Origin of the sequence: Psychroflexus sediminis, from assembly GCF_900099815.1 — a bacterium.
Taxonomy (GTDB): Bacteria; Bacteroidota; Bacteroidia; order Flavobacteriales; family Flavobacteriaceae; genus Psychroflexus; species Psychroflexus sediminis.
In genome coordinates, this window is sequence record NZ_FNCW01000001.1 from 178,947 (window position 1) to 236,617 (window position 57,671).

The window sequence follows — 57,671 nt, forward strand, 5'->3', positions numbered from 1 at the left end:
ATTCCGACACTGCCACCCTGTTTAATTCTGGTTATGATGCCAACCTCGGTCTTCTGTCATCCATCGGTCAACGTCAAAATTTGATTTTGTATGATGAGCTGAGTCATGCATCCATACGAGATGGCATAGGCTTGAGCAAAGCCAAAGCCTATAAGTTTCAACATAACGATCTAAAGGATTTGGAACTGAAACTGATAAAGTTCAGGGATCAGTTTGATACGATCTACGTCATTACAGAACATGTTTTTTCTATGGATGGGGACAGTGCAGACGTGGATGATTTAGTTCAACTCTGCTCTGAATTTGGTGTTTATTTGATTTTAGATGAAGCCCACTCTGTAGGAACGATTTCCAAAAAGGGATGTGCAAATTTTAACGGAGAAATATTTGCCAGAATCATCACTTTTGGAAAATCCTTTGGGTCTCATGGAGCCGCAGTTTTGGGAACAGACCAATTGAAACAGTATTTAATCAATTTTGCCAAAAGCTTTATCTATACCACAGCGCCAAGTGTAGAAACAACAGCCAGAAACTGGGCTGCACATCTGTATTTAGAATCCAGCTCAGTCGAGTATGAAACGCTAAGATCAAATATTGAGTATTTTCAGAACCAAATCGAAGCAAATCACCTTTTTGATTTTTTTATTAAAAGTCAGTCGGCAATTCAGTCCTGTGTGATTCGTGGAAATGAAAAAGTAAGATCAATTTCAAGTCAACTTCAGCAAGAAGGATTTGATGTCAGACCCATTTTGTCTCCCACGGTTCCAAAAGGGAAAGAGAGGCTTCGGTTTTGCCTTCATGCTTATAATAGTGAAGAGGAAATCAAAACTGTTTTAAAATCTTTAGCAAACCATCTAATTCAAAAAGAAAATGAATAAGACTTACTTTATTACAGGAATCGGAACCGAAGTTGGAAAAACAATGGTTTCGGCTATCGTCACAGAAGCACTGCAGGCAGATTATTTTAAGCCCATTCAGGCAGGAGATTTAGATTACTCCGATACGCACAAAGTCAAAGCCATGTTAAGCAATTCAAAATCAAAGTTCTTTGACAATGCCTATGCTTTGAAAACACCTATGAGTCCTCATGCTGCTGCCGATATTGACAATTTAGAGATTCAGCTCAAAGACATCCAAAGGCCGGAAACTGAAAACACACTGGTGATTGAGGGAGCCGGAGGTTTGTTGGTTCCTCTAAACTCAAAAGACTGCATCATCGATTTGATCGAGAAAACCGATAAAATCATTCTGGTCTCCAGGCATTATTTGGGGAGCATTAATCACACGCTTCTGTCGATTGAAGCTTTAAAGAGCAGGGGCTTTTCCAACATCGGGATGATTTTTAGCGGCGACGAACACCCCACGACAGAAAGCATCATTTTAGAAAAAACCAATTTAACCTGTGTAGGAAGAATTGAGGAGGAAGCGGAATTTTCTAAAGCCGTAGTTTCTAAGTATGCACAGAAGCTTAAACTAAATATAGAAAAGCTTTAAATCAGCGAGATTAAACCCGCCTGCGCGTCTTGTACGGGCAGGTTTAGCAGAAAAAATGATTAGCTTTGATAAGTCTACCTTTGTTATAAATACGAGCCCATGAAACTTTTTGGCAAACATATTTCTTTACCCTTCACTACACCTTCTATTTCCAGACGAGACCAGAAGCATATCTGGCATCCGCTGACTCAGCATAAATTAAACCCTGAGATTTTAGCTATCAAATCTGCTAAAGGTGCTTTATTAAAAGATGAATCTGGTAAAGCGTATATCGATGGCATAGCGTCCTGGTACACCAGTATGTATGGACATTGCCATCCACATATTGTCAAAAAAGTGAAAGCTCAGTTGGAAACACTGGATCAGGTGGTGTTTAGCGGGTTTACTCACGAGCCTGCGGTGGAGTTGTCTGAAAAGCTGATGGAAATCTTACCTAAAAATCAGGACAAGCTCTTCTTCAATGACAACGGCTCTACGGCGACCGAAATCGGTATCAAAATGGCCTTGCAGTATCATCATAACCTTGGTAATAACAAGAATGTTATGTTGGCCCTGGAAGATGGATTTCACGGCGACACCTTTGGGGCGATGTCTGTGTCCGGATTGTCGGTTTACAATGGAGCCTTCGAAGATCATTTTATAGAAGTAAGAAGGCTTCCCAAACCCAACGGACTCAACAATGCCGAAGTCCTTTCTCAATTGAAAACCATACTGAAAGAAAATGCAATTGCGGGCTTTATATACGAGCCCCTGGTGCAAGGTGCGGCAGCAATGCAAACCTACGATATAAAAGGCCTCAACGATGTTTTGAAATTGTGCAAAGCCAATGATGTTGTTTGTATTGCCGATGAAGTCATGACCGGTTTTGGGAAAACAGGAAAGCATTTTGCTTCAGATTATTTATCCGAAAAGCCAGATGTGATGTGTTTGAGCAAAGCTTTATCTGCAGGAATGGTGGGGATGGGCATTACAAGCTGTACCAAAAAAATTTACAAAGCTTTTTATGCCGATCAGATTTCTAAAGGGCTTTTCCACGGACATACCTACACAGGAAATCCTCTGGCTTGTGCTGCAGCCATTGCGGGTATAGAATTATTGCGTTCTCCGAAAATACAGGGGTCTATTAAAAACATCATGAGTCTCAATCAGATGTTTGCAGACAAGATGCGAAAACATATACTTATTCGAGAAGTGAGACAAATAGGTGTGATTTTGGCGTTGGATTTAGATATTGAAATGGAACGCTACGGAAATGCAAGAGATGAGATGTTCAATTACTTTATGAGCAAAGGTATTTTCTTAAGACCGCTTGGTAGAACCATTTATATCCTGCCACCTTATGTGATCACTGAAGCTCAACTGGCTAAAATCTATGCTGCCATCGAAGATTACTTGGAGGAATTGAAACAGAAATAAATTTAATTCTTGATAAATTTTAAAGTTTCCTTTATATGTTTATTGTCTGTTATGACAATTAAATAGACGCCTGTTGACAGTGAGGAAATGTTGTAGTTCGTTATTTTATCTTCAAAATCACCTTGAGACACTTTTTGTCCTAAAAGTGAATAAATTTCAAAATTTAATTTCTTGTTTTGAGAATTTAAGGCTGCAATATTGAGTACATCTTTGGCAGGATTGGGATAAATGATGAAGTTCTCAGAAACAAATTCTGCATCAGACAAGGTTTCAGATTCTATGATGAATCCGAATCTCAATTCTGGTTCTCCTTCTGCAACGAGATAATCTACAGTCAAATTTTCGCTTTCTTTTAGAGGATAGGACTTATCCAGGTAAAAATCCTTCAGTACAATATCTGACGAGGAAAGCCCTGTGCTGTTCATCACTAGTTTGTAGTGGTCTTGTCTTTTTTGATGTAAATAAATTTCTACAGTATCTCCAGCCTGAAGAAAATCACGCTCTTCAATGCTTAGGTATTTTCCTTGCGAATAGATGCTGAGGCTTTCATCATAATTCCAAAACTTTTTAGCGTCATTTAAATCTACTTCAGAATTTGCTCCGTGTTTCAGCTTTAAGCTTAAACCATCTATAGTTTCACTATCTTTTTGAAGTTTCAGGTTGATTCTGCTATTCAGGCTAAAGGTTTGTACCTGAGGTTGCGAAACATTTTTGTCATTTTCAGAAAATGATAGGTTCAAAGTGGTTGCACCTGTGTTTGTTGCTTCAACAAATGCGGCTTGCCAGGCTTGAATAAATTGGTTGGCTTCAGACCCTTGTCCGTTGGAGCCGCCAGGTAACTCTACAATGGCATAAGCCCCTCTGGTATTGAGGGTAGGATCATAAACATAAATAAAATTATTATTTAACCCGGTGTTATTTTGTAGTACCAGATTAGCATCTATAATACTGTGATAAGGATTGCCTAATAACACGAAACTATTATCTTCTATTAAATCAATTTGCTTGGTGAAATTAAGAATAGTAGGATTTCCTGTCAGCCTCAGAGTTGTCTCTGGCCCAACAGCTGTGTTGGAGTTAAGGCTAGTCTCTCGACTTCCACGTATCAAAACGGCAAAGCTTTCGCCTTTGTCGAGGGTTCTCGTATCTGTATTGTCTGTAGCCATCCAGGACTGAGAAGATTCTATCCAGTCGAAAAAGGAAGCGTTTCCCGTAGAAGTGGCATCAAAACCCTTGGAGCCGTTTTTAGACCCTGTAATATGGGTTCCATACCCAATAGAATCATTGAGGTTATCTGCAGGATAATTGGTCCCTGTATTGTTTTGCCCTTCCTGTAGATTATATCTAATGCTATTTGACGTTGAGACAGGTGAGGAAATATAGCGAAAAGCTCTATTAGATTTAGGGATATAGCGTTCGCTAATTATATCTCCAGTAATCGTACCGCCAGTATTTTGACCCATTTGAGCAGTAAGGGTATCAACACTTTTTAAAGTTAAATTGGCTTTAGGTAGAAAAGTACCGCCATGAATTTCAAAAAGCCTTAGGACATCTTGATTACCACTGGCGATTTCAGCTTGTCCAGACGTTTTCCTTAAGCTGAACTTTTCTAGTTCGCCATTTCCATAAATGAGTTGTGACTTATCGCCGACAAGTTGTATAAACCCAGTGCCAACAATATGGCCATTGTTATTTAATTCTCCTGCTACGGAAAGATCGACCTCATTTATCAAGTTTATAGTGGCGTTTTCAGCAACAAATACCTGAGACCATAACGCGTTTGAAACAAATATAAAATTTAATAACAATAAGTAAGTTTTCATATAGCAATATTACTAAATTAACAACAATAAAAATATATATTGTTATGAAAAAAGGTCTTTATTTTATTTGTGCTCTTTTATTGTGTTTTCAGTTCACACTGGCACAGGTGGGTATAGGTACAGACACCCCTTCCACATCCTCTATTTTGGATGTTGAATCCACTACAGCTGGTGTTTTGTTCCCTAGAATGACGACCGGGCAAAGAACGGCAATCACCTCCCCAGCCAACGGGCTTACTGTTTTTGACACCGATATCCAGGCTTACCTTTTTTATAATGCGATTGAAGCTACATGGGAACGTTTGCATTCCTCGCGATTAGAGAGAGAAAACTATATTTTAGTTAAAAATCAAAGTGATTTTCCTGCAGCTACAGCAGGAAGCATAGTGCTTGATGAAAATACCTTTTATGAAATTAATGGTAACATTGCTTTAGATGCGCCTATAGACTTAAACGGAGCCTATATAGCTGGATTGGATGCTAATGAAGACGTGCTGTCAAGAGTTTCCGGTAACGTTTTTGAGGGGAGTGGAGGCAGCATAAGAAATATCACAATAACCGGAGCTGGTAGTGCTTTTTCTATATCCAGCGGAACTTCGTTCTTAGTTCAAAATACCATAATTGCTAATATGACTAAGGTTGGTACAGTTTCTAATTTGAGTTTTGTGTTTTTTAGCAATGTTCAATATATAAATAATTCTGATGGAGTTGTGTATTCAGATATTTTAAATTTATCCCTTAACAATCAAGCCTGGCAAGGCGATAATACGGGAACTTATGAAAAATTTGAGGGTGTATTCGAACTGATTCAAAAAGAGAGTGGATATTCTATCGCCAATGGGACTGCTATTTCTATTGATGTTTCGGCCAATCCGACGGTTCATGGTGGTGTGATTATAGGAACTGCATTTTCTGGAACCTCACTTAATTATGTTGAGCGGTATACTACGGGGGTTTCTGCGGATTTAAATTTCACAAAAGAATGGTTTGTGCAAGCTCCAGGAATACAAAATGAATATGACGATATTGCATCAGGAAATATATTTTATAACGGTGAATTAGACACGGGGTACTCAATTATATCTGCCGAGGTTAATGTTCCGTTCAAACTCACTGGAGGCGCAACTACTGCGAATTTACATCGGTTCACTTCAGATGCTAATAACAGGCTGCGATATGAGGGTGAAGAATCTGCTACCTTTTCAGTAAATGCTTCACTTTCGGTAAGAGGAAGTAATAATCAGGGGGTGTTTTTTTCTTTTTTTATCAGAAGAAACGGAACTGAAACCTTGAATAGGACAAATAGTATTTTCTATGTCACTACTACCACAAATGTATCTACCGTTGCAATAAATGGAACTGTTACACTTGAACCAGATGATTATATTGAAATTTGGGGTCAAAAGTTAACCGGATCAGGAACAAGTAGTTTGATTATTTTTTCTCAGACTTTAAACATACATTAAAACACATAACCCACAGAAAAACTGAAAATACTGTTGTATTGATCGCCTGCCATAGTTTTATTGATGTCGTTTAAACTTTGAGTGTATCTGGCTTGAATCATGAAATTCTGACTCAGTTTATAGCGTAATCCCCCTGCAATGCCTAGATCTATACGTTCATAATTGTCGGTTTTTCCAATGGTTTCAGTAGTACTATTTACCTCACCAGCGGAGTCTAAGGTAACAGTTTCCTCTTCAGCTTCAGCTTTTGCTAGATAACCAACTTGCACACCCCCTTCAACCCACAAGTTTTCAATCACATTGTAGCTCGCTAAAACAGGAAGGTTGATATACTGCATTCTTAAGATTTCTTCTATTTTTTCAACATCTGCTGCATCAGGAATACGGTCATTAGAAAACCCCTGTTCAGAATAAAGCAACTCAGCCTGTATGCCTAGTTTTGGAAGGATTTTATAGACGCCATAAGCACCAATATGCATTGAGGTTTTGGTTTCATAGTTTGAAGTGCCATCTCCTGAGATATTGGATAAATTGATTCCGCCTTTAAATCCATATTCAAAATACTCTTGCTGAGCATTTAAAGTTGTTATGGATAAGGAGAACAGAATGGCAACGGAAATAAAATATAGTTTCATCATTTAAATTTTAATAAAATTAGCCTTTTTGAAGGTTTAGAGAGCCTCCTTAATTCAATTTTAACCTTGAAATTGATTTAGTAACCATTGTTACAATCAGAATGTGAAATAAGGTTTTAATTTGCATAAAAATAGAAATTATGGAATGGATTATGAATCCCTGGCCCTGGTATGTTTCAGGACCACTTATTGCCTTAGTTATGTTCGCTTTGCTTTTTGTAGGTAAGCAATTTGGAATGTCTTCCAATTTGAGAACAGCCTGCTCTATTGGTGGAGCTGGAAAAGCAGCAGACTTTTTTAAGTTCGACTGGAAAAAAGAGCGCTGGAATTTGATCGTGGTTCTTGGGGCAATCATCGGAGGATTTATATCTGCTAATTACCTTTCAGAAAATACGGTAGAAATAAATCCTGAAGTTTCAGAACAACTTGAAAGTTATGGTATTACAAGTACGGGAGATGCTTATTTGCCAACTGAAATTTTTGGATCAGAAAATCTGAATGATCCCAAAATTTTCGCCATACTCCTTATAGGTGGATTTTTGGTAGGATTTGGGGCAAGGTATGCCGGGGGTTGTACTTCGGGACATGCTATATCAGGATTGAGTAATCTTCAATTGCCTTCTCTGATAGCTGTTATTGGATTTTTTATTGGAGGTCTGGTCATGATTAATTTTATATACCCTTTAATTTTTTAAGATATGAAAACATTAGTTTACTTAATTATAGGAACTTTTTTTGGCATCGTCATGTATAAGTCTGAAGCAGCATCCTGGTTCAGGATTTATGAAATGTTTGAGTTTGGCTCTTTCCATATGTATGGGATAATAGGTTCTGCTTTAGCTCTTGGTGTGATAGGTACTCAGCTTATAAAGCGAAATAATATTAAAGCCTTAGGCGGTCAGGATATGATGCTGAAACCCAAAGAAATGAGTATCCCTCGTTATCTGGTTGGAGGAATTTTATTTGGTTTAGGCTGGGCACTTGCCGGCGCATGTCCTGGCCCCATGTATGTCCTGGCAGGTGCTGGCTATGGCTCGATTTTGATCGTGATTTTTGGAGCACTTGCAGGAACTTTTGTCTATGGTCTTCTCAGACATAAATTACCACACTAAAACCAATCTTTTAAAATCTTAAGCTCTGCACTAGCAGAGCTTTTTTTTTAGGCCTTAAATTAAACCATTCACAACTTTCTAAGTCTTAGTTTAAATCGCAATTGATAGCTCTCAATTGTTTTAAAAAACCACATTACATTATGTTTAAAAAATTAGTTTACTACACATGTGTTGCTGGGTTGGCAGTTTCGATGTCATCTTGTTCCATTCTTGAAGGAAAAAAAGACGATAAATCGGCTGCTCAATCTCCCAAAAAGGAATCCAAAAATGGTATAAAACCTTACGCTAAAATTATCACAAGCAAAGCTAAATCAGACGCAGGCTTGTTTAAAGTTCATAAAGTCGATGAGGACTATTTCTTCGAAATTCCAGATTCGCTTTTCAACAGAGAAATGTTGATGGTCACTCGAATAGCCCAGACGGCTCAAGGCTTAGGCTTTGGGGGAGGGAAGCAAAACGAACAAGTTTTGCGCTGGCAGAAAAAAGGAGATAAAGTTTACCTAAGAGTGGTCTCTTATGATATTACCGCAGCCGATTCTTTACCAATAAGTCAGGCAGTTGTCAATTCTAATTTTGAGCCAATTCTTTATTCTTTTGACGTTAAAGCTTACAAAAAAGACTCGATCAACAACAATACAGTTATTGATGTTACAGATTTATTTCAAAAGGATGTTGAGGCTATTGGCCTTCAGGGCAGAAGAAGGAAATCTTACAAAATTTCTCGCTTAGATAATAGTCGGTCTTATATAGACACTATTAGAAGTTATCCTGAGAATATTGAAATAAGACACGTAAAAACTTACAATGCAGGGAATCCTCCATCAAATTCTAGTACGGGTTCTGTGTCGCTGAAATTTAGTAACTCCATGGTGCTTTTGCCAAAAGTACCGATGAAAAGACGTTATTTCGATCAGCGCGTGGGCTGGTTTACAAGTAATCAAACCGATTATGGTCTTGATAATCAAAAGTCAGAAACAGTTACTTATTTAGACCGTTATCGTCTTGAAGTCAAAGAGGAGGATATCGAGAAATTTAAGAATGGTGAATTGGTAGAACCAAAAGAACCGATCATTTATTATATTGACAGAGCTACTCCAGAAAAATGGAGAAAATACATCAAGCAGGGTATCGAAGACTGGCAGGTAGCTTTTGAAGCAGCAGGCTTCAAAAATGCTATTTTAGCTATGGATCCTCCAACTAAAGAAGAAGATCCGGACTGGAGTCCAGAAGATGTTAGATATTCCGTGGTAAGATATCTGGCCTCTCCAATTCCAAACGCCAATGGGCCTCACGTCAGTGATCCACGTTCTGGTGAAATTTTAGAGTCTGATATCAACTGGTATCATAACGTCATGACCTTATTGCGTAATTGGTATTTTGTTCAAACTGCTGCCATCAATCCGGAAGCAAGAGGTGTGGAATTCAAAGATGAGGTGATGGGCCGATTGATCCGTTTTGTTTCTTCTCACGAAGTAGGGCATACACTGGGTTTACCCCACAATATGGGAAGTAGTGTGGCTTACGATGTAGAAGATCTTAGGGATCCGGAATTTACCAAAGAATACGGTACAGCGCCTTCTATTATGGACTATGCGAGATTTAACTATATCGCACAGCCAGGAGATGGTGATGTGTCGTTAATGCCGAATGTTGGCCCTTACGATAAGTATTCTATTGCCTGGGGGTATAGACCTATTTTAGATAAATCTCCAAAAGAAGAAAAACAAATTCTTGATAATTGGATTCTTGAAAAAGCGGGCAATCCTATTTACAGATTTGGACAACAGCAATCTGGAGGGGTAATCGATCCAAGTTCTCAAACTGAAGATTTAGGAGACGATTCTATGGAAGCTAGTACCTATGGGATTGCAAACCTAAAAAGGATTGTTCCCAACTTAATTGAATGGACTGCAGAAGATGGTAAGAATTATGAAGATTTAGAAGATTTGTATGGTCAGGTATACGCTCAGTATAATCGCTATATGGGACATGTAGCTGCCAATATGGGCGGAGTTTACGAAATCTTTAAAACCTACAATCAGGATGGCGCGGTTTATACGCACGTTCCCAGGGATAAACAAGTGAGAGCTATGGAATTTCTTCAGGAAGAGCTTTTCGAAACTCCGGAATGGTTAATAGATAAAGATATTTTCAACAAAATCCAATTTGATGGTTATTTAGAAAAAATCAAATCTTACCAGGAAAGAGCTTTAAATAATGTACTGGATTTTGGTCGTTTTGCCAGAATGATGGAGAACGAAGAGCTTAATGAAGATGCTTACACTATTGTAGAGATGATGCAAAACCTCAGATCTGGACTTTTCTCCGAATTGAGAAGAGGAGAGGAGATCAGCAGAATCAGAAGAAATCTTCAAAGAGTATATCTTACTAGAATGGAACATTTGATGACAGAAGAACAATCTAATATTCCGGCTCAGTACAGAAGATACATAAGCAGAAGTAATATAGATGTAGAAACAAGTGATATAAGACCACTGGTAAGAGCAGAATTGAATAGGCTGCAAAGCGATATGAGAAGAGCGATAAACAGAACAAGAGATACAATGACTAGATATCATCTTGAGGATGCTGTAGAAAGAATTGAAAACATTCTAAATCCCGACGCTTAAGATTTAAACCCATTTATTTTTACTAAAGCCACTTTCTTAGGAAAGTGGCTTTTTTAATTTCTGAGTATTTAGCTTTAACAAAAACTCAATCTAAGAATCTTATATAATTTATATAAATTGATTTTATTTGTATTTTATTGCTGATATAAAATCTATTCAATATATTTAAATTTTATGATCAAATGCTCGATTTTATACCATGTTATGAAATGTCAAAATCTGTTGCTTTTGCTCTTAATCGGTTTTTTTGTCGAACTGTCCGCACAAGAGACTATTTATTTCAATGATTTTGAATCTGGAAATTTAAAGGGTGCAGAATATGAAGGACAGCCTGTGGTTTCAGATCATATATCCTTTTCAGTTTGGACAAATAATTCAGGGAATTTTGAACAGCAAGATGGTGCAGTCGGAGATGGTATAAGTATAAAAGGAAATGGAACAAAATCTATTTTTTTTAAAATTCAAATTGAGGAAGGGTATCAGCTAGATATTACAGGCTATAATTTTTGGGCTAGAAAGACAAAAGCTGCTCAGGGTTGGACTTTTGTAATGAATAGTGTTGAATATGCTAATGGAGAAACAGATCCTGACGGGAGTTATATTACTGGCAATTTTACACCTGAATTACTTAATCAAACAGGTACAATTGAAGTAGAATTTAGAGTGAATGGTATGGGAAATGGATATTACATTCTGGACAATTTCGAACTTTTTGGCCAGGTGAGTCCCATTTGCGATGAAGACTTCATTGAGTCTCAACCACAGGATGAAATGGTTTGCAGGGGTGATGATGCCGAATTTTCTGTAGCCCTTTTTTCAGGAGAAAATAAGACGTATCAATGGCAAGTCCTCTTAGATGGTAACTGGAAGGATTTAACCAATGATGTAATTTACGATAATGTAAACTCATCTACCCTAACTATTGTAGACACTACCGATGTTTTGAACCAAAACGAATACAGATGTATAGTTACAGAAGACGAATGTGATAAAATTTCAGATCAAGTGACTTTAACTGTCATCCCATTACCCGATACAGACCCTATACAATATAATAATTAAACGAAATAAACCGACCTAAACCATAACCCGATGAAACAACTTAACTTAAAATTTTATCTGCTTGCCATTTTATGCTTTGCTGGGCTTACCGCAAGTGCTCAAGACACTCAGGAAATTTGCATTGGTGATACCAAAAATTACTCCGTGACTGAAAACCCGGGATCGACGTATGCATGGGAAGTTGAAGAGCCAACTTTTGAAGGTACAATTAAACCTATTGGAGCTGGTAATGAAATTGATATCGACTGGGGAACTACACCCATAGGAACTTATACCTTAACAGTTATCGAGACCAATAATGAAAATTGTCCAGGCAAACCTGTTTCTGCGATGATTAACATCAATCCTCTTCCAGATATACCTCAAGTTGCATTAACTCAGCCGGGTTGTGGTGAAGAGTTTGGGAGTATGATAGTCACTTCTCCTACAGACGCAGATATACAGTATAGCATAGACGATGGTACAAACTTCCAGTCTGATGTAAATTTTACAGACCTAAATCCAGGAACTTATGAAGTGATTGCGCAAAATGCTTTGGGATGTACCTCTGAACCGAAAGAATTTGTAATCAATGATCCATTAGAATTTCCGCAGACTCCTGTGGTAGATGTAACTCAGCCAGAATGTGGTGATACAAATGGTTCATTAGAAATTACTGAACCTACTGGAACTGGATTAGAATATAGTATAGACGGAGGAACAACCTTTACCACAGACTTGGTTTATGCTAATTTAACTCCAGGCGATTATACAGTGGTAGTTTCTAACGGAGATTGTGAATCTCAAGATGTATTCACTATTGACCCAGCTCCAACTGTACCTGAAACTCCAGCTGTAACGGTCACTAACCCCGAATGTGGAGATACCACGGGTTCATTAAAAATTACTGCACCCACTGAAACAGGATTAACATATAGTATAAATGGTGGTGCTTTTACTACAGACCTGGTTTATGCTAATTTAACTCCAGGCGATTATACAGTGGTAGTTTCTAACGGAGATTGTGAATCTCAAGATGTATTCACTATTGACCCAGCTCCAATTGTACCTGAAACTCCAGTTGTAACGGTCACTAACCCCGAATGTGGAGATACCACGGGTTCATTAAAAATTACTGCACCCACTGAAACAGGATTAACATATAGTATAAATGGTGGTGCTTTTACTACAGACCTGGTTTATGCTAATTTAACTCCAGGCGATTATACAGTGGTAGTTTCTAACGGAGATTGTGAGTCTCAAGATGCATTCACTATTGACCCAGCTCCTTCAGTACCTGCAGATCCGGAATTCTCGATTCTAAATCCTGGCTGTGGTGAAACCGAAGGAACAATAACTATTACTAAGCCTCTAGGCTCAGATTTAGAATATAGTGCAGATGGCGGAACAACCTGGAAAACTGATCCAGAATTTGTTTTATCAGCAAATGCTATTTACCAAATTCAGGTGAAGAATACGTTAAGTGGCTGTACTTCAAGAATTGTTGATGCAACGATTCAAGAAGCTCCAGAAGTGCCAGTAACATCCCCAATTCAGTTTAACTAACTGAAGCTGGATTGTGAACTGTTTTAAAAAACATAGCTGTAATTTTGAAGCAGGTGTGAAAAGGAAGATGCCTTTTTACACCTGCTTAGCTGTGTTTTTTTGTTTTTATTTCAGTTCAGCTCAAGACCAAATCAGTTGTGGTTCAGAATTAGATTTCTTTAGTGTCGATATGGATGAAAATAATGGCTCCGGTTCAACAAATTCAACCTACGAATGGTATGTTCGTGAAGATGAATTTGAAGGGGAAATTCTACCTCAAACTTCATCTGGTAATCAAATTATTATTGACTGGCTAAACACGCCGGAAGGTGAGTACACTGTTTTTGTTAAAGAAATTAATGGTGAGGCTTCTTGTTTGCCGGAGCCTCAACACATACAGGTTCTGTTTGAAAATGTCTTTCCAGAACAAATTTTAGGCCCAAGTTATGTGTGCGAGGGGGAAACAATTCCCTTAAAACATCCTTTTTTAGAGAAGGGTGAATGGACAATAGAAAATGAAAACATCGGGCGAGTAGATCAAAATGGGAATTTTGAAGCTGTTCAAACAGGTGAGACCATTGTGAATTTCAGCTATATGACTAAAGCCTGTGAGTTTACGGTTTCTAAAGTAATTCAAGTTCAGCCCAGACCAAAACCAAAACTCGAGAACCAAGAAATCTGTATAGATATTGAGGGAAAAGAAATGATTATATTAAATTCAGGTTTGCCTCAAGAAAATCTCGAATTTAAATGGTATTATAATGATCAACCTATCCCTAACACACAGAACCATATTTCTGTATCAGATATCGGAGAGTATAAGCTTCAGGTTATAAACTTGGATACTGGATGTTCCTCAGATATAATTACTACAAAAGTGAAAGCACTTCCAAAACCTTCTATTTCTGCAAATGTTGACACAGACTTTCATGATAACCAAAGAATCGTTGTCAATATAGATAATCCTCAGGCGTATCTTTTTAAACTGGAAGACGGCGAGTTTCAGGATAGCCCTGTTTTTAATAATATTACTACAGAAGGGACGCACCATATTTCAATTAAAGCAAAGCAAGGCTGCTTTACAAAAGAAATTAAAGTTATAGTTATAAACTATCCAAAATTCTTCACACCCAATGATGACGGCTATAATGACACCTGGAATATCGATAGTTTAAAAGATGATCCGACAGCAGAAATCTTTATTTTTGACAGGTATGGCAAGTTGTTAAAAATGATTTCTCCCTCATCACAAAAAGGTTGGGATGGAATATATAATGGAAAAGCAATGCCTACGGATGACTATTGGTTTCGAGTGGATTATACTGACAGGAATGCTGCTGTACAGAAAAGTTATAAATCCAACTTTACTTTAAAACGCTAGCGTAAATATGTAAGTAAGCCCGAAACAACTAAGTATAATTTACAATACCAGTTCCGGTTCGCCTGTTTTTAGTTCTACACGCTTTTCTGCAAATCTCAGTTGGGCTTTAGCCTTTTTAATTATTTGCTTTTGGAAATAGTGTTTTCTTTTGTTCTGTGTATGGGTCATCACGATAACAACAAGATCACTTTTAGGATAATAAACCAGTCCATTTCTAAAACCGTCCCAAAGACCATTATGAAAAATAACAGGTTCATTTCCTTTGTTTTCAAGTCTAAATCCCATACCATAGCGTCTGTTTTCTCCCCCTTTATCTCTGCCAAACATCAGATCGACACTCTCTTCTCTCAGGATTTTACCATTTTTGAGATCGCGAAACCAGATGTGCAGGTCTTTAGCAGACGCATAAATACCTTTATCTCCTATGGCGTTGTTATGGTAGCCCGCAGGAAGTTCGATAAAAGAGCGACGGTAAGGCTGGTAGCCGTTTAAAATACTTTTTTTATTGAGTTCTGTTTTTTCTACAAAAGTTTCATCAAGGCAAAGCGGTAAAAGGAATTCTTCTCTAATGTACTCTTTGAGTGACAGTTGAGTCACCTGCTCAACAATTGCTCCTAAAACAACATAACCTGTATTGCTATAACTAAAATACCTTCCTGAAGGAAAATTAAGTCTCGGGGCATGTGTGTTTAGCAAATCGACAACCTCTAAATTGTCCGGAGCAATATCCTGATCCCAGTACTGTTCAGTGAGATACATATAATTCCAAAGTCCAGACCTGTGTTTTAGTAAATCTCTTATGCTTACTTTTTCAAATTTGAAATTGGGCAAATAACGAGAAACAGGATAATCAATATCAAGCAACTTATTTTCATGTAATTTTAGGACTGCTGCTGCTGTAAACTGCTTACTCACAGAGGCCAATTGATAGGATAAGGCAGGCTCCATCGGAGTCTTTTTCGTTGGATCCTTGTATCCAAAGTCATCTTCATATAAAATTTGGTCTTTATAAGCTATCAATACAGATCCGTTTATTCTGTAACGTTTGGCTTTCTCCTGAATTTCCTCTTTCAAAACCTCAATCTCATCAGAAAATAAGGAGGTATAATCTGGAACTGAAGCCTTGGGCTTGAATTCCAAAATTTCAGAAGTATCAGGAGCATAGGTTTCAAAATTGCTGAAAGCAAAATTTTGAAACATAGTGTAGGAGATGATGAGAGCCAGAGTGGCAAACAACATAAGTCTGAAAAAGAATTTCGAATTAAATTTCATCTAATATTTAAAAATTCATTTTAAATGCAATATATTATAAAATATTGCTGCAATTTTTACTAAAAACAATTTTAACTAAAAAATTTGTAAATGCCAGACTAAACGCGGCACAATAACTAGACTTTATCATTTGGTAAAAGTCAAAACCTGAAGCGATAAATTTTAGGCTTCATTCCTTTTATAATCAGATTTTTGGAATGGATTTAAACTTCGGTCAATTCTTTATTCCAGACCAGGGAGAGTTTCTTAAGAGACTCAAAAAGCATTTCAAAAGAAGAAATAACATAGTAGTCTTCTTGCATGATATCTGTTCTAAAGGCTTTTTGAATAATGGCTTCAATAGAATAGTCTAGAAAATTAGCTTTTTGCTCGTGAATTTGAATGGTCTCGCTATAGGAAGATAAAATACCAGCTCCGTAAGATTGGATTTTTCCTTGTTCCTGGATGACACCAAATTCTATGCTAAACCAATACAAGCGCTGAAGTTGAAGAAGCTTTTCTGTATCATCCAGAAATTGACAGCCCAGTTTTCCAAATTCATGAACAAATTCAGAAAATATAGGATTACTCAACAGCGGTACATGGCCAAAAATATCATGAAACATATCTGGTTCTTCCAGATAATCCAGGCTGTCTTTGGAGCGGAGCCAGATAGAAGAACAAAATTTACGCTGGGCTAAAAGTTGGAAAAAGTCCTGCACAGGGATAAGTCCGGGAACAACCTCCAGTTTCCACTTGGTTTCATTTTCAAACCAAGTATTGATTTTTTTGAAATTTGGTATCTCTTCAGCATTCAAAACCGGAGACATATGTTCTAAAGCATCGGTATAGGCCTGAGAGGATTTGCCGGGGATATTCTCTTTTTGCCTGGTAAACAACGTTCTCCAAACCCATAAATCTTCCTGAGTGTACTTTGACATGTCTTGCATGAGAATATTTTTTGTAAATAAAAATCCCGATTCAGCTATGAATCGGGATTGATTTAGGTTTATTAAATTAATTACACCATTAACCGATTCTAGAATTTAGAAGTGGATAATAGTAATAATATGAGTTTATATTTTTCACTAACACAAAATTAGATAATATCTCAAAGTACACAAATCAACAAGTGTTAAACAAAAAAATAAATCGCGAAGCTAATTCCCTAAAATTATTGGTAATATCAATTGAGTTATTTTAATTTTCCGGAAAATCAATAGGTATGAATAAAACTCACAACTGGGGAATTATAGGTCTGGGTGGTATCGCGCAAAAATTTGCTTCAGACTTACAGGATATTAAAACGGCCCGTCTCTATGCCGTTGCCTCAAGAACTCTGGAAAAAGCTCAGGAGTTCTCGTCAAAATTCAAGGTCGAAAATGCCTACGGATCCTATGAAGACTTAGCAAAGGATCCGGAAGTTGATATCATTTATGTCGCTACACCCCATGTTTTTCATTATGAAAATACGCTCATGTGTCTCGAACATGGTAAAGCCGTTTTGTGTGAAAAACCCATGGCAATGAATGCCAGACAGCTGAAAGCCATGATAGAACTTTCAAAGAAAAAGTCTTTGTTTTTGATGGAAGGGTTATGGACCAATTTTATGCCTCATCTTCAAAAAGTTCATCAACTTGCTCAGAATGAAACCTACGGAAAATGTCTTAAAGTGGAAGCAGACTTCTCCTTTAAGGCTGAATTTGACACAGGAAAGCGTTTATTTAATAAAGACTTAGGGGGTGGAGCTTTACTCGATATCGGGATTTACCCGGTGTATTTAGCTCTTAAGCTTTTAGGTGTTCCTCAACTTATGGAGGCTGCCAGTGAATTTTCTTCAACAGGGGTTGATGTTTCCAATCAAATAAAATTTAATTACAGTTCTGGAGCAACCGCTCATTTGTCTTCTAGTTTTGCCAAAACCACAGCCTCCAGAGCCAGGGTTCATTTTGAAAATGCAACTGTAGAATTTGGTTCCCGATTTCATGAAACAGATCAACTTGAGATCAGAACCAATTCAGGCGTCGATAAACTGGACTTCAATTATCCGACACACGGCTATCAATTTGAAATTGAACACGTGCAGGACTGTCTGGAAAAAGGCTTGACACAAAGCCCGGAGTGGTCGCTTCAGGCCTCTTTAGAACTGGCAGAAACCTTAGATAAAATTCGGGAAATAATGGGACTGGTTTATAAAGAGGATAAAAGTCTGGGCTAGTTTGTAGTGCTAAATAAAACTTGACTCAATTCCATAATTGTTTTCAGCCGTATTTTATTTGATTTTAAAATTGCGCATGCCTTGCGATTTGCTAAATTTGTCTCAAATTAGAATTTTAGAAAAATTGACTAACAATCTTTCTTCAATTTGCAATGACAAAGTACTATGTTGGAAGTTAAGCACATTCGAGCTCATCAGGAAGAATATACCCAAGCCCTCAAAAAAAGGAATTTTGAAGCTGAAGCTGTTTTTGACTCTATTTTAAAATTAGATGAAAAACGCAGATCAACTCAAAAACAGCTGGATGAAATTCTTTCAGAATCCAATAAGCTTTCCAAAGAAATCGGAATGCTTTTCAAGTCAGGCGAAAAAGAAAAAGCCAACGCGCTTAAAGAAAAAACAGCAGGACTAAAAGAGGATTCCAGGCGGCTTGGTGAATCCATGAGTCAGGTCGGAACAGAATTACAAGCCTTGTTATATCAGGTGCCTAATATTCCGCATCCATCGGTTCCAGCCGGAAAAAGTGAAGAAGACAATGAAGAAATTTTTAAGGAAGGCGACATTCCTGTATTAGCAGAAAATGCGCTTCCACACTGGGAGCTGGCCAAGAAATACGACATCATAGATTTTGAGCTGGGCAATAAAATTACAGGGGCCGGCTTTCCTGTTTATAAAGGCAAAGGGGCCAGGTTACAAAGAGCTTTAATCTCTTATTTTCTGGATAAAAATGTTGAAGCAGGTTACAACGAAGTGCAGGTTCCGCTATTGGTCAACGAAGCTTCCGGCTACGGTACAGGCCAGTTGCCGGATAAAGAAGGCCAGATGTATCACGTAGGCAATGATGATTTGTACTTGATCCCAACTGCTGAGGTGCCGATCACAAATATTTACAGAGACGACTTACTTACTGAAAGTCAGTTGCCAATTCAGTTGACGGGTTATACGCCATGTTTCAGACGAGAAGCGGGGAGTTATGGGGCTCATGTACGCGGTCTTAACCGCCTGCATCAGTTTGATAAGGTCGAATTGGTAAACCTAGTCAAGCCCGAAGAGTCTTACCGAGTTTTAGATGACATGGTGGAACACGTGAAATCGATTTTAAGAGATTTGAAATTGCCTTATAGGGTATTGAGGTTATGTGGTGGGGACCTCGGGTTTACATCAGCCCTTACCTATGATTTTGAATTATTTTCCACCGCACAGGATCGCTGGCTAGAGATTTCTTCAGTATCCAATTTTGAAACTTTTCAAGCCAATCGCCTAAAAATTCGTTATAAAGATGCTGGCAAAAACAAAGCACTGGTGCATACCCTGAATGGAAGTTCACTGGCTTTGCCAAGAGTTTTGGCTGGTATACTTGAAAATTATCAGACCGAAGACGGGATTGTGATTCCTGAAGTCTTAAAGCCTTATACAGGATTTGATAAGATTTCTTAAGAGCTTATAAATCAGTTATTAGCAGGGTGTGTTCTACAATTCTTTCTCAAAAATGTCAAGACCGAAAAATATTTAGGTAAATTTGAACATGCGTTTAGAATTACCTGGATCTTTTACACTGAAATTTGTTCTGGTTCTTATGTCAATGCTTGCCTTGACTTTGAGTTTTGGACAAAGCGAAGACTTAGCTCAGAATTATTTCGATCAGGGCGAATATGAAAAAGCTGAAGCCATATACGCCAAACTTCACAGAAACAATCCCGGGCATCAAAATTGGTTACTGGGTTATGTAGAAACTTTGGAAGCTTTGGAAAAGGTCGAAAAAGCAGAATCCGTTTTGAAACAATACCTGGCCCAGGTCGGAGAGTATCCTAACATTCAGGTTGAACTCGGCTATCTTTATCAGAAGCAGAAGGATAGCATTGCTGCATATCGGTATTACCAGGAAGCGATTTCTCAAGTGGAAGCCAGGCCTGGTTTTGTGTATGCCGTAGGAAATACATTTCAAAAATATGGCTTACTGGATCTTGCAGTAAAAGCTTATGAGACAGCTCAGCGCATTGAGCCCAGAAATAACAATGCTCTTGAGCTTGCTAAAATTTATGGCGAACAAAGTCGCTACCAGGAAATGTTCGATAATTACATGAATTTGATTATGGATAACCCGAGTTACTTTGGAATACTCAATAGAAATTTTTCACAATACATTACTGAAAATTCCGATGATGAGGCCAACCAGGCCCTGAGGCGAGTACTGCTTCAGCGCAACCAGAAACAGCCCAGTATCATCTATAACCAAATGCTGAGCTGGTTATTTGTCCAGCAGGAAGATTATTCCAAAGCCTTTGCTCAGGAGAAAGCTATTTTTCAACGTTCAGAATCCAGATCTTTAAATAGGTTGATAGATTTAGCCTTGATCGCCAAGGAAAACGACCACTTATCCAGCGCCAAGGAGATCCTTGAATTTGCTGTCTCAAATGCAGCAAGCCAACGTGAATTACGTTCAGCAGAAAGAGAGCTTTTACTTATTAAACGAAGGCTGGCACAAGCTGAAGATTATGATAAGATTGAAGTCGCTTATGCCAATTTTCTTGCTAAAATAGGGAGGGATAGAGATAGCTTTTTAATTCAAAAAGACTTTGCCGAATTTCTGGCTTTTCAGAAAAAAGAAATCGGAAAAGCACAGGAACAGATTGATATCATCAAGGCTCAAGACCTTTATCAGCAGCAGGTGGCTGAGCTAAAGCTATTGGAGGCCGATTTGAATGTGCAGCAGTCCAGGTTTAATCAGGCTTTACTGCTTTATACGCAGGTAGAAAAACTGATTCCAAATAGTGACTTAGCTCGTGAAGCAAAGTTTAAAGTGGCCAAAACAAGCTATTTTACCGGAGATTTTGACTGGGCGCTCACGCAGCTTAAAGTCTTGAAAACCTCGGCTGCGCAATTGACTTCCAACAACGCCTTAGAACTCTCTTTGCTTATTAAAGACAATAGCCAGGAAGATACCACAAGAACCGATTTGAAGCTGGTAGCTCAAGCCGACCTGCTTCAATTTCAGAATAAACCTGAGCAGGCTTTAGACATTCTTGAAAAAGTCCTTGAGGATTACAAATCACCTTCGATTGTGGATGAAGTCTTGCTGAGAATTGCCAATTTGCATTTAGCTAAGGCTGAAATTGACAAGGCACTTCCATTTTTACAGCGCATCGTAGAGGATTATAATGACAAAATTTTGGCAGATGATGCTAAATTCCTCTTAGGTAAGCTGTATATGGACCAGCTTGATGAGCCCGAAAAGGCTAAACTTTATTTTGAAACTTTAATTTTTAATCATCCCGATAGCATTTATTTTGTAGAAGCCAGAAATCGTTTCCGAAAGCTTAGAGGAGATCAAATCCAATAACATGTTAATTTATAATGTAACGACCAACGTAGAAGAAGACGTCCACGATGAGTGGGTAGAATGGATGAAAAATATCCATATTCCCGCTATGTCACAAACCGGAAAATTCAAGAAAGCGACTATGAGTCGAGTGGATGTGGTAGAATCTATGGGAGGCATCACCTATTCTGTGCAATACAGAGTTGAAGATAAAGCCACTTTGGAACGCTATTTTGAAGAAGATTTTGAACAAATGAAGAAGCAAACTAAACTTTTTGAAGGTAAGTTTGTGAGTTTTAGAACCGAGATGGAAATCGTACACGAGCAGTAATGAGCAACAAGGAAAAAACATCTATAGACGACGAAGTTTTCAAAGCCAACTTTGAGCAAGGCGTCCGTGAGGTTAAAGCTAAAAAGCATCTGGGTCAGCATTTTTTGACCGATGAGGACGTGTCAAAGCGTATTGCTAATACCTTGCAAAAAGACAATTACAGCAACCTGCTGGAAATTGGTCCGGGGATGGGTGTGCTTACCAAATATTTGCTCAGGACTTACGACAGATTTGTCGCGATGGACCTCGACAGAGAATCCATTGCTTATCTCAATTCTACCTTCAAAGCAGAACATGAGATCCAGGATAAGCCCAAAGCACTTCAGGTGGTTGAAGCAGATTTCTTAAAAGCGGATTTGAGCGAGTATTTTGGTCAGGAGCAGTTTGCTATCATCGGAAATTTCCCCTACAACATTTCAACCCAGATCGTTTTTAAAACCCTGGAATACAAACAGCAAATTCCAGAGTTTTCCGGCATGTTTCAAAAGGAAGTGGCCGAACGCATTTGCGCCAAGGAAGGCAGTAAAACCTACGGTATCTTATCGGTGTTGACTCAGGCCTTTTATACGGCTGAGTATTTGTTTAGCGTTCCGCCCGAAGCTTTCGACCCGCCTCCCAAAATCAATAGTGGCGTGCTGAGATTGCAGCGCAAAGAAAATTACGATTTGCCCTGCGAAGAAAAAAAACTTAGAGATGTGGTGAAAACCGCTTTTCAGCAGCGGAGAAAAACCCTGCGCAATAGCTTAAAAAAATTCAACTTATCCCCAGAATTACGAGAAGATCCTATATTTGCGCAGCGCCCGGAACAACTGAGTGTGGAGCAGTTTATCGAGTTGACTTTAAAAATAAGTAAAGATGGCATTTGAACTCACCCAGGAATTAATTGACAAGATAGAGTCTCTCATCGAGGAGAACAGGGATCAGCAGTTGCAAACGCACCTGGAGGAATATCACCATGCCGATATCGCTGAGGTTCTTGACGAATTGAGTCTGGATGATGCCACCTACATCATCAGGTTATTAGGCAGTGATCAGACGTCTGAAGTCCTGATGGAAATGGATGATGATGACCGGGAGAAAATCTTAGGAAACCTGAACGCCAAAGAAATTGCAGAGGAAATCGAAGAGATGGACACCGATGATGCGGCAGATATCATTTCAGAATTATCTGAGGATATCAAAACCCAGGTCATTTCCAACATCAGGGATAAGGAACACGCCGAAAATATTGTGGAACTTCTCAAGTATGATGAAAATTCAGCCGGAGGTCTGATGGCGAAGGAATTAATAAAAGTCAATGAGAACTGGAGTGTCACCGGCTGCATGACCGAGATGCGAAACCAGGCCGAAAACGTGACCCGGGTGCATTCCATCTATGTAGTCGATAACAAAGGCAAACTCAAAGGGAGACTCTCCCTTAAAGATCTCATCACCGCTCCCAGTAAAGCGGAAATCGGTGATGTGTACATTCGAAATGTAGATTATGTCGATGTGCATACCCCGGGAGAGGAAGTGGCCAGAGTGATGCAAAAATACGATTTGGAAGCTATCCCTGTAGTGGATGAGTTCGGAAGACTGGTCGGTAGAATTACGGTCGATGATATTTTGGATTTTATAAAAGAAGAAGCCGAAAAGGATTACCAGATGGCCGCAGGTATTTCTGAAGATGTGGAAGCCGATTCTACCATCTGGGAGCTTACCAGAGCGCGATTGCCCTGGCTTATCCTGGGACTATTCGGAGGCCTGGGAGCTGTGTATGTGATGCAGGGTTTCGATTCGGCCCTGGAGAAATATGAAATTCTTTTCTTTTTCACTCCGCTTATCGCTGCGATGGCTGGTAATGTAGGTGTGCAGTCTTCTGCGATTATCGTGCAGGGTCTGGCCAACGATTCGGTAAAAGACAGTTTGGTAAAACGTTTGCTTAAAGAAGTCTCCCTCAGCATCATCAATGGCACTGCTCTTGGTTTGCTGGTTATTGGATTTGGGGTAATCACTTCCATGGCGTTTTTGGTGAGCATTACCATTGCCATTTCCATACTGTCGGTGATTATTATGGCCGCCTTAATTGGTACGTTTGTGCCTATTATTTTAAATAAACGCGGCATAGATCCGGCCATTGCGACCGGTCCATTCATCACGACCAGCAATGATATCCTGGGGATTTTAGCCTACTTCTACATCGCCAAATTAATTTTGAATTTTTAGAGATGACCCCGATTCCATTTCAGCGTGACCTGACCGTAACCAGCAAACATCTGGATGAACAGAATCACGTGAATAATCTGGAATACATGAAGTGGGTGCTAGAGATTTCAGAAGCGCACTGGGTAGCTGAAACCTCCATAGACATCAGGAAAAAATACGCCTGGTTTGTCCTGGATCACTACATTCAATACAGGCAGCAGGCTTTTCTAGGTGAAGAACTGGTGTTGACCACCTGGTTAGAAAATTATTCCAAAATCAGGTCGGAACGCCGAGTGCACATCACTCGAAAAAGCGACGACAAAACGATTATCGAAGCCAGAACCAACTGGTGTTTTATAGATCAGCAAACCAAAAAACCAGCACGTATTACTGCAGAGATTGTAAACCCTTTTTTTGAATTTGAATCTGCTTAGCTCTATGCCTTAGCGAGATACAGCTTAAAACTTTGTCCTATGAAGATATTACATCTGGATAGCAATCATCCCCTGATGATTCAGGAATTGACCAAACTGGGTTTCGATAACACTGAAGATTTTACGAGTCCCAAAGCCGAGGTGGAGACTTATATCCATGCGTTTGATGGCCTCATCATTCGCAGCCGATTCACGATTGATAAAGCATTTTTGGATAAAGCGACCAACTTAAAGTTTATAGGACGCGTAGGGGCTGGGCTGGAAAATATCGATGTGGACTATGCCGAGCAGAAAGGCGTAAAATTATACAATGCTCCGGAAGGCAATCGCAATGCAGTGTCTGAGCATGCCTTAGGAATGCTTTTGAGTTTGTTCAATAAATTAAGAACGGCGCATAACGAAGTAGTGAACGGACAATGGAGACGCGAAGCCAATCGCGGTTATGAGATAGAAGGCAAAACTATAGGCTTGATTGGTTATGGCAACACAGGAAAAGCCATGGCCAGGAAGCTGAGTGGCTTTGACTGTGAAGTGCTTTGCTATGATATTTTAGAGAAGGTTGGGGATGAAAATGCCAGACAAGTAGGACTGAAAGAACTAAAATCCAGGGCCGACGTCATTAGCTTGCATACGCCGCAAACGCCCGAAACACTTGGCATGATCAATCAAGAATTTATCGATTCTGTTGCCAGGCCCTTTTGGTTCATCAATACGGCCCGAGGCAAAAGTGTGGTCACAAACGATCTAGTCAACGGATTAAAATCGGGTAAAATTATGGGTGCAGGTTTGGATGTGTTGGAATATGAAAAAACCTCCTTTGAAGATTTATTCTCTGCCGATCATCAATTGCCAGAAGCTTTCCAGTATTTAATGAAAGCCGACAATGTGCTCTTGAGTCCGCATGTCGCCGGCTGGACGTTTGAAAGCCATATTAAACTTGCGCAGACGCTAGTGGATAAGATAAGCGGTGATTTTAAGGTGAGTTAGTTTGCAAATAAGTCTTCTCAATTTAAGTTATTGCGATCAAGTCTTTCTTTTATTGAAAACATGACGGGTGAAACTCTTTATTCATAATCTTTAGCAATACTTACGTAGAGATTTACGGTTTTCCCGTATAAAAAGTACGGTCAAACCGTAATCATGAAATCAATGATAACTATAGATTTAAGATCATAAAACCACTGCCTATGAAATAGTTAGCTGTGATCTAAAAAAAGAGAAAGCTCCTGCCAGGCAGAAGCTTCTCCTGTAAAGGTATGAAAACATACACTTCACTGTGCGCTGCAAATGTATTGGTTTTCATGAGATGTGCAACTTCTGAACTAAGGAGTATGGAAAATCCGGTAAGATGATAAACTGCCATAGACAATTATTAAAAAATTATCAAAATGAAAACATTCAAGAAAATTAATGACATAACTATGAAAATAGCAAGAGGAATGATTTTAATTTTTGCTATGAAATTAACTTTAATTTTAACGGTATTTACTTTTCAGGCTTGTTCTACAGACGACATATCAACATCTGATATTTACAATATTGAGTTTAATAATGCCTTGGAAATCAGTAAAACTAAACTAAGTGATATAAAAACTTTTAATACTAATGGAATCAATTCAAAATTAGATTACAATAATAAAACCATTTATCTTTTGAAAGACTCAGAGCAAGATTTAACTAATACTAGCTTTTTGAACACAATTAATAATCTAGAAAGTCTGGTTCAAGAAACTAATAATAATAATCTTGAATTGAGCGAAACATATACTCTAAAAGAAGATGAAGTAGTAGGAACTTTTGCAATTCAGGAGGAATCTATTCACGATGCATTAGAGCCTGCAATTAAAGAAGCCAGAAGATATTTGCATGGAAAAGGTTTTACAGACCAAACTATTAATCAGATGATTATTGATGAAGAGGGGAAAGAGGAAGATTTAGTAGCATTTGTAATGTCTTTGAGTGAATTAGAGAATTCGCAAAATAGTAACTCTTTTTCTTTTAATGACTATTCTAGTTTTTTATTTAATTCAGCATATGCACAAGAACTTACTCTTGCCGAAGCTGGTACTTGTGCTGCTATAGCAATAGGAGCTGATGTATTATGGGCTTTAGGAGGATCTAGCGCATCTTCATGGACTTTGCCTGCTATGAAAAAGGCTTTTGGAGCGGTTGCAAAAAGAATGTTAGGTCCTATTGGTGTCGCTATCGCTGTAGTCTCATTTGGTATTTGTGTTTTGAATGAATCTCAAGATTAAGATATGAAACTATGTCTATAACAACAATTGCACTGTTGCCTCTAATGGCATATATTTTAAGTCTAAGATTAAAGAGTGTTTATTTAATTTTAAAGAAGAATGAGGTTGGAAAAAAAAAGTCTGAAATCTTATATTTAGCTTTGTCTGTGATATTAATTGTGTTTCTTCTTGTTCTCTCAGAACTAATAATGCCCTAAATCTTTAGATAGCAAACCCCTGCTCGTTACCAAAACAAGCAGGGGTTTTAAATTGGATCAATTCGAATTAAGCCTTCTGAGACCTTGGTGCTATCTCAGAACAATTGATTTCTGTGATGTAGCGCTTTTCGCCGTCTTTGGTTTCATAAGACCGGGGAACCAGTTTGCCTTTTACTAAGACTTCCTGACCTTTCTTGATATAGGTTTCAATAAAACTGGCGGTTTTGCCCCAGGCCACGATATTGTGCCAGTAGGTACTGCTTACCTTCTCTCCGCTGCTATCGTAATAGAACTCGTTGGTAGCGATGGAGAATTTAACTAATTTCTTTCCAGACTCTAGATTAACTACTTCCGGATCCTGGCCCAAGTGGCCCATTAACTGAACTGAATTTTTTAAAGTACTCATAACAATAAAAATTAAATTATTTAAAACTGACTCAGACTCTCCAAGCCAGATCGATGGGATTTCCGATCGACAAGGCAAAGATGCAGTGCTACTTAAGATCTAGTCGTCTGTTATCCAGTTACTTCCTTTTACTTACGTTTACAACCGTTTGTAGTCGTTTGTAAACGATTCGTGTGTTTTATATCAGACTTTGAATTAAAGGGTTTTTATCATTTTAGGCCAGGGAGAAGAGGAGCCGGTGAAAAAAATCACTGACATTTCAATTCAATGATTTTTTTTTGTGGTTTTCTATTGACTCATCCTAAAAAGAGTACATAGGGCCTTCTTGAGCTTTATAAAGTGACTAAACTCAGATATAATAAGGGTTTTGAGAGGCAAATCAAACTTTAACACTCCTGAACTACTAAAAGCTTAAAACAAAAATGTACGGTTTTACCGTAACAAATGTACGGTTAAACCGTAATTGAGTTGTATTTAATTGATTTACATTTGTTTAGAGAAGTGTGTTATCATCAATTTAAGACCTCATGTTAGGGACAGTATTGATGCAATTATCGCATTATTCCGGGTATTATATTTTGGGTTCTTGTTAAAATCGTTTAGAAATAATAGAAGATGAAAAGCAAGCTCCAAAAGAAAATTTTAAATTAAAGATGGAATAGAATTCAATACATAGGACTGCAGATGAAAGCGATTTGAAAATATTAAGCACAGTAAACACAAGTGTGGTTTCAAACTCAAATTCAGGACAACTGGAACTGGGGCTTTTATGAGACTGTTTTTGTCAGTTTTTCCAAGATCTTAACCAGGGTCATTTGGGGAAGATCTGTGAGAAAGATAAGTTCCGGAATAACTGGGACAGGAGAGGAAATATAGCACCTAAGGCAAGGCATACCTTCAGGTGGATGTAAATTAAAAATAATAATACAACTATTGATATTAAAACTCAAAACCCAGGAAAACTACGGATGAAACATTCACAACCTCATGTTTATACAGTTTCAAAGTTGGATTCTCAGACTGATTTAGCGATGAAGAGTGCGATGCTTAATCTCGAAAAAAAGGTTTTGAAACCGGAAAACAAAATAAAACAGCAATCATACCACCAGATGAGGGTGGTTTATACCTATTATTCATTATACACAACTATTAATTTTAAAACCTAAAATCATGAAATCAATTATCGGAATTTTTACCATGCTATGTTTATTATTTTTCGCGGGATGCTCACCAGAATCCTTTAGCGATGATCAGTACGAAGGACAGACTCCGGAAGAAGTATTTGGGAATGGCGGAGAAAACAGAGTTTATAAAGCAACAAATACGCCACCAGACGACAGTGATTTATAACCATTAATTCATTACAAACACCTATCAATTTTAAAACCTAAAGTCATGAAATCAATTATCGGAATTTTTACCATGTTATGTTTATTATTTTTCGCGGGATGCTCACCAGAATCCTTTAGCGATGATCAGTACGAAGGACAGACTCCTGAAGAAGTATTTGGGAATGGCGGAGAGAACAGAGTTTATAAAGCAACAAATACGCCACCAGACGACAGTGATTTATAACCATTAATTCATAATACACCTATTTAATTTTTAAAACCTAAAGTCATGAAATCAATTATCGGAATTTTTACCATGTTATGTTTATTATTTTTCGCAGGATGCTCACCAGAATCTTTTAGCGATGATCAGTACGAAGGACAGACTCCGGAAGAAGTATTTGGCAATGGCGGAGAAAACAGAGTTTATAAAGCGACAAATACGCCACCAGACGACAGTGATTTATAACCATTAATTATTAAACACCTATTAATTTCTAAAACCTAAAGTCATGAAATCAATTATCGGAATTTTCACCATGCTATGTTTATTATTTTTTGCGGGATGCTCACCGGAATCCTTTAGCGATGATCAGTACGAAGGACAGACTCCGGAAGAAGTATTTGGAAATGGCGGAGAAAACAGAGTTTATAAAGCGACAAATACACCACCAGACGATAGTGATTTATAAATTTAAATTTTAGTACATTAGACAAGATTTAAGGATAGATTTAATGAAGCAATGTATATATCATCTTGTCGTATTTATTTTTATTTACGGCTGTCAATCGCCTTCAGAAAGTAATTTAAACGTAGAAGTTGATCCAGAACTTAGAGATTCAATTTTAACTAATCTTAAGAAATTTGATGAAAATCGAGATAAAAAAAGGAGTTTAAAAAGGGCATTTGAATTTATACAGCAGATTAAAAATGATAGCTTGCAAATCAAATATTTAAAAACTTTAGATTATCGTGCTTTAAATTCGAATTCAGAAATTTATTTAAATATTAATTCACTTGGAAAAGAAAAAGCTGAAAAATATAATGATAACTTATCACTTGCCAATTTCTATTGGAATCTAGGGGATTATTATTTAACAAAAAACAGGTCAGATCAAGCCTATTATGCTTATAATGAAGCCCAACACCTTTATAATCTTGTAGGCGATTATGAAAATTATGCGCAGATGCTGTATAATTTAGCTTTGATACAGGGACAAGCCAAGGATTTTACAGGGGCCGAAGTTAATCTGGTTAAAGTAGCTGAAATTTCACAAGACACTAGAAATTACGAACTTTTATACAAAGCTTTTAGCCTGCTTGGAGTCACCAACTATAACCTCCAGAATTTTGAAGTGGCCATCAATTATTACAACAACGGTCTACAGGCTTCCGGGAAAATTGAAGATGCAGAACTATATCAGGCAGCAACCTATAACAATCTCGGCAACGTCTACGAAAAAATGGAGAACTATCAGTTAGCCATCAAAAACTACCGCAAGGCGCTTTCCACGAAAAACTTATATGACAGAGATCCCTATCTCTACGCGATGGCTCTGGACAATCTGGCTTATAACCGTCTAGAAACCGGAGAACTGCAGAATGTCTTACCCGATATGGAAAAGGCTTTAGACATCAGAAAACGCATTGAGCACCTGGCAGGCATTTCCATAAGTCAGCTCCATATTGCAGAGTTTTACGAATTTATTGGAGACACTTCTCAAGCTCTCGAGTACGCCAAAGCGGCTAATACTACAGCTCAAGAAAATAACAACAACCGGGATATTTTGAAATCCTGGAAGCTGCTGGCAGATCTCCAGCCAGACACCAGTTATGCTTATACCACCTCCTATATAGACCTTAGTGATAGTTTACAGGTAGAAGAACGAAAAGTTCGCAATAAGTTTGAACGCATTCGTTTTGAAACTGACGAAGTCATGGAACGCGCAGAAATGCTGGAGGAAGAGCGTACCGTCATCTTTCTTATCTCTTCCTTAATCATCATTATTGGGGGTTCTTTTTTCGTTCTTTATATTCAGCGCTCCAAAAATAGAGCCCTGGAACTGGAGCGTGATCAAAAGATTGCCGACGAAAAAATATATGAACTTCTTCTTATGCAGAGTGCAAGAAAAGATGAAGGGAAGCGAGAAGAGCGCGATCGTATCGCCAGGGAACTTCATGATAACATTCTTACAGAGCTATATGCCAACCGTATGAACCTGATGTTTTACAAGTATAAAACAGGCATTAAAGGCGATGAGAAATTCGGAAAACTTACCGATAACCTCATGGATGTCGAAAAGCAAATAAGAAATTTATCCCATGAACTGTCCAATACCTATTTTGATGAGCACAAAGAATTTGGTGATCTCATTCAGGGTTTGATCTACAAGCTTCAGCTGGAGCGTACGCATCAGTTAACGGTAGATGATTCGGTCAACTGGTCTACAATCGCTTCCAATATCAAGATGCATACTTATCGCATTCTTCAGGAAGCAATCATGAATATACAGAAACACGCTAATGCCAGCTTTGTTTTTATTAAATTTAGCATCAATGAAGAGGCGAATAAAATCGAATTTATAATAGAAGATGACGGAAAGGGCTTTAGCAGTAGTCAAAAGGCTGGAATTGGACTTAAAAATATAAAATCACGAGTTCAGGATATACATGGAAAAATAAGTATAGAGTCCAGACCAGGAAATGGAACAAAAATCAGTATTTTTATACCAATTAATTAAACATCATGCCTAACTACAACGTATTACTTGTCGATGATCACCCCATGATAATTGCTGGCTTCGAACAGGCTTTGGATATCATAAGTGAGAATAACGAAGAAATAAAATTCAAGAGAGATTCTGCGCAAAATTGCACTGATGCCGCAGATTATATCATGGATTCAAATCAGGCATACGATCTTATTTGCCTGGATCTTTCACTTCCGGGGAGTAAAGACGGGAAATATAATTCTGGAGAAGATTTGGCTAAGCTGGCTAGAAAATGCCAGTCTGAAGCTAAACTATTGATTTGCACCATGCTGGAAAACAACTATAAGGTGTTAAACGTCATGAGGAGAATTGATCCGGATGGTTTTCTGGTCAAGTCAGACACCAATCCAGACATCTTAATTTCAGCCATAGAAAACTTGCTTAACGGCAAGACCTACCAAAGCGCCACGGTTCACCAAATGTTGAAGCGAACGGTCGAATTTTCCCATAATATAGATGAAGATAATTTAAAAATACTCTATTTGTTATCTCAGGGAATTTTGACCAAAAACCTTCCAGAACATATGGGTCTTTCTCTCAGCGCTATAGAAAAGCGAAAAAAACAGATGAAGCAGTTTTTTGATATTTCTAATACCAATGACAAGATTCTTTTAGAAAAAGCAAAAGAGAAAGGCTTTCTCTAAAATCCTTTCTCTTTTGAATGTATAATAGCCATCACGAGTCACTCGTTCAGCAACTTTGAAATCTCATCGAGTTTAGGGGTTAAAACGACTTCAATTCGCCTGTTTTTAGCTCTGCCTTCTTCAGTAGTATTTGGAGCCAGGGGTACATACTCACCTTTTCCAGCCGCCGTTAAGTTTTGAGGATTTATAGTATCATTTTTCAAGAGTAGTTTTAATACTTCAGTGGCTCGTTTGGTAGATAAATCCCAGTTGTCGTTAATGGCGCCAGTTCCTCCATATGGGACATTATCGGTATGCCCTTCTATCAGCACGGCTATGTCTGGATTTTGAGCCAGGACCTTGGCGAGTTCCTGTACAGCTTTTTTTCCTTCGCTACCCACATTCCAGCTTCCAGAGGCAAATAAGAGTTTGTTTTCCATGGAAACATACACCTTACCATTTCTCATCTCCACACTAAGGCCCTGGCCTTCAAAATTAGTTAAGGCTCGAGACAGATTGTCTTTCAGATTTTTCATTTTCTGCTCCTTTTGAGCTATTAAGCCTTCTAATTCCTGGATACGCTGTAACCTGGCCTGCAGGTCTTTTTGAAGCTGCTCCAATCGATTTTGCTCTTTAGCGAGAGCAATTTCCTTGTCTTCCAGTTTTTGAAGCAATTCCCGGTTTTGTTTTGAATTTTCAGAAAGAGCCTGAGAGCTATTTTGCTCCAAAGCATCATAGGATGCTCTCAATTTCTCCAGAGTACTTTTGCTGGCTGTATAATCGGCTAAAAGATCGTCGCGCTGTGCTTTTAAAATTTCTATACGGTCTTTGGAATAATTCAATTCGTCTTGAAGTGCTATTTTTTCTGACTTACATTCCTCCAGCTTTCTGCTGAGTTCTTCATTGACGCCTCGAAGCGCATAATAATCCTCTTCAAGTTCTAAAAATTTCTTCTGACTGACACAGCCTATTAGGTTTAGGCTTAAGAATCCGATTAATAAATATCTTAATAGTTTCATTTGACTTTGGTTATAGGAAGTTTTAAAACGATGATTTTTAAATTTTATTTCAATTCTAAGAGGACAGGACAATGATCACTATGCTTTGCCTCAGGCAAAATCACAGATCTTGAAATTCTGTCTTCTATTTCATCCGACACCAAAAGGTAATCCAGTCTCCAGCCCTTGTTATTCTGTCTGGCATTGGCTCTGTAACTCCACCAGGAATACTGCACTACATCTTCGTTCATCTTTCTAAAGGAATCTACAAAACCAGATTCGCTGAGAAAAAGGGACAGCCATTCCCGTTCTGCAGGAAGAAAACCAGACACGGTTTTTAACCTCACGGGATCGTGAATATCTATAGCTTCATGGCAAATATTATAATCGCCGCAAACAACCAGGTTGGGCAGGTTTCTCTTTAAGTCCTCAATATAGATTTTGAAATCATCCATATAGGTGAATTTATAACTCAGTCGGTGATCATTAGTTCCCGAGGGGAGGTATAAACTCATCACGGAGAGCTCTTCAAAATCCAGTCTTAAGTTTCTGCCTTCATGGTCCATATAATCTATTCCTGTTCCATATTCCACGTGCTGAGGTTCGATTTTAGAAATAATACCCACACTGCTATAGCCTTTTTTCTCTGCGGAGTACCAGTAGCAATACCTGTAGCCGAGGTTTTCAAAAATAGAATCGTCTATTTGTTCCGGCTGAGCCTTGGTTTCCTGGAAACAAACCACATCTGCATCTGTTGCTTTCAGCCAATCTACAAGTCCTTTCTTAAGGGCGGCACGAATGCCGTTCACATTATATGATATAATCTTCATGTTTTCTTTTGTCTCAAAAATAAGGAATCCTGTTCAACATCATTCTTGCTGCAGCCTATATTTTACAGCCAAATTATTTTCAGCCGACAGACTTTTTAAATTGCTGAAAAATGAAATATTTTTGAGTTTTGGTGTGTTAATTATTTACAAATACTTTGTTTTTGCTTTTCAGAAAAGAATATGTGTCTTACATTTGTACCAGGATGAAGTTTTTTCATAATAGATTGGTTAGTTAAGAAAAGCCTTGAACGCTAGTTCAAGGCTTTTCTGTTTTTAGCCATTTTAGGAACTAAAAAAAGACTTTCCTTAGAAAGCCTTTTTAAAAATCCTGTCCCCTTCTAATCAAATTTAATCAGATAAGTGTTCTTCTTTCCTTTGTTTATCAACACATATTTTCCGTTGATCAGGTCAGATTCCGTAAGAACATAGTCCAGTCCTACCTTGGTTTTATTCACAGAAATGGAGTTTTCTTTAAGAGCTCGCCTTGCTTCTCCATTGGATTTTAGAAAATTGGTTTCAGCAGAAAGGGCAGCGATCATATCCAGTCCGTTTTCTAATAAGTCTTTATTCAGTTCTTTAAGAGGAACCCCTTCAAACACATCAAGAAAAGTGGCTTCGTCCAATTTGGCTAGATCTTCTTCAGTGCTTTTTCCAAATAAAACCTGAGAGGCTTCTTTGGCTTTTTCCAGGGCTTCCTTAGAATGAACAGTGGCTGTGATTTCATCAGCCAGCTTGCTTTGTAAGGCTCTTAAATGCGGCTCTTCTTTATGAGACCTGACAAGAGCTTCAATGTCTTCTTTTGTGAGGAAAGTGAATATTTTAATGAATTTTTCCGCGTCTTCATCACTGGTATTGATCCAATACTGATAGAATTTGTAAGGCGAAGTTTTATCGGGATCCAGCCAGATGTTTCCTGTTGCTGTTTTTCCAAATTTGGTGCCGTCAGCTTTAGTGATTAGAGGGCAAGTCAACGCAAAACCTTTGCCCTGATCGATGCGTCTTATCAGTTCTGTTCCTGTGGTGATATTTCCCCACTGGTCACTTCCTCCCATTTGCAGGGTGCAGTCCTGTGTACGGTATAAATGTAAGAAATCATAACCTTGAACTAACTGGTAGGTGAATTCCGTAAAACTCATCCCGTCCTTAGACTCTGATGATAAACGCTTTTTTACTGAATCCTTGGACATCATGTAATTGACGGTAATGTGTTTGCCCACATCTCTGATGAAATCCAGGAAGGAAAAGTCTTTCATCCAGTCGTAATTATTAACCAGTTGAGCTGAATTCTCGTCTTCAGTTTTAAAATCTAAAAATTTGGAAAGCTGATGCTTTAAGGCATTTTGATTATGCCTCAAGGTTTCTTCATCCAAGAGATTTCGCTCTTGAGATTTTCCAGAAGGATCGCCTATCATGCCTGTGGCACCACCTAGCAAAGCGACCGGCTTGTGCCCGGCAAGTTGGAAATGCCTCAGCATCATTACACCTACCAGGTGACCAATGTGCAGTGAGTCTGCGGTAGGATCTATACCCACGTAAGCTACTCTCGGTCCTTCATTTAGATGTTCCTGTGTGCCAGGCATTAGGTCATGCACCATGCCTCTCCAGGTCACTTCGTCTATAAAATCTCTTTTCATGCGTTGTTTTGATTTGCCACAAAGATATTATAATGAAAAAATTATCAACTTTCGAAATTCGTATATTTACCAAATGAATTTACTCACTGGAGCAACCGGACTTGTAGGAGCACACGTATTGGCTCAACTTATCCTGAATAAAGAGCATACAAGAGCTTTATTCAGGACCGAGCACAAAAGGCAACAGGCTTTAGCCGTAATTTTTAAATATGATATTTCTAAAGATGATCTCTCTAAGCATGTCGAGTGGATGGCCTGTGACATACTCAACATTCCAAAACTTGAAATCGCTTTTAAAGACATCACACAGGTTTATCATTGTGCGGGCTTTATAAGCAATAGTCCTTCAGATTATAAACAAATGCGTAAAGTCAATATTGAAGGCACCGCCAATATGGTAAATTTGTCTATTGATCATAAGATTGATAAATTTTGCCACGTGAGTTCAATTGCTGCCATGGGTAAACCGCTTATGGGGGATGAGGTAACTGAAGAAACGCCAATGGCTGAAGATCAGAAACCCTCAGCCTACGAAATAAGTAAATACGGAGCTGAGATGGAAGTTTGGAGAGCTTCACAAGAAGGATTAAAGGTGGTAATTGTCAACCCTGGCATTATTCTCGGTGATGGATTTTACGAATCGGGGAGTGGGGTGCTGCTTGATAAACTCAAAAAAGGATTAAAATTCTACCCGCCTAAAACCACTGGTTTTGTCGGTGTTTATGATGTGTCTAAAATCATGATTCAGTTGATGAATAGCCCCATTGTAAACCAAAGGTATCTTGTTGTTTCCGAAAACCTGTCCTTCAAAAAAGTGGCTGGTCGCTTCGCAGATCTATATGATAAGCCAGGTCCTAAGACAAAACTTAGACCTTGGATGCTTTACCTGGCCTGGTGTGTTGAAGTGCTGAGGTCTTTTTTTACTTCGTATAAAAGACAACTCACGCTTGAAGTTATCCCAAGTTTATTTGAGGATTCCTTATATTCTTCGGAAAAGATAAAAGGGGCATTGCATTTTAAATTTGAGACTTTAGAAGAATTTTCCAAAACGATTTATGAGCGTTCTTAGTCTTTAACTTTACTAATCTATTGCTTTCAGGAATGGCTTCTATTTTTATATGGAGTCTTTTACTTTATATTTTAATACTCTTTTGCTTTCAGGAATAGCTTCTATTTTTATGATGGAGTCTTTTCTTTTCTTTTCCAATCTTCTAAGACTGTCCCTTATTTTTGAAATGGAATCGTAAACCTTGTCAAGTCTTTTGATGCTATCCTTAGCCTGTTCAAAAATCTCAGAATTTTCATCGAATCTCAAATTATAGTAAAGAATGTTTTGTTTGAGATCTGTGCTGTCAATACCGTATTTTTGAGATAAGAATTGAAGAATTTCAATATTGAGTTCGTTTAATTTTTCTTCGTTGACAACAGCAGCAGCATCCAGCAGCACCATGTCGTAAACAAGATCTTTCATTTCAGATTTACTCAAGAGATTCTCGGGCTCTTCAATCTCTTCGACATTCTGGCAACTTGTAACTAAGACAAAAACAAGTAAACTTAAACACTTGATTGCTTTCATATTATCTGTTAAATTCAAGGCGTTCTCCAAAAAGGCCTTCATTAAATTTGAAATTTTCAAAAACCAGATGTCCATTGACGAAGGTATGGGATACTCTGGATTTGAAACTACTTCCTTCAAAGGGAGACCAGCCGCATTTGTAAAAAATATTTCTGGAATTTACCGTCCAGGGCGTCTGCATATCTATAAGAACTAAATCTGCCTTATAACCCTCTCTAATAAACCCTCGCTTATCGACATCAAACAGGATGGCGGGGTTATGGCACATCTTTTCCACAATTTTTTCAAGAGATAATTTTCCCTGATGATAAAATTCCAGCATGGCGGGTAACGCATGTTGAACAAGTGGTCCCCCGCTTGGAGCTTTTGTGTAAACGTTGTTTTTTTCTTCTTTAGTATGCGGAGCGTGGTCTGTGGCAACCACATCCAAAAGATTTTTATCCAGGGCCTTGAGCAGTTCGGTTCTGTCTTTTTTAGTTTTTACAGCCGGGTTCCACTTGATATAGGTTCCTTTCTCCTTATAGTCCGATTCATCAAACCACAGGTGATGAATACAGACCTCTGCAGTGATCTTTTTCTTTGCTAAAGGAAGTTTATTCGAAAACAACTTCAATTCTTTAGCTGTAGAAAGATGAAAAACATGCAGTCTGGCGCCTGTTTTTTTAGCAAGGGCAACAGCTTTGGAAGAAGATAAATAACAAGCTTCTTCACTTCTGATTTTTGGATGAAGATGAATTGGAATATCTTCCCCGTACTTTTTGAGGTAAGTTTCTAAATTTTTTTGAACCGTGTCTTCATCTTCGCAGTGGGTAGCGATAATTAAGGGTGAATGTTTAAATATTTCTTCTAAAACCTTTTCATTATCGACCAGCATATTACCTGTTGAGGAACCCAGAAACAGCTTAAGAGCTGCTGTGGTTTTTGGGTTTATTTTTTTGATTTCTTCCAGGTTATCATTGGTTCCGCCAAACATAAAAGAATAATTGGCGTACGAATTATCTTTAGCCAGAGCGAATTTTTCTTCCAGTTTTTCTATGCTGGTTGTCTGTGGATTGGTGTTTGGCATTTCAAAATAAGAAGTGATACCTCCGGCAACAGCAGCGCGTGATCCTGTAAGAGTCGTCTCTTTGTGAGTTAAGCCTGGTTCTCTAAAGTGGACCTGATCATCTATAATCCCAGGAATGAGATATTTCCCATCCGCATCAATAATTTTAATATGACTAGATTTGGCACTGATTGAGTTAGACACTTCTACGATGAAATTGTCTTTAATATGAACGTCGCCTTCGAAAATCTTGTTTTCGTTAACGATTTTAGCATTTTTGATTAGATATTCTCCCATAATTCAAATTTTTCCCCAAAGGCTTTTTAGCTTTAAGGTGATAACACCAAAAACGGCTTCTTTTATGATTCCACCGCTCATTTTGGATTTGCCTTTGGTTCGATCTGTAAAGATAACAGGTATTTCCTTGAGTCGAAATCCTTTTCTGTAGGCTTTAAATTTCATTTCTATTTGAAAAGCATAGCCAACAAATCTGATTTTATCCAAGTCTATGCTTTCAAGGACTTTACGGCGATAACAAATGAATCCTGCTGTAGTGTCTTCAATTGGTATTCTTGTGATTATTTTGACATACTTGGAAGCTAGCCAGGATAATAATACCCGTTTCATAGGCCAGTTGATGACATTTACCCCTGTGATGTATCGCGAACCGATAGACATGTCATAATTGTCTTTTAGGCAGGAGTTATAAAGCCTGATGAGATCATTGGGGTTGTGTGAAAAATCTGCATCCATTTCAAAAATGTAATCGTAAGACCTTTCCAGGGCCCATTTGAAACCGTGAAGATAAGCTTTGCCCAAGCCACTTTTATCAGCTCTGATTTCCAAATGTAATTTACCTTCGAAATCCTGCTGGAGTTTTTGAACTAGAGCCCAGGTTCTGTCGGGTGAGGAATCATCTACTACCAAAATTTCGAAATCCACAGGTTGGGAGAAAATATTTTTGATAATCTTCTCAATATTTTCAATTTCGTTATAGGTTGGTATGATGACTAATTTTTGAGGCATCAAATCTGCTTGAAAGTTGGGTAACAAATATATATTTTACAAGCTAATAGTCGTCTATAAAAGTTCATTTTAATTTACATTTGCTACAAACTTCACATTTGTTTTTAGCTTTAAGACCAGTACAGAATCACCATTGGGTAATAGGAATAACTTTGTTTATTCTTATACTTCTCGTTGTTTTGAAATGGAATAAAGACAATTATATCGTTTCTTTTGGGAGTTCCCTGTTTAATTCGAGTTTTTATTCTAGAAAATTTATTGAAAAAAGAAGAATTGACTTATCTGAAGTTTTAGTGTTTATAGCCAGCTTATTTGGAATTTCATTTTTCGTTTTTGTCATCTTAAGCGAAGGTGCTTTTTCAAGTGTAGTTTATTTACAGATTCTGTTTTTAGCAACTTTTATTTTGCTAAGTAAATATTTAATCGAAAAAATCATTGGAGACCTTTTTGAATTAGACCAACTGGTAGGCCGTTATTTGTTTTATAAACAAGGTGTTTTAAGCTGGCTCAGTTTATTTTTCCTTTTTCCTGCGGGCCTGCTCCTTTATTTTCAAAATATAGATAACAGTTCAGTGGTGTACGCTATTGCCGGTGTTTTAATTTCGATTTATGTATATAAGCTCTTCTCCTTTATAAGATTGTATCAAAAGCATATTTTATCTTATTGGTTTTATTTTATTTTATACCTTTGCGCTTTTGAAATTGCACCTTACTTAATAATTTTAAAATTTTTAAAATCAATCAATTAGGTAAGTGTAAGAAAAAACTAAGCTATATGAAAGTGAAAAATATTCTGATTTCACAACCAAAACCTAACGTTGATCACTCTCCTTATTCTGAACTCGAAGATAAGCTCAAAATCAAAATTGATTTTATCCCTTTTATTCATGTAGAGCCTGTAGATTCCAAACAGGTGAGGCAGCAGAAAATCGATATTACCAAGTTTTCTGCTATTATACTGACAAGTAGAAATGCGGTAGATCACTTTTTCAGGATTGCGGAAGAAATGAGGTATAAGATACCGGATAGTCTTAAATATTTTTGTTTGAGTGAAGCTGTGGCCTATTATCTTCAAAAGTATGTGGTCTATAGAAAGCGTAAGATTTATGTTGGAAAAAGAACCTTTCAGGAGCTTGAAGCCAGTATAAAAAAACATAAGGATGAAAAGTTTTTGCTCCCTTCATCCGATATGCTGAAACCGATTGTACCTCAACAGCTAGATAAGCTTGGTGTAGATTGGACAAGGGGTATTTTTTATAAAACCGTTGTAAGCGATTTATCACACTTAAGAGAAGTTTCTTACGATGTCGTGGTCTTCTTCAGTCCAAGTGGTATCAAATCTTTATACGAGAACTTCCCGGATTTCGAGCAAAAGAATACAAGAATAGCCGCCTTTGGCAATTCAACTATAAAAGCTGCCGAGGAAAAAGGATTGAAAGTTCAAATACAAGCGCCAACCCCTCAAAACCCATCCATGACGATGGCTTTAGAAAATTATATAAAGGAAAATTAATCTTATTTTTTAATACAAAATACAAAGCCGAAACATCACTGTTTCGGCTTTGTTGTGTTTTTATAAAGCATCAGGCCTTAGGAGCGCCTTCTATGATTTCTGAATCTGCATAAGCTTCAAATTTTTTGAAATTATCCTTAAAGGATTTAGCAAGCGTTTTGGCTTTTGCATCATAGGCTTCCTGGTCCGCCCAGGTATCCCGGGGATTCAATACCTCAGTTGGAACGCCGGGGCAGGTCTTTGGTGTAGCTATATTGAAGATTTCATGGGTAGTGTACTCCACGCTATCCAATTGTCCTTCCAAGGCCGCTGTAATCATGGCTCTTGTATATTTAAGCTTCATTCTGCTTCCTGTCCCGTAAGGGCCTCCTGTCCAGCCCGTATTGATTAACCAAACGTTTACTCCGGCATCTTTCATTTTTTTACTTAGCATTTCACCATACCTTGCTGGGTGAAGTGGCATAAACGGAGCGCCAAAACAGGCCGAAAAGCTTGGTATAGGTTCTGTTACCCCTGCTTCTGTTCCCGCTACTTTGGCGGTATAACCACTTATAAAATGAAATGCAGCTTGTCCCGGTGTAAGTTTACTGATAGGAGGCAGGACCCCAAACGCATCTGCGGTCAAGAAAAATATATTTTTTGGGTTTTTACCTACTGAGTTGGGTTGTAAATTATCGATATGGTGAATGGGGTAACTCACCCGTGTATTTTGAGTGATACTGCTATTGGTGAAATCCACTTTGCCGTTTTTTAAGATCACATTTTCCAGGAGTGCTCCCGGTTTTATGGCATCATAAATTTCTTGTTCGTTTTCTCTCGAGAGATTTATCACTTTAGCATAACAACCTCCTTCAAAATTGAATACCGTATTTTCATTGGTCCAGCCATGCTCATCATCGCCTATGAGCTTTCTGTGGGGGTCTGCAGAGAGGGTGGTTTTCCCTGTTCCTGAAAGACCGAAAAATATTGCCGTATCACCTTCTTTACCCACATTGGCAGAGCAATGCATGGGTAAGGTGTTCTTCATGACAGGAAGTATAAAGTTGAGGGCCGAAAAAATACCTTTTTTAATTTCACCTGTATAGCCAGTCCCTCCAATCAAAGCTATTTTACGTGTGAAATTGAGTATGGCAAAATTATGAGCTCGTGTACCGTCAACCTCAGGATCTGCCATAAAGCCTGGAGCATTAACGACAGTCCATTCTGGTGTAAAGTTTTCTAACTCTTCTTCAGTAGGGCGCAAAAACATATTATACGCAAACATATTACTCCAGGGCAATTCATTGATATGTCTTATGTTCAGGCGGTAGTTATCATCGGCACAGGCATATGCATCTCTTACATAAAGCTCTTTACCGCTCAAATAATTCACTACTTTATCGTAGAGTTTATCAAATTTGCTTGGTTTAAAAGCAAGGTTGATTTCACTCCACCACACTTCGTCTTTGGTGATGTCGTCTTTTACAATAAATCGATCCTTGGGAGAACGTCCCGTAAATTCACCGGTGTTTATGGCTAAGGCACCAGAATCTGCTTCAACACCCTGTTCTTTCTCAAGAGTGATTTTGTGTAATTCTTTAGGGGAGAGCTGATAGTTAACGGATTTGGAATGGATGCCATACTTTTCTAACTCAATCGTTTTCGTAATTTCATTTAAATTACTCATAATATTGTTGTGTTGTTGTTATGGCATACAAATCTAATGAGTTTAAATTTAAATGGAGAAGCTAATTCTTATAAATTATCAGGTTTTTTTAAAAGATTAAAAAAGACTAAGGCCCAGCTCAAAATAAGCAGAGTTCCCCCTACAGGCGTGATCCATGCTATGTTTTTAAAATCAAAGCCTGTAAGTTCATTGGTTGCTAAACCATAAATAGAGCCAGAAAAAAAAAGGACACCTAAAAGAATTAACCAAAAAATGGTTTTGTTTAACCTTGGAGTTGTAAATTTTTGAGAAGACAGAAACATCAAAAACAGGGAATGATAAATTTGATATTTTACGCCGGTCTCAAATGTAGCTATGGCATCTTCAGAAATGAGATTTTCCAGACCATGTGCAGCAAAAGCACCCAAAATAATTCCGATAAAACCTAAACTGCTCCCCAGTAAAATCAACTTTTTTTGAGTCTCCATTTCTATGTGCTTTATATTATGTAATTTCAAATTTTACTCAAAATTAATCATTAAAATTCATATTAGATCATGAGATCCATCTTAATCATAGGCGCTGGCAAGTCTACTTCTTCACTTATAAGATTTTTGCTAAGCAAATCCGAAACTCAAGAATTCAAACTCATTATTGCAGATAAATCTATCGAATCCGCTCAAAGCTTGGCAAATGATCATGCTCATGCGACGGCACTAGCCTTAGATATTTTTGATGCCTCAGCAAGAGAGCAGGCTATACAAAACGCAGATATCGTGATCTCTATGCTTCCTGCAAGATTTCATATAGAAGTAGCGCAGGATTGTCTGAAATTCAATAAAAATATGGTGACGGCTTCATACGTCTCCAAAGAGATGCAGGCTCTTGACGATGAGGTGAGGGAAAAAGGACTGACGTTTATGAACGAGATTGGTGTGGACCCCGGGGTGGACCATATGAGTGCCATGCAGGTGATTGACCGAATTAGATCGCAAGGCGGGAAGATGCTGCTTTTTGAATCTTTTACAGGTGGCCTGGTGGCTCCCGAAAGCGATGATAATCTTTGGAATTATAAATTTACCTGGAATCCAAGAAATGTGGTGGTAGCTGGACAAGGCGGCGCAGCTGAGTTTATACAGGAAGGTCAATATAAATATATTCCCTATCAGCGACTTTTTCGTAGAACCGAATTTTTACAGATTCCTAAATACGGACGATTTGAAGGCCTGGCCAATAGAAATTCTCTGGCTTATAGAAGTATCTATGGCCTGGAAGATATTCCGACTTTGTACAGAGGGACTTTACGCCGGGTTGGTTTCAGCAAGGCCTGGAATGTCTTCGTGCAACTGGGAATGACAGATGACACCTATTCTATGCAGGATACCGAAGAGATGACTTACAGATCCTTTGTCAATTCTTTTTTGCCTTATTCACCTACAGATTCAGTTGAACTTAAATTGAGATTGAGCTTAAAAATCGATCAGGACGATTTGATCTGGGATAAACTCCTTGAGCTGGACCTTTTCAATTCGGATAAAAAAATTGGTATTAAGAACGCTACTCCAGCTCAGGCTTTACAGAAAATCTTGGAAGAAAAGTGGACTTTGAAAGCGGAGGATAAAGACATGATAGTGATGTATCATAAATTCGGTTTTGAACTCGAGGGCAAACAGAAGCAAATCGATTCTACCATGGTGAGCATTGGCGAAGATCAGACGTATACAGCGATGGCCAAAACCGTAGGTTTACCCTTAGGAATTGCTGCCTTGAAGATCTTAAACGGTGAAATTCAAAAACCCGGTGTTCTGAGGCCGATTCATCCGGAAATTTATAATCCCATTTTAAAAACTCTAGAGGATTATGATATCAAGTTTGAAGAAACAGAAAAAGAATATATGGGCTATAATCCAGACCAGCTTTTATAGGCGCTAGATTTCAAAAGCATTGCCCATCACTACCATATCTGCGCCAGCCTGGTAAGCGGTTTCTTTTTGAAGCTCGGTCCTGATGCCGCCTCCAACAACAAGGGGGACGGAGGTGTTTTTTTTAACTTCTGAAATGATTTCTGCTGAAACCGGCCAGGCGGCTCCGCTTCCAGCTTCAAGATAAATAAGCTGTTTCCCGGAAAATTGTCCGGCTAAAGCAGTGTGAACGATAGTGTCAATTTGGTCTGGTGGAATGGCTTTAGTCTGGCTCACTTCCAGTACTGACGTGGGAACGCCACCGTCTATCAAAATGTAGCCTGTTGGTATAATTTCTAAAGAAGAATGCTGAAGTTTCGAAATACTTTTGACTTGCTGGGTGATCAGATATTCGGGATTACGACCCGACAGTAAGCTTAAAAATAAAATGGCATCCGCCTGATCTGTGATCTGGCTGACATCCCCTGGAAATAAGATAAGGGGAAGTTCGGTGTTTTTTTTCAGTTGATTAACGACTAATTCAGTCTGTCCATTTCTGACCTGACTTCCTCCAACAAATAAATAAGAGGTGGAACCGGGAATCCGATTCAAAAAATCTTTAGTTGCAGACAGGTCAAATTTATCAGGATCTATCAAAATACTCAATAGCCTTTGTTTGTTTTGAACAGCTTGTGTTATAGATTCAAAAATAGAACTGGAGCTTCCTTTATTCATGAGCTAAAGCATAAACACAGGTGAAATTTTCAAACTCCATAAAATTTAAGGTGTAGTTAGTTACTTTTTGGTCGTGGGTGACCCTGGCCGTCGTTTTCTGATCTGAAATATTGAAATCTTCTACGAAGATGTCATGCAGAAATAAAAGCCCTTTTTTACCATATAATTTGTAAAGCGATTCTTTAGCACCCCAGACAATGGTTAGTTTTCGGACTAAATCTTCGCCAGTGCCCAGTGCCTTGTATTCTTCAATAGGAGTGAATTTCGGGGCGATGAGTTTGATTTTATCGCGTTGTTTTTCAATATCAATCCCCACTTTTTTATCAGAAACGATGACGGCTGTAAATTCGTAAGAATGCGTGATTGAAATATGCCTTCCGTCTTTAAGATGAGGTTTGCCTTTTTCGTCATAGCTCAGGTCAAAATCAGAATAGCCAAAAACCTGAAGCAAATGCCGAATACTCATAAAGCCTTTTTTATGGATTTCAGACTTCATTCCATCGTAGCGGCTTCGGCAGTAATCGGTTAATTGAATTCCGTCTTCAAGATCCTCCAAAGTTTCTTCAATTTTCCAAATAAGTGCGCTTGTTGCTTCATCTACTGTTATTCTTTTGTAAATCGACATAAAGTTAGTATGGGTTTCCTTAATTTTGTTTTCAAAAATATAATAAAATTAATTATGAGTACAGAAACACTACCTTATACTCCTTACAAAGTCAAAGATATTACATTGGCAGAATGGGGAAGACGCGAAATAGAACTGGCGGAGTCAGAAATGCCGGGATTGATGGCACTGAGAGAAGAATTTGGCAATGAAAAACCACTTAAAGGCGCTCGTATTGCCGGATGTTTACACATGACTATTCAAACCGCTGTTCTTATCGAAACCCTGGTCGAACTTGGAGCTGAGGTAACGTGGAGTTCTTGTAATATATTTTCAACTCAAGACCATGCGGCTGCAGCTATTGCAGAAGCAGGTGTCGCGGTTTACGCCTGGAAAGGAATGACCGAGGAAGAATTTAACTGGTGTATTGAGCAGACTTTATTTTTCGGTGAGGATAAAAAACCCCTAAATATGATTCTGGATGATGGTGGAGATCTTACCAATATGGTGCTTGACGATTATCCGCAGTTAGCAGAGGGTATCAAAGGTCTTTCTGAAGAAACCACAACCGGTGTTCACAGACTTTACGAAAGAATGAAAAAAGGAACACTGCCTATGCCGGCTATCAATGTAAATGATTCTGTGACCAAATCTAAGTTTGATAACAAATACGGCTGTAGAGAAAGTGCAGTGGATGCCATAAGAAGAGCAACTGACTTAATGCTAGCTGGAAAACGAGTCATCGTTTGTGGTTATGGAGATGTGGGGAAAGGAACTGCTGCTTCTTTTAAAGGTGCCGGTTCTATAGTTACCATTACTGAAATTGATCCCATTTGTGCATTGCAGGCGGCCATGGACGGATTTGAAGTGAAAAAGCTTGAAACTGTAGCGCCAACCGCAGATATCGTTATCACAACTACGGGGAATAAAGACATCATAAGAGGTGAGCATTTTGAGTCCTTTAAAGATAAAACCATCGTCTGTAACATCGGTCATTTTGATAACGAAATCGACGTAGCCTGGCTAAAGAAAAACCATGGTGATACACGTGTGGAGATCAAACCACAGGTCGATAAATATACCATTAACGGGAAAGATATTATACTTCTTGCCGAGGGTAGACTGGTCAATCTGGGTTGTGCCACGGGTCACCCAAGTTTTGTGATGAGTAATTCATTTACAAACCAGACTTTAGCCCAGTTAGAGCTTTGGAGAAATACAGACCAGTACAAAAATGAAGTGTATATGTTGCCAAAACATCTGGATGAAAAAGTAGCCAAACTTCACTTAGAGCGTATCGGTGTTGAATTGACGGAGTTAAAATCTGATCAGGCTGACTATATCGGCGTAAATGTTGGAGGTCCTTTCAAACCGGAATACTACAGATATTAATTGATTTAAATGAAAGTCAATCTTAGAAAAACCAAGTCTTAAGGCTTGGTTTTTTGTTTTTAATCTAAATTTACTGCTTTAGGTCTCGGTCCTTTTTTATCGACTGATCAGCCGATAAAAAACGACCTACGACTTTTATGTTAATTTTACTGATATTTATACTGAGCTAAGTCGAAGTGCTCGATGCTAAAACATATAAAAACATAACATTTTACGGAATTTAAATTTTCAGAAGCTCGACTTGACACGCTAGAGTTTTAAAAGTGATTTGAATAAATAAAAATAGGCGTCATCAAAATTTTATAAAATTGTCAATGCTAATCAACTGTTGTATCTCCAAACCATGAGAACATTCTTATTTATCATCGCATTTCCATTAGTTGTTTTTTCTCAGTCTTCGTTTGAAAAAGGAAAGAAAGCATTTGAAGGCGGAAACTTTAAACAAGCCATTCCCTTATTTACTCGTGCATTGGAAAATGAACCTTCCGATAAAATGACCAGAGACTACTTAGGTCAATCTTATGCCAGAGTGCAGCGGTGGGAGAAAAGTTCGGAAGTCAATAAAACTCTGGTAGAAGATTATCCTGAAAATGCAGAGTATCACTTTAGATACGGTGGTGCGCTTGGGCTTGTGGCTAAAGAAGCCAATAGTTTTCAAGCCCTGAGTTTGCTCAGAGACGTCAAATTTCATTTAAAAAAAGCCATAGAACTAGACCCGAAGCACATTGAAGCGCGGTGGGCCCTGCTCCAGATATATCTGGAATTACCGGGCATTGTCGGGGGCAGCGAAAGCACTTCACGCGAATACGCCGCGCAACTGCAATCTATAAGTCCTGTGGACGGAGCCCTGGCTTACGGGTATATTGAAAGAGAACTGGAGAACCACGACAAAGCCGAAGTTTTTTATAAAAAGGCAGTAGACTTAGGGCAATCTGTAACGACTTATAAAGAATTAGCAGAACTGTACAAACGTACTGGAAATGAAGCTGACTACTTTGAGACTTTAGAGATTGGGATTAAAAAATTAAATTCCATCGCATTGGCTTCAGCCTATGTTGAAAGTGCCCTTAGGCTGAATAGAAATAAACAAAAGGCTTTAGAAATTCTAAACACACTGACTCCTGCTGAATTAAATCCTGGCAGCGAGCCAAGGTCAGGCAGCTCAGAAGAAATAGAAAAACTCAACCAGCTGAAATCCAAACTGAATTAGATAAATTTTAAAGAGGATTACTGCCGGAAAATTCTCATCTAGAATGGAAACCTTTATCTTTGAATCAAATTAAAACATTCATGCATTTACATTTTATAGCGATAGGAGGCAGCGCCATGCATAATCTTGCGCTGGCTCTTCATGAAAAAGGCGATCATATCACGGGTAGTGATGATGAAATCTTTGAACCATCAAAATCAAGATTAAAAGCTAAAGGCCTACTGCCGGAGGAATTTGGCTGGTTTCCGGAAAAAATCACTTCTGAAATTGATGCCGTTATACTGGGAATGCATGCCAAAGCTGACAATCCGGAATTGCTGAAAGCTAAGGAACTTGGCCTCAAAATTTATTCTTATCCTGAATATCTCTACGAACATTCCAGGCATAAAACACGAGTTGTTATCGGTGGCTCCCATGGGAAAACAAGCATCACCGCCATGATTCTGCACGTGATGCATTACAACGATAAAGAAGTTGATTTCATGGTGGGTGCCCAGCTGGATGGTTTTGATACGATGGTTCACTTAACCGATGAAAACGATTTTATCTTGCTGGAAGGTGACGAGTACTTGAGTTCTGCTCTGGACCGCAGGCCAAAATTTCATCTCTATGAACCTAATATTGCACTCTTGAGCGGTATTGCCTGGGATCACATCAATGTATTTCCAACTTTCAAAAAGTATGTAGAGCAGTTTGAGATCTTCCTGGATACGATGACCAACGGCAGTACTCTGGTGTATAATGAAGAAGACGATATTTTGACTCAGCTGGCTCAAAAAGCCACAAAACCCACGCGTAAACACGCCTATTCTACTCCGGAACACAGTATAGAAGATGGGCAGACTTATCTCGAAACTGCTGAGGGACCCATGCCCGTAGAAGTCTTTGGGAAACACAACCTGCAGAATATTGCCGGAGCCAAGTGGATTTGCCAGCACATGGGCGTAGACGAAGATGATTTCTACGAAGCCATTACTAGTTTTACTGGGGCTTCCAAGCGTTTAGAGAAAATTGCTAAGTCAGAAAAGGCTATAGTTTTTAAAGATTACGCCCATTCACCTTCTAAAGTTTTAGCGACTACTCAAGCGGTGAAAGCTCAGTTTTCTTCTAAAATTGTTTTGGCCTGCCTGGAGCTTCATACCTACAGCAGCCTGAATGCAGAATTTCTGGAAGAATACAAAGAAGCCCTGAACGCAGCCGATGAAGCGGTAGTGTTTTATTCACCAAAGGCTCTTGAGATCAAACAGCTGGATGCGATTACTGAAGAGCAAATTTTTAAAGCCTTTGGGAGAACCGATTTAAAAGTTTTTACAGACCCTAAAGCTTTCCAAAACTTTTTGAAATCAAAAACCTATATGGATCATGTTTTATTACTTATGAGTTCAGGAGATTATGGGGGTCTCGACTTCGATGAGGTTAAACACTGGATTCAATAAGGATGAATCTTATGTAATGTTTACATTTTCAACGTATAAATTTCAGACCTCACAGTCCCCAAGGCTTTTGGGACTGTGAGGTCTCATCACGATGATAAAACATATTAAAAACGTCACTAATTTTAAAATTTAATCTTTATGACATATAATTATTTAACGAACAAATTATTAACTGGGCTTTCAATAGTCGTTTTACTTCTGTTTTCAAGTTGTAAAAACAACGACAATGCTGAAGAAATTACTATGACCGTAACAGCTTCTGCTTACAACTCTGTGGAAGCACAGACCAAAAAGGGGAATCCAAACCTCACCGCCTGGGGAGATATCCTGGAACCTGGTGAAAAATCCATTGCCGTTTCTCGAGATTTGATTGATATGGGTCTGGACCATAACCAGGAAGTCAAAATCAAAGGGCTTCCGGGCACCTATATCGTCAAAGACAAAATGAACAGGCGCTGGACCAATAAAATCGACATCTATATGGGAATAGATGAAGAAGCCGCCAAAGAATGGGGTAAAAAAGAAGTTGAAATCACTTACGTTCTTGAGGAAGAGGAAACAGATCAGGTCTCAAAATAAGTCAAGCCGTTGAGTTTAAGACCTCACAGTCCCCAAAGCCTTGGGGACTGTGAGGTCTCTTATTACAGTCTTTATTTTAATCTCATTTCAAAACTTAACCGGTATAATACTGCAAGTGATTTAAAAAATACTTCAGCCGTTGAGTTTGACTCTCCTTTAGCAGGGATTTCGCTTTGTCGAAGTGAGCTTTAGATTTGTCCTGGCTCATTTTGAACCTGCCGTGGAAGCTGTCAATTGACACCTCAAAACCCTGAATAAAATGCTTGAGCCTATCAATTTTAGGATGGGTATAGGCTAATTTGAAGTCCTCATCCATTTGATCGGTCATCTCCATCAGACTTTTAATCAGCCCTTGCTCATCGCCGTAAGAAACCTTGCCTTTGACGTGTACTTTTGCAAAGTTAAAGGTGGGAAGTTCTTCGGTAGTGAAGGCTGCAGGAGAAATATAAGCATCACCTCCATGAAATACGAGTTCTACTCTGGAGTTATTCAGATGCTGAAACTGCGGATTTTCCTTATTGATATGCCCCAAAAGTTTGTTTCCCGAAATAATAAACGGAATGTGAGACGTGAAAATTTCATCTTCAAAGTGACTGATAAGCGTGGCAAGCGGGAACAGTTCAATAAAACTTTGGATGCGGGTCCAGTCGCTGGCTGTAAAATGATCTGGTAAATAGCTCATAAGTATTGAAGTAGATTAAGATCTCAAAAATACATCCTTCTTTTATTTTTTGGAGCTTCATAAGTTAATTTCAGCGGTCATGTATTGAGAAACCGCTCAGATTTAAGGTATTGATTATATTTATATAAATATTGGAAATCATGACCTCTTCTTCCAACTCCTTCAGCATTAAAAACTGGTCCGAAGATGACCGGCCCAGAGAGAAATTGATAAACAAAGGAAAATCCAGCCTGAGCGACGCAGAACTTCTAGCCATCCTGATCGGTTCTGGCAATCGGGAAGAGAGCGCTGTAGAACTGTGTAAAAAAATACTTCACTCTTCCGAAAACAGCTTGCATAAACTCGCTAAACTCAATTTGAAACAGCTTCAGGAATTTAAAGGAATTGGCGAGGCCAAGGCCATTGGTATCATGGCTGCTTTAGAACTTGGGAAGAGAAGAGGAGCAGAGCCTCTGGAGGAATTCGATAAGATTACATCAAGCAAAGATGTCTTCAGGATAATGCATCCCTTTCTCGGAGACTTAGACCACGAGCAATTTTGGGTCCTGATGCTCAACAATTCCAACCGAGTCATTTTTAAATTTTCTTTGAGCAAGGGGGGTATTACCGCAACTATGGTAGATACGCGTTTGATTTTTAAACACGCCTTAGCTCAGGGAGCCACGGCATTGATCCTAACACATAACCATCCCTCGGGAACTCTAAAGCCAAGTGAAGCCGATAAGGCAATCACTCAAAAAATCAAAAATGCAGGAGAACTTCTGGACATAAAGGTGCTAGATCATATCATTGTGACAGAAAAAACTTATTTTAGCTTCGCTGACGAAAGCCTGCTTTAATTTATGGAAATACTGGTTTATATTCCCAAACAAACACCGAGAATCAACTATATCTTTAGACATATTTGTGGAAGAATCTTAGGCTTTAAAGTTAAGCTTAGTTCCAAAGTAGAGGATTTTATCGCCTTTGAAGGCGTTAAGTTTTCTTATGCTAAAAAAAGGCTGGGTAACGAAGTTTTTATTCAGCAATATGGGTTGCTGGAGGAACTGGGCATCGACGATCTCAATTTTAGTATGGATATTTGGCAGGATGTCCCCTGTTTTTTTAGAGTCTCTTCAGAAAGCGATATTCCTTTTGATATTTTTTCGGCGTCGTTTTATTTGGTGACCCGCTATGAAGAATATCAACCGCACGTTAAAAACGAAGTTGATTCCTATCCCATAGAAGAAAGCTTAGCTTATCAGCATGATTTTTTAAAAAAACCTGTTGTGGATATGTGGGCTTATAAGTTGAAAGCCATACTGCAAGAAAAATTCCCGGAGCTTCCATTTCCGGAAAAGAGATTTAAAAGCAAATTCTTAATTTCAGTCTCCAAAGCTTTCAAACACAGGCATAATGGTTTGGTAAGGTTTGCAGGGGCTTCGCTTAGGGATTTTTTTCAGTTACAATTGAAATCCATGTTCGACAGGTTTAAAACGATGTTGAGGTTACAGCAGGATCCCTATGATGTTTACGATGAACTTATCGATTTTGCTAAGGAAAATAAAATGCAACTCGACTTTTACTTTCAACTTAGTAATTATTCCAGGTATACCAAAAGCATCAGTTATAATAAAAGAATCTATCATAAATTGATAAAATCTATGGGAGATTACGGGCATCTGGGATTGCTTCCCGGATTTGAAGCTCTGTATAGCATTGATATTTTGAAAAAAGAAAAAAAACGCTGGGAAAATATAGTCAACAGGAGTCTGTCCAAAGCCCTCATTAAAAATTACCATCTTAATTTTCCCGATGCTTATCTCAATTTCAATAAGCTGGAAATTGAGAAAGACTATTCTATGGGGTACCAGAAAAACATTGGCTTTAGAGCAGGAACCTGCACCTCATTTCAGTTTTATGACTTGAACATGGAGCAGGTATCAGGCTTATTGATTAACCCCTATGTTTTGAACTCAAACGCACTTAAAGAATTAAACCTCTACGAGCAAATCGACGAACTGAACAATTTAAAATCTTCCGTAAAAGCGGTGAATGGACAAATGAACTTCATCTTTGAGAATTCAGATTTTGCCGAGGATAGTTCTAAAAGCGCCATTTTTACACTCATGAAAGAAATGTTATAAATGAAACAAATTACCGATGTATTTTTCGATTTAGACCATACCCTCTGGGATTTTGATAAAAACTCAGAACTCACTTTTGAAACTATTTTCAAAACCCACAAGGTGGATTTACCCCTTAAAGAATTTTTGGAGGTCTATCTGCCGGTCAATAATAAATACTGGAAGCTCTTTAGAGAAGGTAAAATCGAGCAGGAAAATTTAAGATTTCAAAGGCTGAATGAAGTTTTTGAAATTCTGAAGTATAAATCCTCAGAGCAGCTGGTCAACGATTTATCTCAGGCCTATATCGATCACTTACCAAATCACAACCATCTGTTTCCAGATACTTTCGAGGTTTTGACCTATCTGCAAAACAAGTATAGGCTTCATATCATAACCAACGGATTCTATGATGTACAGCATAAGAAACTGGGTAATTCAAAATTGACTCCTTATTTCCAGACCATTACAACCTCGGAAGATGCCGGTGTTAAGAAGCCGAATAAATTGATTTTTGAGTTTGCTCTGGACCTGGCAAAAACCAAAAACACCACGAGTCTTATGATAGGGGACAACCTTGAAGCCGATATTGAAGGGGCCAGGGCTTCAGGGATGGAAGCTATCTTTTTTGGGAAAGAACCCACTTATAAAGGGCTGAAAATTCAGCGTTTAAACGAACTTAAAACAATTTTATAATATGAGAGCAGGTTTAATTTTAATACTTACGTTTTGTATACAAGTGGGATGGAGCCAGCCCGCTACTATCAATGCCTACGAGCATGTCATTGTTCCCATGCAGTTTAACTTTCAGGATGAGCCCAATGAGTATCAGCTCAATATTTTAGCCCGTGTATTGCTGCAGGAGCAGGGCTTTAAAGTCTTTATGGATACCGAAGAACGACCACTTCAATTTATGGGAAATACTTGTGAAGCCTTGTTTCTGGATGTAGAGGATACCAGTGGATTTCTAAATATCAGTGTCATTTTTAGGCTAAAAGACTGTTATGGCAATGTCCTTTATGAGTCCGAAAAGGGTCAGACCAATATAAAAGATTTTAAAGATGGATATCAGGATGCTTTGCGTCGTTCGTTTTCTTCCATGTCCAATCAAAACTACAGCTATGATGCCAGTTTAGACAAGGGGGGTAATAGCTTTTCTTCAGATGATGTTTCGGCAGCTTCAGAGGTGAAGAAAATGGCTCCCGATAAAAAAATATACAAATTCGGAGGTCAAACCTACTGGCTCATCGAAAAAGGGGAGGGGGCTTACACGCTTCTATTCAATGAAGGCAAAGAAATTTACGCAGAGCTTCAGAGCGCTGATAAGGGAAGCTTTATTTTTAATTCTGAAGCTATTAATGGTGCCGCCTTTTTTGATGCAGAGGGAAACATAAACGTGGAGTATATGGATCAGGATTTAGGAGAAGTTCAAAAAATCAGATTTAAAAAAATAAACTAGTACTTATATTTCCCGGCCCATTTTTGCTTTAGGAATTGCCTTAACTGCTCTTCTCTTTTGTTATTTCCCGGCTCGTAAATCATTTTATTTTTAACTTCATCTGGTAAGAATTCAGCCTGGACGAAATTGTTTTCATAACTATGGGCGTATTTATAATTTTCTCCATACCCCAGGTCCTTCATCAGTTTTGTAGGCGCATTCCTTATGGACAGGGGAACCGACAAGTCCCCGGTTTCTTTGACCAGGGCCTGGGCTTTGTTGATAGCCTGGTAAGAGGCATTGCTTTTGGCAGAGGTGGCCAAGTATATCACGCACTGACTCAAAATAATCCTGGCTTCCGGAAACCCGATGGTATTGACCGCCTGAAAGGTGTTATTGGCCATGATTAAGGCTGTGGGGTTGGCATTTCCAATATCTTCACTGGCCAGGATAATCAGTCTTCTGGCGATAAATTTCACGTCTTCGCCACCTTCAATCATTCTGGCCAGCCAATAGACGGCTGCATTTGGATCGCTTCCGCGGATGGATTTAATAAAAGCCGAAATGATATCGTAATGCTGCTCTCCGGTCTTATCGTATCTGGCTGTTTTTTGCTGAATTTTCTCTTCGACCAGTTCATCTGTGATGATGATTTTATCTTCATCCACCGAATTGATAACCAGTTCAAACATGTTCAGCAGTTTCCTGGCATCACCACCGCTCAGGCGGAGCAGGGAAGTGGTTTCCTTAAGTTCGATGTGTTTTTTGGCCAGATCCTCGTCTTCTTTTAAGGCTCTGTGTAGAAGCTGAATCAAATCGGCTTTTGAGAACTCATTTAGAACATACACCTGACATCTGGATAGCAAAGCAGGGATGACTTCAAAACTCGGATTTTCCGTGGTTGCCCCTATGAGGGTAATCCATCCTTTTTCGACCGCTCCTAGTAGCGAATCTTGTTGAGATTTGCTGAATCTGTGGATTTCATCAATAAACAAAATCGGGTTTTTCTGTTCAAATAAACCCTGGTCCTGTTTCGCTTTTTGAATGACTTCTCGCACATCTTTTACACCACTGCTGATGGCAGAAAGTGTGAAAAAGCTGCGTTTGGTTTCCTTTGAAATCAAATTGGCCAGTGTGGTTTTACCGATACCTGGAGGTCCCCATAAGATGATGGAAGGCACCAGATCCCGTTTGATCATTTGAGAAATGGTTCCCGTTTCTCCTACAAGATGGGTTTGACTCAAATAATCCGATAATTGTTTCGGCCGAAGACGTTCTGCTAAAGGTGCTTTCATAGTTCAAAATTAGGAATTAATTTGCGACCTGAATAAATTCCACCATATCTTCTGCTTTGAATATTCAATTGCTTTCTTTTTTCGATACTTTTGAGGGATGAATCAAAAAGACTTTATCGTTAAGCATCACCGGCAATCTGTCGTAGCTGCTGTTTTATGGCCTCTTCTAATTGTGCTTTCCCTCTGGATTGTCTATTGGGTTGAAATCAAATTCAGGTTTAATTTCACAAGCTTTGGAGTCTACCCAAGAGAAGTAAAAGGCTTATTTGGAATTATGGCCTCCCCATTCTTACATAGCGGCATAAATCACCTCTATAAAAACTCTATTCCTGTCCTGGTGCTTACAGCCAGTTTGTTTTACTTCTACAAAGACATTGCCTGGAAGACGCTTGTGTACGGGCTGATTTTTTCCGGTTTGCTGACCTGGCTGATAGGGAGGTCCTCCTATCATATCGGTGCCAGCGGCATGGTTTACTTTTTGGCTTCTTTTTTATTCTTTAAGGGGCTAAGGTCTAAGAACTACAGGTTGATTGCTTTATCGCTTATTGTCGTTTTTCTCTATGGGAGTTTAGTCTGGGGGACCATGCCGGGCAAGCCCGGGATTTCCTGGGAAGGACATCTTTCAGGTTTTATCACGGGTCTGGTCTTTAGCTTTATTTTAAAATCACAGCATTTCAGCAGTCTGCCCTCTCCTGATAAACCCAAACCTACTCCTGAAAAAGAAGATGAATTTTTGAGGCAATTTGATGAACAGGGCAATTTCAGACCTTTGGACCCGGAGGCTGAAGACTCTTCCGGCTACAGTCAAAACTCGACTGCGGAGGATGAAGATCAGGTGACGTATAAATCTGATTCCTGAATTCGTTAGGCCTTGGAAAGGCGTTGCCTTAGGGTTTCATATAAAATGACACCACAGGCTACAGAGACGTTAAGCGATTCAATTTCTCCCAGTAAGGGCAGTTTCCCTCTCTGATCTGCCATTTTTAAAATGCTCGGCTGTATGCCTTCACCTTCACCACCCATGATGATGGCTAGAGGTTTATTTAACTCTAAATCATAGATGGAATGCTCTGTTTTCTCGGTAGCAGCCACGAGTTCAACACCCGAAGACTTCAGGTAAAAAATAGCATCCTTCAGATGGTCTACCTTACAAATCGAAATATTAAAGGCCGCTCCTGCAGAGGTTTTTATGGTTTCATTATTGACCTGAGCGCTTCCGCTTTTAGGCAAAATGACAGCATCTACTCCCGTACATTCCGCGGTTCTGAGAATAGCTCCCAGATTTCTGACATCGGTTATTCCGTCTAAAAGCAAAAATAGGGGAGAGGATTTGGCCTCTAAAACCGCTTCAACCGTAGATTCAAATTCCTTGTACTCAATTTGAGACGTATAGGCGATAACACCCTGATGATTCAAGTTTTCAAACTTCTTGAACTTTTGGATTGGGACATAGGAAACTTTTACGGTGTGTTGTTTGGCTAAGCCTTCAATTTCCTTGAGCTTAGGATTGTCTGAATCTTTGAGCAGGTTGATTTTTTCAATGTCCTTGTTCTGCTTCAGCGCTTCAACAACGCTATGAATTCCGAAAATGATATGTGAGTCTTCCATGGTATCTAACTTATACAAATCTTAATGATCAATACTTTTAGTAATTTCCTAATCGTATAATGCCGGTATATATTTTAAGGATCCCGAAGTTACGGGAGACATTCAAAATAATAATTGGCATTAAAAAGGGATTGACAAAATTATGTCAATCCCTTTAGTAATCCTATGATTAAGTGCTTTATTCTTTAATGATTCTTTTTTGAATGCTGCGATTAGCATCGACCAGTTTCAAAATATAGAGGCCTTTGGAAAGTGAGCTCATATCGATACTTAGGTTGGTCGTTGAATTAAAACCTTTGACATTCATCACTTCACGTCCCAGCATGTCATAAACTGATACCTGGGCATCATTGCTGAAACTGATTTCAGAGGATGAGATGTTGAGCCTGTTTTTTACCGGGTTTGGCCAAAAGGTAATGGATTTAGTATTGAAAGATTGATTAGATAGTGTTAATATGTCGCTAGATTGAATTATTAAACTGAATTCCTGCACATCATTTTTTAATATATCTTTAAAGCTTATTTCAATTTTGTAATTACCTGCAGACAAACTTT

At 38.5% G+C, this 57,671-nt stretch carries 57 protein-coding genes (2 of these 57 cut by a window edge); 38 read left to right on the plus strand and 19 right to left on the minus strand.

Annotated elements, in window-relative coordinates; all coding sequences use genetic code 11:
- From BLP81_RS00755 to bioA, 3 genes are all read left to right on the plus strand, one after another.
- A protein-coding gene (locus BLP81_RS00755) for an aminotransferase class I/II-fold pyridoxal phosphate-dependent enzyme (protein WP_093364327.1) crosses the window boundary here: on the plus strand, window positions 1-878 show its 3' portion. The gene continues 298 nt to the left of window position 1, outside the view; 878 of the gene's 1,176 nt are visible here — the last part of the coding sequence; its start codon lies beyond the left edge, outside the window; it ends in the stop codon at window positions 876-878.
- Entirely contained in the window at window positions 871-1,494 is a 624-nt protein-coding gene (bioD, locus tag BLP81_RS00760) for a dethiobiotin synthase (protein WP_093364330.1), read from the plus strand. Before BLP81_RS00755 ends, bioD begins: the two co-directional genes overlap by 8 nt.
- 99 nt (window positions 1,495-1,593) lie before the next feature.
- Window positions 1,594-2,910 (plus strand): adenosylmethionine--8-amino-7-oxononanoate transaminase, encoded by a 1,317-nt coding sequence (bioA, locus tag BLP81_RS00765; RefSeq protein ID WP_093364331.1) that lies wholly within the window; start codon window positions 1,594-1,596, stop codon window positions 2,908-2,910.
- A gap of 2 nt (window positions 2,911-2,912) precedes the next feature.
- Here bioA and BLP81_RS00770 read toward each other — a convergent pair whose 3' ends face one another.
- A complete protein-coding gene (locus BLP81_RS00770) occupies window positions 2,913-4,733 on the minus strand; it encodes a T9SS type A sorting domain-containing protein (protein WP_093364334.1) in 1,821 nt (606 codons plus the stop codon).
- Between the two features lie 44 nt (window positions 4,734-4,777).
- Between BLP81_RS00770 and BLP81_RS00775 the strand changes: the two genes are divergently transcribed.
- Window positions 4,778-6,199: a hypothetical protein gene (locus tag BLP81_RS00775; protein WP_093364337.1), complete on the plus strand. Its 1,422-nt coding sequence runs from the start codon at window positions 4,778-4,780 to the stop codon at window positions 6,197-6,199.
- Here BLP81_RS00775 and BLP81_RS00780 read toward each other — a convergent pair.
- Window positions 6,196-6,834 (minus strand): porin family protein, encoded by a 639-nt coding sequence (locus BLP81_RS00780; RefSeq protein ID WP_093364340.1) that lies wholly within the window; start codon window positions 6,832-6,834, stop codon window positions 6,196-6,198. The genes BLP81_RS00775 and BLP81_RS00780 overlap by 4 nt on opposite strands.
- Window positions 6,835-6,974: 140 nt before the next feature.
- Here BLP81_RS00780 and BLP81_RS00785 point away from each other — a divergent pair, with 140 nt between their 5' ends.
- The 6 genes from BLP81_RS00785 to BLP81_RS00810 all read left to right on the plus strand — a co-directional run bounded on the left by BLP81_RS00785 (window position 6,975) and on the right by BLP81_RS00810 (window position 14,543).
- Window positions 6,975-7,529 carry a YeeE/YedE family protein gene (locus tag BLP81_RS00785; RefSeq protein WP_093364343.1) on the plus strand — a complete coding sequence of 185 codons (555 nt, stop codon included), beginning with the start codon at window positions 6,975-6,977 and terminating at the stop codon, window positions 7,527-7,529.
- Window positions 7,530-7,532: 3 nt separating this feature from the next.
- The gene (locus BLP81_RS00790) at window positions 7,533-7,946 is read left to right on the plus strand and encodes a DUF6691 family protein (RefSeq protein ID WP_093364345.1); all 414 of its coding nucleotides are present in this window, start codon (window positions 7,533-7,535) and stop codon (window positions 7,944-7,946) included.
- Window positions 7,947-8,086: 140 nt separating this feature from the next.
- A complete protein-coding gene (locus tag BLP81_RS00795) occupies window positions 8,087-10,576 on the plus strand; it encodes a zinc-dependent metalloprotease (RefSeq protein ID WP_093364348.1) in 2,490 nt (829 codons plus the stop codon).
- Between the two features lie 228 nt (window positions 10,577-10,804).
- On the plus strand, window positions 10,805-11,638 hold the full coding sequence (locus BLP81_RS00800; RefSeq protein ID WP_143002795.1) for a hypothetical protein: 834 nt from the start codon (window positions 10,805-10,807) through the stop codon (window positions 11,636-11,638).
- 30 nt (window positions 11,639-11,668) lie between these two features.
- Complete coding sequence (locus BLP81_RS00805) at window positions 11,669-13,183, plus strand: hypothetical protein (RefSeq protein WP_093364354.1); 1,515 nt, start codon at window positions 11,669-11,671, stop codon at window positions 13,181-13,183.
- A gap of 67 nt (window positions 13,184-13,250) precedes the next feature.
- Window positions 13,251-14,543: a T9SS type B sorting domain-containing protein gene (locus tag BLP81_RS00810; RefSeq protein ID WP_093364357.1), complete on the plus strand. Its 1,293-nt coding sequence runs from the start codon at window positions 13,251-13,253 to the stop codon at window positions 14,541-14,543.
- Between the two features lie 39 nt (window positions 14,544-14,582).
- Here the strand turns inward: BLP81_RS00810 and BLP81_RS00815 are convergent, their stop codons facing one another.
- Together BLP81_RS00815 and BLP81_RS00820 are read right to left on the minus strand one after the other, a co-directional pair.
- Window positions 14,583-15,815, minus strand: a complete 1,233-nt coding sequence (locus BLP81_RS00815) for a serine hydrolase domain-containing protein (RefSeq protein WP_093364360.1) — start codon at window positions 15,813-15,815, stop codon at window positions 14,583-14,585.
- Between the two features lie 203 nt (window positions 15,816-16,018).
- Window positions 16,019-16,744, minus strand: coding sequence for a phenylalanine-4-hydroxylase (locus tag BLP81_RS00820; RefSeq protein ID WP_093364363.1), 726 nt, complete (start codon window positions 16,742-16,744; stop codon window positions 16,019-16,021).
- Window positions 16,745-17,019: 275 nt separating this feature from the next.
- Here BLP81_RS00820 and BLP81_RS00825 point away from each other — a divergent pair, with 275 nt between their 5' ends.
- The 9 genes from BLP81_RS00825 to BLP81_RS00865 all read left to right on the plus strand — a co-directional run bounded on the left by BLP81_RS00825 (window position 17,020) and on the right by BLP81_RS00865 (window position 26,535).
- Entirely contained in the window at window positions 17,020-18,012 is a 993-nt protein-coding gene (locus BLP81_RS00825) for a Gfo/Idh/MocA family protein (RefSeq protein ID WP_093364366.1), read from the plus strand.
- A gap of 165 nt (window positions 18,013-18,177) precedes the next feature.
- Complete coding sequence (gene serS / locus BLP81_RS00830; protein WP_093364369.1) at window positions 18,178-19,449, plus strand: serine--tRNA ligase; 1,272 nt, start codon at window positions 18,178-18,180, stop codon at window positions 19,447-19,449.
- Window positions 19,450-19,537: 88 nt separating this feature from the next.
- A complete protein-coding gene (locus tag BLP81_RS00835) occupies window positions 19,538-21,352 on the plus strand; it encodes a tetratricopeptide repeat protein (protein ID WP_093364372.1) in 1,815 nt (604 codons plus the stop codon).
- Between the two features lies 1 nt (window position 21,353).
- A complete protein-coding gene (locus BLP81_RS00840) occupies window positions 21,354-21,662 on the plus strand; it encodes a DUF4286 family protein (protein ID WP_093364375.1) in 309 nt (102 codons plus the stop codon).
- On the plus strand, window positions 21,662-22,528 hold the full coding sequence (gene rsmA, locus BLP81_RS00845) for a 16S rRNA (adenine(1518)-N(6)/adenine(1519)-N(6))-dimethyltransferase RsmA (RefSeq protein ID WP_093364378.1): 867 nt from the start codon (window positions 21,662-21,664) through the stop codon (window positions 22,526-22,528). The genes BLP81_RS00840 and rsmA overlap by 1 nt, the downstream gene beginning before the upstream one ends.
- Window positions 22,518-23,867 carry a magnesium transporter gene (gene mgtE, locus BLP81_RS00850; protein WP_093364381.1) on the plus strand — a complete coding sequence of 450 codons (1,350 nt, stop codon included), beginning with the start codon at window positions 22,518-22,520 and terminating at the stop codon, window positions 23,865-23,867. The genes rsmA and mgtE overlap by 11 nt, the downstream gene beginning before the upstream one ends.
- A gap of 2 nt (window positions 23,868-23,869) precedes the next feature.
- Window positions 23,870-24,280: an acyl-CoA thioesterase gene (locus tag BLP81_RS00855; RefSeq protein WP_093364384.1), complete on the plus strand. Its 411-nt coding sequence runs from the start codon at window positions 23,870-23,872 to the stop codon at window positions 24,278-24,280.
- A 39-nt stretch (window positions 24,281-24,319) separates the two neighbouring features.
- Window positions 24,320-25,267, plus strand: a complete 948-nt coding sequence (locus tag BLP81_RS00860) for a 2-hydroxyacid dehydrogenase (RefSeq protein WP_093364387.1) — start codon at window positions 24,320-24,322, stop codon at window positions 25,265-25,267.
- A gap of 401 nt (window positions 25,268-25,668) precedes the next feature.
- The gene (locus BLP81_RS00865) at window positions 25,669-26,535 is read left to right on the plus strand and encodes a hypothetical protein (RefSeq protein ID WP_143002796.1); all 867 of its coding nucleotides are present in this window, start codon (window positions 25,669-25,671) and stop codon (window positions 26,533-26,535) included.
- 264 nt (window positions 26,536-26,799) lie between these two features.
- On the opposite strand, the gene BLP81_RS00875 is transcribed toward BLP81_RS00865, so the two are convergent.
- Window positions 26,800-27,138: a single-stranded DNA-binding protein gene (locus tag BLP81_RS00875; RefSeq protein ID WP_093364395.1), complete on the minus strand. Its 339-nt coding sequence runs from the start codon at window positions 27,136-27,138 to the stop codon at window positions 26,800-26,802.
- A gap of 1,170 nt (window positions 27,139-28,308) precedes the next feature.
- On the opposite strand from BLP81_RS00875, the gene BLP81_RS00880 reads away from it, so the two are divergent.
- The 6 genes from BLP81_RS00880 to BLP81_RS00905 are packed head-to-tail and all read left to right on the plus strand — an operon-like array spanning window position 28,309 to window position 31,885.
- Window positions 28,309-28,488 (plus strand): hypothetical protein, encoded by a 180-nt coding sequence (locus BLP81_RS00880; protein ID WP_093364398.1) that lies wholly within the window; start codon window positions 28,309-28,311, stop codon window positions 28,486-28,488.
- Between the two features lie 45 nt (window positions 28,489-28,533).
- Window positions 28,534-28,713 carry a hypothetical protein gene (locus BLP81_RS00885; protein ID WP_093364398.1) on the plus strand — a complete coding sequence of 60 codons (180 nt, stop codon included), beginning with the start codon at window positions 28,534-28,536 and terminating at the stop codon, window positions 28,711-28,713.
- A gap of 45 nt (window positions 28,714-28,758) precedes the next feature.
- Window positions 28,759-28,938 carry a hypothetical protein gene (locus BLP81_RS00890; RefSeq protein WP_093364398.1) on the plus strand — a complete coding sequence of 60 codons (180 nt, stop codon included), beginning with the start codon at window positions 28,759-28,761 and terminating at the stop codon, window positions 28,936-28,938.
- A gap of 43 nt (window positions 28,939-28,981) precedes the next feature.
- On the plus strand, window positions 28,982-29,161 hold the full coding sequence (locus BLP81_RS00895) for a hypothetical protein (protein ID WP_093364398.1): 180 nt from the start codon (window positions 28,982-28,984) through the stop codon (window positions 29,159-29,161).
- A 43-nt stretch (window positions 29,162-29,204) separates the two neighbouring features.
- Complete coding sequence (locus tag BLP81_RS00900) at window positions 29,205-31,211, plus strand: tetratricopeptide repeat-containing sensor histidine kinase (protein ID WP_093364401.1); 2,007 nt, start codon at window positions 29,205-29,207, stop codon at window positions 31,209-31,211.
- A gap of 5 nt (window positions 31,212-31,216) precedes the next feature.
- The gene (locus BLP81_RS00905; protein WP_093364404.1) at window positions 31,217-31,885 is read left to right on the plus strand and encodes a response regulator; all 669 of its coding nucleotides are present in this window, start codon (window positions 31,217-31,219) and stop codon (window positions 31,883-31,885) included.
- A gap of 38 nt (window positions 31,886-31,923) precedes the next feature.
- Here the strand turns inward: BLP81_RS00905 and BLP81_RS00910 are convergent, their stop codons facing one another.
- The 3 genes from BLP81_RS00910 to tyrS all read right to left on the minus strand — a co-directional run bounded on the left by BLP81_RS00910 (window position 31,924) and on the right by tyrS (window position 35,326).
- The gene (locus BLP81_RS00910) at window positions 31,924-32,883 is read right to left on the minus strand and encodes an OmpA/MotB family protein (protein WP_093364710.1); all 960 of its coding nucleotides are present in this window, start codon (window positions 32,881-32,883) and stop codon (window positions 31,924-31,926) included.
- A 44-nt stretch (window positions 32,884-32,927) separates the two neighbouring features.
- A complete protein-coding gene (locus tag BLP81_RS00915) occupies window positions 32,928-33,692 on the minus strand; it encodes an exodeoxyribonuclease III (protein ID WP_093364407.1) in 765 nt (254 codons plus the stop codon).
- Window positions 33,693-34,030: 338 nt separating this feature from the next.
- Window positions 34,031-35,326 carry a tyrosine--tRNA ligase gene (gene tyrS / locus BLP81_RS00925; protein WP_093364413.1) on the minus strand — a complete coding sequence of 432 codons (1,296 nt, stop codon included), beginning with the start codon at window positions 35,324-35,326 and terminating at the stop codon, window positions 34,031-34,033.
- 73 nt (window positions 35,327-35,399) lie between these two features.
- On the opposite strand from tyrS, the gene BLP81_RS00930 reads away from it, so the two are divergent.
- Entirely contained in the window at window positions 35,400-36,395 is a 996-nt protein-coding gene (locus BLP81_RS00930; protein WP_245686388.1) for an SDR family oxidoreductase, read from the plus strand.
- Between the two features lie 45 nt (window positions 36,396-36,440).
- Here the strand turns inward: BLP81_RS00930 and BLP81_RS00935 are convergent, their stop codons facing one another.
- Genes BLP81_RS00935 through BLP81_RS00945 form a run of 3 tightly spaced genes read right to left on the minus strand, consistent with a single transcriptional unit; the run spans window position 36,441 to window position 38,973 of the window.
- The gene (locus BLP81_RS00935) at window positions 36,441-36,902 is read right to left on the minus strand and encodes a DUF4296 domain-containing protein (protein WP_093364712.1); all 462 of its coding nucleotides are present in this window, start codon (window positions 36,900-36,902) and stop codon (window positions 36,441-36,443) included.
- A gap of 1 nt (window position 36,903) precedes the next feature.
- A complete protein-coding gene (locus BLP81_RS00940; RefSeq protein ID WP_093364419.1) occupies window positions 36,904-38,244 on the minus strand; it encodes a dihydroorotase in 1,341 nt (446 codons plus the stop codon).
- 3 nt (window positions 38,245-38,247) lie between these two features.
- Window positions 38,248-38,973, minus strand: a complete 726-nt coding sequence (locus tag BLP81_RS00945) for a polyprenol monophosphomannose synthase (RefSeq protein ID WP_093364422.1) — start codon at window positions 38,971-38,973, stop codon at window positions 38,248-38,250.
- Between the two features lie 80 nt (window positions 38,974-39,053).
- Between BLP81_RS00945 and BLP81_RS00950 the strand changes: the two genes are divergently transcribed.
- Together BLP81_RS00950 and BLP81_RS00955 are read left to right on the plus strand one after the other, a co-directional pair.
- Window positions 39,054-39,722 carry a DUF4271 domain-containing protein gene (locus BLP81_RS00950; protein WP_245686389.1) on the plus strand — a complete coding sequence of 223 codons (669 nt, stop codon included), beginning with the start codon at window positions 39,054-39,056 and terminating at the stop codon, window positions 39,720-39,722.
- 26 nt (window positions 39,723-39,748) lie between these two features.
- Window positions 39,749-40,486, plus strand: a complete 738-nt coding sequence (locus tag BLP81_RS00955; RefSeq protein ID WP_093364429.1) for a uroporphyrinogen-III synthase — start codon at window positions 39,749-39,751, stop codon at window positions 40,484-40,486.
- Window positions 40,487-40,556: 70 nt separating this feature from the next.
- Here BLP81_RS00955 and pckA read toward each other — a convergent pair whose 3' ends face one another.
- Window positions 40,557-42,152 carry a phosphoenolpyruvate carboxykinase (ATP) gene (pckA, locus tag BLP81_RS00960; protein WP_093364432.1) on the minus strand — a complete coding sequence of 532 codons (1,596 nt, stop codon included), beginning with the start codon at window positions 42,150-42,152 and terminating at the stop codon, window positions 40,557-40,559.
- Window positions 42,153-42,220: 68 nt separating this feature from the next.
- On the minus strand, window positions 42,221-42,619 hold the full coding sequence (locus BLP81_RS00965; RefSeq protein WP_093364434.1) for a DUF423 domain-containing protein: 399 nt from the start codon (window positions 42,617-42,619) through the stop codon (window positions 42,221-42,223).
- A gap of 69 nt (window positions 42,620-42,688) precedes the next feature.
- On the opposite strand from BLP81_RS00965, the gene BLP81_RS00970 reads away from it, so the two are divergent.
- Complete coding sequence (locus tag BLP81_RS00970; protein WP_093364437.1) at window positions 42,689-44,056, plus strand: saccharopine dehydrogenase family protein; 1,368 nt, start codon at window positions 42,689-42,691, stop codon at window positions 44,054-44,056.
- A gap of 3 nt (window positions 44,057-44,059) precedes the next feature.
- Here BLP81_RS00970 and BLP81_RS00975 read toward each other — a convergent pair whose 3' ends face one another.
- Together BLP81_RS00975 and BLP81_RS00980 are read right to left on the minus strand one after the other, a co-directional pair.
- Window positions 44,060-44,767, minus strand: a complete 708-nt coding sequence (locus BLP81_RS00975; RefSeq protein ID WP_093364440.1) for a phosphoglycerol geranylgeranyltransferase — start codon at window positions 44,765-44,767, stop codon at window positions 44,060-44,062.
- Window positions 44,760-45,392, minus strand: a complete 633-nt coding sequence (locus BLP81_RS00980) for a 4'-phosphopantetheinyl transferase family protein (RefSeq protein ID WP_093364442.1) — start codon at window positions 45,390-45,392, stop codon at window positions 44,760-44,762. The genes BLP81_RS00975 and BLP81_RS00980 overlap by 8 nt, the downstream gene beginning before the upstream one ends.
- A gap of 54 nt (window positions 45,393-45,446) precedes the next feature.
- Between BLP81_RS00980 and ahcY the strand changes: the two genes are divergently transcribed.
- From ahcY to BLP81_RS01000, 4 genes are all read left to right on the plus strand, one after another.
- Entirely contained in the window at window positions 45,447-46,763 is a 1,317-nt protein-coding gene (ahcY, locus tag BLP81_RS00985) for an adenosylhomocysteinase (protein ID WP_093364720.1), read from the plus strand.
- A gap of 343 nt (window positions 46,764-47,106) precedes the next feature.
- A complete protein-coding gene (locus tag BLP81_RS00990) occupies window positions 47,107-47,973 on the plus strand; it encodes a tetratricopeptide repeat protein (protein ID WP_143002797.1) in 867 nt (288 codons plus the stop codon).
- Window positions 47,974-48,053: 80 nt separating this feature from the next.
- A complete protein-coding gene (locus BLP81_RS00995; RefSeq protein ID WP_093364448.1) occupies window positions 48,054-49,409 on the plus strand; it encodes a UDP-N-acetylmuramate--L-alanine ligase in 1,356 nt (451 codons plus the stop codon).
- Between the two features lie 138 nt (window positions 49,410-49,547).
- Complete coding sequence (locus BLP81_RS01000; RefSeq protein ID WP_093364451.1) at window positions 49,548-49,988, plus strand: 3D domain-containing protein; 441 nt, start codon at window positions 49,548-49,550, stop codon at window positions 49,986-49,988.
- Between the two features lie 94 nt (window positions 49,989-50,082).
- Here the strand turns inward: BLP81_RS01000 and BLP81_RS01005 are convergent, their stop codons facing one another.
- Entirely contained in the window at window positions 50,083-50,670 is a 588-nt protein-coding gene (locus tag BLP81_RS01005) for an FMN-binding negative transcriptional regulator (protein WP_093364454.1), read from the minus strand.
- A 140-nt stretch (window positions 50,671-50,810) separates the two neighbouring features.
- Here BLP81_RS01005 and radC point away from each other — a divergent pair, with 140 nt between their 5' ends.
- From radC to BLP81_RS01025, 4 genes are read left to right on the plus strand one after another with little or no spacing between them, the layout of a single operon-like run.
- Entirely contained in the window at window positions 50,811-51,509 is a 699-nt protein-coding gene (radC, locus tag BLP81_RS01010; protein ID WP_093364457.1) for a RadC family protein, read from the plus strand.
- A 3-nt stretch (window positions 51,510-51,512) separates the two neighbouring features.
- A complete protein-coding gene (locus BLP81_RS01015; protein WP_093364460.1) occupies window positions 51,513-52,796 on the plus strand; it encodes a polysaccharide deacetylase family protein in 1,284 nt (427 codons plus the stop codon).
- A complete protein-coding gene (locus BLP81_RS01020) occupies window positions 52,797-53,471 on the plus strand; it encodes a YjjG family noncanonical pyrimidine nucleotidase (protein ID WP_093364463.1) in 675 nt (224 codons plus the stop codon). It abuts the gene before it with no gap.
- 1 nt (window position 53,472) lies between these two features.
- On the plus strand, window positions 53,473-54,234 hold the full coding sequence (locus BLP81_RS01025; protein WP_093364466.1) for a hypothetical protein: 762 nt from the start codon (window positions 53,473-53,475) through the stop codon (window positions 54,232-54,234).
- Here BLP81_RS01025 and BLP81_RS01030 read toward each other — a convergent pair.
- The gene (locus BLP81_RS01030) at window positions 54,231-55,508 is read right to left on the minus strand and encodes a replication-associated recombination protein A (protein WP_093364469.1); all 1,278 of its coding nucleotides are present in this window, start codon (window positions 55,506-55,508) and stop codon (window positions 54,231-54,233) included. The two genes, BLP81_RS01025 and BLP81_RS01030, sit on opposite strands and share 4 nt — an antisense overlap.
- 97 nt (window positions 55,509-55,605) lie before the next feature.
- Between BLP81_RS01030 and BLP81_RS01035 the strand changes: the two genes are divergently transcribed.
- Window positions 55,606-56,367: a rhomboid family intramembrane serine protease gene (locus tag BLP81_RS01035; RefSeq protein WP_093364472.1), complete on the plus strand. Its 762-nt coding sequence runs from the start codon at window positions 55,606-55,608 to the stop codon at window positions 56,365-56,367.
- A 5-nt stretch (window positions 56,368-56,372) separates the two neighbouring features.
- Here the strand turns inward: BLP81_RS01035 and rlmB are convergent, their stop codons facing one another.
- Together rlmB and BLP81_RS01045 are read right to left on the minus strand one after the other, a co-directional pair.
- The gene (gene rlmB / locus BLP81_RS01040; protein ID WP_093364475.1) at window positions 56,373-57,116 is read right to left on the minus strand and encodes a 23S rRNA (guanosine(2251)-2'-O)-methyltransferase RlmB; all 744 of its coding nucleotides are present in this window, start codon (window positions 57,114-57,116) and stop codon (window positions 56,373-56,375) included.
- A 178-nt stretch (window positions 57,117-57,294) separates the two neighbouring features.
- Window positions 57,295-57,671, minus strand: partial view of a S8 family serine peptidase gene (locus tag BLP81_RS01045; protein WP_176752659.1) — the final stretch only. 1,528 nt of this gene lie beyond the right edge of the window; only the last 377 of its 1,905 coding nucleotides appear in the window; the start codon falls outside the window, past its right edge; the stop codon is at window positions 57,295-57,297.

Bases quoted from the DNA above. Each gene is read 5' to 3' on its own strand.
- bioD (WP_093364330.1), top strand. From the start codon at position 871: ATGAATAAGACTTACTTTATTACAGGAATCGGAACCGAAGTTGGAAAA.
- bioA (WP_093364331.1), top strand. From the start codon at position 1,594: ATGAAACTTTTTGGCAAACATATTTCTTTACCCTTCACTACACCTTCT.
- BLP81_RS00770 (WP_093364334.1), bottom strand. From the start codon at position 4,733: ATGAAAACTTACTTATTGTTATTAAATTTTATATTTGTTTCAAACGCG.
- BLP81_RS00775 (WP_093364337.1), top strand. From the start codon at position 4,778: ATGAAAAAAGGTCTTTATTTTATTTGTGCTCTTTTATTGTGTTTTCAG.
- BLP81_RS00780 (WP_093364340.1), bottom strand. From the start codon at position 6,834: ATGAAACTATATTTTATTTCCGTTGCCATTCTGTTCTCCTTATCCATA.
- BLP81_RS00785 (WP_093364343.1), top strand. From the start codon at position 6,975: ATGGAATGGATTATGAATCCCTGGCCCTGGTATGTTTCAGGACCACTT.
- BLP81_RS00790 (WP_093364345.1), top strand. From the start codon at position 7,533: ATGAAAACATTAGTTTACTTAATTATAGGAACTTTTTTTGGCATCGTC.
- BLP81_RS00795 (WP_093364348.1), top strand. From the start codon at position 8,087: ATGTTTAAAAAATTAGTTTACTACACATGTGTTGCTGGGTTGGCAGTT.
- BLP81_RS00805 (WP_093364354.1), top strand. From the start codon at position 11,669: ATGAAACAACTTAACTTAAAATTTTATCTGCTTGCCATTTTATGCTTT.
- BLP81_RS00810 (WP_093364357.1), top strand. From the start codon at position 13,251: ATGCCTTTTTACACCTGCTTAGCTGTGTTTTTTTGTTTTTATTTCAGT.
- BLP81_RS00815 (WP_093364360.1), bottom strand. From the start codon at position 15,815: ATGAAATTTAATTCGAAATTCTTTTTCAGACTTATGTTGTTTGCCACT.
- BLP81_RS00820 (WP_093364363.1), bottom strand. From the start codon at position 16,744: ATGCAAGACATGTCAAAGTACACTCAGGAAGATTTATGGGTTTGGAGA.
- BLP81_RS00825 (WP_093364366.1), top strand. From the start codon at position 17,020: ATGAATAAAACTCACAACTGGGGAATTATAGGTCTGGGTGGTATCGCG.
- serS (WP_093364369.1), top strand. From the start codon at position 18,178: ATGTTGGAAGTTAAGCACATTCGAGCTCATCAGGAAGAATATACCCAA.
- BLP81_RS00835 (WP_093364372.1), top strand. From the start codon at position 19,538: ATGCGTTTAGAATTACCTGGATCTTTTACACTGAAATTTGTTCTGGTT.
- BLP81_RS00840 (WP_093364375.1), top strand. From the start codon at position 21,354: ATGTTAATTTATAATGTAACGACCAACGTAGAAGAAGACGTCCACGAT.
- rsmA (WP_093364378.1), top strand. From the start codon at position 21,662: ATGAGCAACAAGGAAAAAACATCTATAGACGACGAAGTTTTCAAAGCC.
- mgtE (WP_093364381.1), top strand. From the start codon at position 22,518: ATGGCATTTGAACTCACCCAGGAATTAATTGACAAGATAGAGTCTCTC.
- BLP81_RS00855 (WP_093364384.1), top strand. From the start codon at position 23,870: ATGACCCCGATTCCATTTCAGCGTGACCTGACCGTAACCAGCAAACAT.
- BLP81_RS00860 (WP_093364387.1), top strand. From the start codon at position 24,320: ATGAAGATATTACATCTGGATAGCAATCATCCCCTGATGATTCAGGAA.
- BLP81_RS00865 (WP_143002796.1), top strand. From the start codon at position 25,669: ATGAAAACATTCAAGAAAATTAATGACATAACTATGAAAATAGCAAGA.
- BLP81_RS00875 (WP_093364395.1), bottom strand. From the start codon at position 27,138: ATGAGTACTTTAAAAAATTCAGTTCAGTTAATGGGCCACTTGGGCCAG.
- BLP81_RS00880 (WP_093364398.1), top strand. From the start codon at position 28,309: ATGAAATCAATTATCGGAATTTTTACCATGCTATGTTTATTATTTTTC.
- BLP81_RS00885 (WP_093364398.1), top strand. From the start codon at position 28,534: ATGAAATCAATTATCGGAATTTTTACCATGTTATGTTTATTATTTTTC.
- BLP81_RS00890 (WP_093364398.1), top strand. From the start codon at position 28,759: ATGAAATCAATTATCGGAATTTTTACCATGTTATGTTTATTATTTTTC.
- BLP81_RS00895 (WP_093364398.1), top strand. From the start codon at position 28,982: ATGAAATCAATTATCGGAATTTTCACCATGCTATGTTTATTATTTTTT.
- BLP81_RS00900 (WP_093364401.1), top strand. From the start codon at position 29,205: ATGAAGCAATGTATATATCATCTTGTCGTATTTATTTTTATTTACGGC.
- BLP81_RS00905 (WP_093364404.1), top strand. From the start codon at position 31,217: ATGCCTAACTACAACGTATTACTTGTCGATGATCACCCCATGATAATT.
- BLP81_RS00910 (WP_093364710.1), bottom strand. From the start codon at position 32,883: ATGAAACTATTAAGATATTTATTAATCGGATTCTTAAGCCTAAACCTA.
- BLP81_RS00915 (WP_093364407.1), bottom strand. From the start codon at position 33,692: ATGAAGATTATATCATATAATGTGAACGGCATTCGTGCCGCCCTTAAG.
- tyrS (WP_093364413.1), bottom strand. From the start codon at position 35,326: ATGAAAAGAGATTTTATAGACGAAGTGACCTGGAGAGGCATGGTGCAT.
- BLP81_RS00930 (WP_245686388.1), top strand. From the start codon at position 35,400: ATGAATTTACTCACTGGAGCAACCGGACTTGTAGGAGCACACGTATTG.
- BLP81_RS00935 (WP_093364712.1), bottom strand. From the start codon at position 36,902: ATGAAAGCAATCAAGTGTTTAAGTTTACTTGTTTTTGTCTTAGTTACA.
- BLP81_RS00940 (WP_093364419.1), bottom strand. From the start codon at position 38,244: ATGGGAGAATATCTAATCAAAAATGCTAAAATCGTTAACGAAAACAAG.
- BLP81_RS00945 (WP_093364422.1), bottom strand. From the start codon at position 38,973: ATGCCTCAAAAATTAGTCATCATACCAACCTATAACGAAATTGAAAAT.
- BLP81_RS00955 (WP_093364429.1), top strand. From the start codon at position 39,749: ATGAAAGTGAAAAATATTCTGATTTCACAACCAAAACCTAACGTTGAT.
- pckA (WP_093364432.1), bottom strand. From the start codon at position 42,152: ATGAGTAATTTAAATGAAATTACGAAAACGATTGAGTTAGAAAAGTAT.
- BLP81_RS00965 (WP_093364434.1), bottom strand. From the start codon at position 42,619: ATGGAGACTCAAAAAAAGTTGATTTTACTGGGGAGCAGTTTAGGTTTT.
- BLP81_RS00970 (WP_093364437.1), top strand. From the start codon at position 42,689: ATGAGATCCATCTTAATCATAGGCGCTGGCAAGTCTACTTCTTCACTT.
- BLP81_RS00975 (WP_093364440.1), bottom strand. From the start codon at position 44,767: ATGAATAAAGGAAGCTCCAGTTCTATTTTTGAATCTATAACACAAGCT.
- BLP81_RS00980 (WP_093364442.1), bottom strand. From the start codon at position 45,392: ATGTCGATTTACAAAAGAATAACAGTAGATGAAGCAACAAGCGCACTT.
- ahcY (WP_093364720.1), top strand. From the start codon at position 45,447: ATGAGTACAGAAACACTACCTTATACTCCTTACAAAGTCAAAGATATT.
- BLP81_RS00990 (WP_143002797.1), top strand. From the start codon at position 47,107: ATGAGAACATTCTTATTTATCATCGCATTTCCATTAGTTGTTTTTTCT.
- BLP81_RS00995 (WP_093364448.1), top strand. From the start codon at position 48,054: ATGCATTTACATTTTATAGCGATAGGAGGCAGCGCCATGCATAATCTT.
- BLP81_RS01000 (WP_093364451.1), top strand. From the start codon at position 49,548: ATGACATATAATTATTTAACGAACAAATTATTAACTGGGCTTTCAATA.
- BLP81_RS01005 (WP_093364454.1), bottom strand. From the start codon at position 50,670: ATGAGCTATTTACCAGATCATTTTACAGCCAGCGACTGGACCCGCATC.
- radC (WP_093364457.1), top strand. From the start codon at position 50,811: ATGACCTCTTCTTCCAACTCCTTCAGCATTAAAAACTGGTCCGAAGAT.
- BLP81_RS01015 (WP_093364460.1), top strand. From the start codon at position 51,513: ATGGAAATACTGGTTTATATTCCCAAACAAACACCGAGAATCAACTAT.
- BLP81_RS01020 (WP_093364463.1), top strand. From the start codon at position 52,797: ATGAAACAAATTACCGATGTATTTTTCGATTTAGACCATACCCTCTGG.
- BLP81_RS01025 (WP_093364466.1), top strand. From the start codon at position 53,473: ATGAGAGCAGGTTTAATTTTAATACTTACGTTTTGTATACAAGTGGGA.
- BLP81_RS01030 (WP_093364469.1), bottom strand. From the start codon at position 55,508: ATGAAAGCACCTTTAGCAGAACGTCTTCGGCCGAAACAATTATCGGAT.
- BLP81_RS01035 (WP_093364472.1), top strand. From the start codon at position 55,606: ATGAATCAAAAAGACTTTATCGTTAAGCATCACCGGCAATCTGTCGTA.
- rlmB (WP_093364475.1), bottom strand. From the start codon at position 57,116: ATGGAAGACTCACATATCATTTTCGGAATTCATAGCGTTGTTGAAGCG.